This is a genomic window from Allokutzneria oryzae (genome assembly GCF_042429765.1).
In the GTDB taxonomy this organism is placed as follows: Bacteria; Actinomycetota; Actinomycetes; order Mycobacteriales; family Pseudonocardiaceae; genus Allokutzneria; species Allokutzneria oryzae.
This window is the reverse complement of record NZ_JBHLZU010000002.1, coordinates 584,114-641,644: the sequence shown is the minus strand read 5'-3', so window position 1 is coordinate 641,644 and position 57,531 is coordinate 584,114. Positions and strand designations below refer to the sequence as shown.

Here is a 57,531-nt window from a genome sequence, read left to right as displayed (position 1 = left end):
CCGGTGGCGTCGCGCAACGCCAGCAGGACCGCCGCGATCGCGTTGGGCACCGCCGGACTGTCCGCGCGCAGGATCCGGTGCCCGTCGACCTCGACGCCGCGCACCCGCAGCACGTCGCTGAAGTCCGAGGGGTCGATCACGTCGATCTCCAGGAACAGCACGTCGGCGGCGCCGGGCACCGGGTTCATCCCGCGCTGGGCGGCCTCCTTCTGGGAGTACTCGGCGGTGTCCCCGGCCTGCCGCTGGTTGGCGATGATGTTCAGCGCGGAGTCGTGCGCGAGCGAGTCGGTGACGTACCGCCGCGCGGCCTCGTCGAACTCGATCCGGTCGGCGCGCAGCTCGGTGGTGCGGGTGACCCTGGAGACCAGGGAGACCAGCACGATGCCCGCGATGAACACCGCGGAGATCGCGATGCCGTCCGGCTTCTCGATGACGTTCTCCACCAACGCGTACAGCAGCACCAGCGTGAGCACGCCGAAGCCGAAGCCCGCCCCGCGCTGGCGGCGGCGCGCCGCGGAGATGGTCACCGCGACCGAGCCGGAGACCATCATCGCCAGGATGCCGGTGGCGTACGCGCCGGACTGGGCGTTGACGTCGGCGCCGAAGGCGATGGTGATGCCGATGCTGATGGCGGTGTAGACCAGCACCACCGGCCGCACCGCGCGGCCCCAGTCCGGGGCCATGCCGTAGGAGGGCAGGTAGCGCGGAACGATGTTGATCAGCCCGGCCATCGCGGACGCGCCCGCGAACCACAGGATCAGGATGCTGCTGACGTCGTAGACGGTGCCGAAGACCTCGCCGAGCTGCTGGTGGGCCAGGTAGGCCATGGCCCGCCCGCTGGCCTTGCCGCCCTCGGCGAACTCCGGGGCGGGGATGAGCACGGTGGTGACGAAGCTCGTCGCGACCAGGTACACCGACATGATCACCGCGGCGGCGGTCAGCAGCTTGCGGGTGTTGCGGATCCGGTTGTCCAGCCGCTGCCGCTCGGTCTCGCCCTTCGCCGCCACCAGCGGCATCATGCTGACCCCGGTCTCGAACCCGGAGAGCCCGAGCACCAGCATCGGGAACGCCAGCACCGCCGCGCCGAGCGCGCCGGGCAAGCCACCGGGGTTGGTGGTCAGCGCGTCCCACCACGAGGACACCGCGACCGGGGAGGAGACCAGCTCGGCCACCGCCGCCACCACGGTGATCGCGTTGAGCAGCAGGAAGACCGCGACCAGCGGGATGGCGACGCCGACGGCCTCGCTGAAGCCGAGCAGGAACACCCCGCCGAGCACCAGCAGCAGCACGATGGTGATGGGCACGGCCTGCCCGTGCAGGAACTCCGGCACGTAGGGGTTCTCCAGCGCGTGCACGGTCGCGTCGGCCGAGGACAGGGTGATCGTGATGATCCACGACGTGGCCACGAACCCCAGCAGAACCAGCACGAACACCTTGCCGCGCCAGAACGGCAGCAGGTCCTCCAGCATCGCGACCGAGCCCTGGCCGTGCGGGCTCTCCTTGGCCACCCTGCGGTACATCGGCAGCATCCCGAGCAGCGTCAGCGCCACGATGAGCAACGTCGCCAGCGGGGACAGCGCACCTGCGGCGAGCGCGGCGATGCCTGGCAGGTAGGACAGCGTGGAGAAGTAGTCAACGCCGGTGAGGCACATGACCTTCCACCACGACTGCGGCGTGCCGTGGCCCTCGCCGCTCTCCGGGCCGACCGGCTGCACCCGGTTCTGCAGCAGCCAGGCGGTGAACCTGCTCGACGGCGGTTTCGGCCGGACCGGACTGTCCACCGAGGCCGGGACGGCCAGCTCGGGTGCGGTGCTCATCAGTCTCTTCCCCTGTCCGCGCCCATTAGAGCGCGATCCGGAATGTAGCGAGTCGGCCGGAGAGACACGCGAGGACATGACTTCTTTGGTCACATCCCCAACAAATCCGGACAAATAGCGCGCTTGTATATGCAAACACCTTGTGCGCGGTCGTGCCCCGGACACGGCGCATCCATCTGCCGGTGGACAGCGGTGTCGGCTCGACGGTTGTCCCAGCACGGCGAGGCCCGCGGAGAGGATCCGACTATCGATTTCCACTGATTCCAGGGGGTCTGGATGCGTCCGAATCACAACGTCCTTGCGGTAACGGCCATCGCCTTCGCCGTCGCCGCCCTGGGTCTCGCCCCTGCCTCGGCGGCCCCGGCGCTGGACTGCTCCGGCTGGTGGTACCCGGACCACGCCGAGGACGTTCGCGGGCTGAAGGCGATGGTGCACCCGGACAAGGTGTACACGACGCTGTGGCGCGGCATGCAGAACACCGGTGGCATCAGGACCGAGCACTTCTGGGCCAGCATCGACGGCAACACCACACGCCAGGACGGCGTCTGGATCGACGTCTCCAACAACCAGAGGGACTGGGAGCAGTGCGGCCCGTTCTACGCGGGCGGCAACGGGCAACCGGTCGCGACCCGAGCGGTCCGGTTCGCGCACTGGACCTGGGTCCGGGGATGCTCCATCGTCCGGGGCAGCATCGCCTGCACCAGTTGGCAGCACACGTAATGCGGAGCTCGGGGCCCGTCCGCACCGGACGGGCCCCGTCACTACGCGGGCTCCTTCAAAAGCATCACCAGCACCGCGCTCGCCAGATAGAGCCCGGCGAAGATCCAGATCACCCCGGCCATGCCGAGGACACCGAAGAAAACCGCGACGATCGCGGGACCGACCAGCATGCTGGCGCCCGCACCGAGGTTGAGCGCCGCCATCGCCTGGCCTTTGTGCCCTGGAGCCAACGCGGGCACCAAGGCGGACAACGGCGCGTACGCGGCGGCGGGAGCCCCGTTGAGCGCGGCGGCGAGCAGCGCCAGCGCGTACTGCTGTCCCGCGAGCAGAGGAACGTAGTAGAGCAGCAGGACCGTGACCGCGCAGCCGACCCCGCCGAACCAGGCGATGGTGCGCCGCCACCCGAACCGGTCGCCGACGGCGCCGAAAACCAGATTGCACACCATGGTGGTCGCGCACATGACGAACGACAGCCGCAGCCACTCGGTGAGGCTGAACCCGATGGTCTGCGTGAAGAAGATCGGCATCAGGATCGGGTAGGCGTCGTAGGCCGAGCTGCAGATGCACCGCACAACAGCGCCGACGCCGACCTTCCAGTTCCGCCAGAGGATCGACACGCTGCCGAACAGCACACCGACCGGGTTCTCCCCGGAGGCGGGCGCACTGGGCTCACGCACCAGTAGCAGTGTCATCGCCCCACCGGCGAGCATGCAGGCCAAGGCGAACCACAGTGTCGGATAGGTACCGAGCAGGGGCACGAGCACGCTTGCCGACAACGCGCCGAACACGAGCAGGCCACCGACGTAGCAGAAGTAGAACCATCCAACGGCACGGCCCAGCCGGTGTTCCGGCGTCGCGGCCGTGATCCAGGTCAGAAAGGCGAAAGCGAACAACGGAAACCCGAAGCCCCGCAAGGCGAAACTGACCAGCAGCAGCGGGAAGCTCAACGTGGGCAAGGCGACCGCCAGGAACAGCACCTGGAACACCACCCAGATCACGCTGCCCAGCCACATCACCCGACGCGGTCCCCACAGGTCCGACAGCGCACCGGAGAGCCACGAGGCGACACCGACCGCGACGCCGCGAACCGTGAACAGCACCGCGATCGACTGCGTCGAGACGCCGTGGTCGGCGAGGTAGGCCGACAGGAACCCCTGGTCGATCCCCTCCCCCAGCATGAACAACAGGACACCGGGGAAACCCCACGCCAGGGAAGCGGGAATCCCCAGCCGCCGCAACCAGGTCATCGCCGCGCCTCCAGCCTGGCGGCGATCGCCGGACCGATCTCGGTGAGGGGACCCGGTCGCATCATGTCGGCGTGGGCGCAGGAGATCCGGTGCTCCTCGATCCGGCCTCCGACATACGGCCGCCAGGGCTCGGCGGACTCGGCCACACCAGCGGTGAAGAACAGCATGTCCCCGTCGAAGTGGCCGGGGGCGTGGCTGTCCATGCTCCGCACCACCGGCAGACCGCCCACGGCGTACTTCGTCAACGCGCGGACCGTGGCGTCGTCCAGCTGTGCCAGGGCGGGTTCCCGTTCGATGATCTCCGCGACCCTGGCGCGGGTCAACGGCTCGTCGCCCACCGCCTCTCTCGGCACACCGAGGTTGGTGAGAAAGCCCGACAGGACCGCGTGTTCGCTGAGCGCGGGCCCGTCGTCGCGTGGATAGGCGCTGAGCACGGCGAGCAGTCCCACCTCCTCGCCGAGCTCGCGCAGCCGGGTGGCGAGCGCGTGCACGACCACCCCGCCGAACGACCAGCCCACGAGGTGATACGGCCCGTTCGGCCGGACCGCACGGATCTGGTCGAGGTAGTCGGAGACCATCTCGTCCAGCGTCTCCGCGCACTCGTCCGGCGTGCCGATCCCGCGCGCCTGCAAGGCGTAGACCGGATGGTCCTCGCCGAGGTACCGCACCAGCCCGGAGTAGCACCAACCAAGCCCCGTGACCGGATGGACACAGAACACCGGTGCCTTCTCGCCGGTTGGCCGCAGCGCGAGCAGAACCCCCAACGCATCCGGTGCCCCGTCCGCGGCCGGGTCGGAGATCCCGTTCGCGAGACCGACGACCGTTGGTGTCTCGAACACCGCGCGCACCGGGAGGTCAACGCCCGCCACCGACCGGAACCGGCTCACCAACCGCATCGCCAACAACGAGTGACCACCGAACTCGAAGAAGTTGTCGTCCACCCCGATCTCCGGCATCCCCAGCAGCTCGGCGAAGAGTTCGCACAGGACCCGTTCGTACCGGGTCCGTGGTCGGCGACGCGACAGCTCCCGGCCCATGTCTGGCTCCGGTAACGCGGCGCGATCGACTTTTCCGTTGGGCGTCAACGGGATCGCGTCAACCGGTACGAACGCCGACGGAACCATGTAGTCGGGAAGCACCCGCTTCAGCCGGGCGCGCAGGTCGGCGACGCTCGGCCTCTCGACCTCCGCGTCAGGAACGAAGTAGGCCACAAGGCGTTGTCCCTCAGAGGAGATCACCACGGCTTGGTCGATCGCGGGATCGCCGAGCAAGGCCGCCGCCACCTCCCCCGGCTCGATCCGAATGCCACGGATCTTGACCTGGTCATCGGCCCGGCCCACGAACTCCAGCACTCCGTCACGACGCCAGCGGACGAGGTCGCCGGTCCGGTACAGCCGAGATCCCGGCGCACCAAAAGGATTCGCCACGAACCGCTGCGCCGTCAGCACTGGACGCCCGAGATAGCCACGGGACACCTGAGCACCACCGAGGAAGAGCTCGCCGACCACACCCGGCGGCACCGGCTGCAAACAAGCGTCCAACACGTACGCCTGCGTATTGCTGACCGGTCGCCCGATGACCGGGTCCGCACTGTCCCGGATGTCTGCGATCACGGTGTTGACCGTGCACTCCGCCGGACCGTAGAAGTTGTGCGCCATCCCGGTGAAACCGCGAAGATCACGCCACAGTGACTCGGGAACCGCTTCTCCACCAAGCAGAATGACACCGATCGCATCGGTGATCCCGAGCGACAGCAGGTACTTCAAGTAGGACGGCGAAGTTTCGAGGCAGTCAATCCGCTGTGCCCGCACGTACGACATGAGCACGTCCGCATCCCGGCGCACAGCATCACTGACGACATGCAGTTCATGACCACCCACAAGCCACAGCAACGGGTCCAGCGACGCATCGAATGACCATGAGGCGATGTGCGCCACACGAACGCGGTCACGCCCCAGGTGGCGCACAGCCGGAGCGTGGAGGTCGGCTTCGTGCCGCCGGAAGAGGTTCACGAGGTTGCGGTGCTCGACCACAACACCCTTGGGCCACCCGGTGGAGCCGGAGGTGTAGACGACGTAGGCGGGATTCTCCGGAAGCAACGGCCGGTTGAGGTCGGAGTCGTCCAAGTCGCCGTCGTCAGGCAGTTCAGTCACCACCAGCACCGGACTCGCGTCCTGGAGCATGTAGTCGATGCGCTGCCGCGGGTACTCCACGTCGATCGCCAGGTAGGCGGCTCCCGCCTTCGCCACGGCCAGGATCGCGACAACCATGTCCGCCGAATGTGGAAGTGCCAGTGCGACAACACGTTCTGGCGCAGCGCCACGCTCGACCAGCCTGCGCGCCAATCGGTTCGCGCGGGCGTTCAGCTCGGCGAAGGTCAGCTGGAGCCCGTCGCCGACAACCGCCACCGCATCGGGAGTGCGGGCGACCTGAGCCTCGAACAGCTCCGGCAACGTCGATGCGGTGACCGGCACCGCTGTGTCGTTCCAGTCCACCACGACACGGTCGCGCTCCGCTTTCGACAGAACGTCAACTCGGCTCAACGGGGCCCGTGGATCAGCCGCAACACCTCGCAGCACGAGCAGAAGCCGCCGCGCGAATTCCTCCACAGTGGACGGATCGAAGAGGTCGGAGCGGTACTCGATCTTGCCTGCGGTACCGACGAGCGTGAAACACAGGTCGAACTTCGAGGTCACCTGCTCGATCGGCTCGCGCTTGACGGCAAGACCGGGCAGGCGGAGATCGGCGGTCTCCTCGGGCAGGTACACCACCATCACCTGGAACAGCGGGTGCCGGGCGGACGACCTCGGCGGGTTCAGCTCCTCGACCAGCAGCTCGAACGGCAGGTCCTGGTTCCCGAAAGCGGCCAGGTCGGTGTCACGAACGCGGCTCAGCAGCTCGGCGAACGACGGATCCCCCGACGTGTCCACGCGGAGCACGAGCGTGTTCAGGAAGAAGCCGACCAGATCCCGCAGCGCGTCGTCGGTGCGACCGGAAATGGGGCTGCCCAAGGGGATGTCGGTGCCCGCGCCGAGCTTGGTCAGCAGGGCCGCGACCGCGGCGTGGAACACCATGAACACGCTGACACCGTGCTGGCCGGCGAGCCAGCGCAGGTCGTCGTGCAGCCACTGGTCGATCTCGAACTCCACCGCACCTCCCCGATCTGAGGGCACGGCGGGACGGGGCCGGTCAACCGGCAAGGCGAGCTCGTCCGGGATGCCGCTCAGCGCCTGCCGCCAGTAGGTCAGCTGGTCGGCAGTGTGCAGTTCCCGTTGCCAGAGCGCGAAATCCGCGTACTGCACCGGCAACGGCGACCAGTCCGGCTCTCGCCCGGCGGTCCTGGCCGTGTACGCGGTCGCGAGGTCACGGGTCAGCGGGAGCATCGACCAGTCGTCGCTGGCGATGTGGTGGAGCACCACCGTGATCACGTGCTCGTCCGGTGCGACCTCGAAGACGGACACCCGCAGCGGGATCTCCCTGTCCAGCGCGAAAGCTCGCTCGACGTCCGCCGGACCGACCGTGACAGGCGGATCTGGCTCCTCCAGCACCACCTGATGCGGCTCGCCGTCGACAACGGGGTAGATCGTCCGCAGACTCTCGTGCCGGGCAAGGAGATCACCCACAGCCGCACGCAGCGCGTTGACATCCAGGGCGCCGGTGACCCGCCAGGCGACGGGAACGTTGTAGGCGCAACTGTGCTCGTCGACCTGACGCAGCAACCACATCCGTTGCTGAGGAAAGGAAAGCGGAGTCCGCACGGGACGATTCCTAGGCACCAGCGGGCTTCGTGCCATCCGCCCGTGCGGCAGCAGCTCGGCAAGTCGCGCCGGCGTGCCCGCATCGAAGACCGCGCGCAGCGGGATCTCCACGCCGAGCGCTGTCCGAATCCGGCTGACCAGCCGCATGGCCAGCAACGAATGCCCGCCAAGAGCGAGGAAGTCGTCATCGACGCCAACGCGGTCGAAGCCGAGAAGATCAGCGAACGCGGCACACAGCGCCGCCTCGACCGGAGTCCGCGCCGCCGCACCGGACACCACGCCGGAGAAATCGGGGTCGGGCAAGGCATCGCGGTCGATCTTCCCGTTCGCCGTCAACGGCAGACCGCCGAGGACGACCACTGCGTCGGGCACCATGTGCTCCGGCAGGAACTCACGCACCCGAGCCGTGTCAGGCGGCGTGTCGGCCACGACGTAGGCGAGCAACCTCTGGTCCCGCGCGATCACCACCGCTTCGGAGACGCACGGGTCGGCGAGCAGCACCGCCTCGATCTCGGAGGGCTCGATGCGATACCCGCGAACCTTGATCTGATCGTCGAGCCGCCCCAGGAACTCCAGCTCCCCCAGGCGGTTCCACCGTGCCAGGTCCCCGGTGCGGAACATCACCGCCCCGGGCGGGCCGAACGGACAGGCGACGAACCGCTGCGCGGTCAGTCCCGGCCGGTTCAGGTAGCCCTGCGCGACACCGGCTCCAGCGATGTAGAGCTCGCCAGGCACGCCAACGGGAACAGGTCGCATGCGTCCGTCCAACACGTAGACGCGTGCCCCTCGGATCGGCCGCCCGATCGGCACCGGCCCGGATGGCGCCGTGGCACCGGGCTCGATGCGTCGCACCACGCAACCGACCGTGGCCTCAGTCGGGCCGTACTCGTTGACGACGGTGGCTTCGGGGTGGTTGGACCGCCACTCCAGCAACATCTCTCCGGTGAGCTGCTCACCGCCGACGACCAGGTCGGTGACGGTCGGCAGACCGGGGAGCACGGCGAGGTGCGCCGGTGTCGCCTTGACGAACTCGGTGCCCGGCGGCAGCCCATCGGCCAAGTCCGCCAACTGAATCCGGCCACCGGACACCAGCGGCGTGTACAACGCGGTGACGGTGAGGTCGAAGGACACCGGCGAGTGCACCACCGCGTCGCACCGTGCCCCGGGATAGGCGTCCTTGGCGAACAGCAGGTAGGCCGTCAGCGCCCGGTGGCTGACGACGACTCCCTTCGGCTGGCCCGTCGAACCCGAGGTGTAGATGACGTACGCGGCACACTCGGGCGTGACCGGCACCCCCGGGTCGGTGTCCAGCAGATCGTCCGGAACCGTTGGGGAGTCAAGGGAAATCTCGACCACACCGTCGAAGCGCTTGCGGCCCGTGGTCACGACCGCCACCGGGCACGCGTCGGTGAGCATGAACCGAGCTCGCTCCTCCGGGTAGTCCGGTTCGACGAACAGGTAGGCTGCGCCGGCCTTGAGAACCGCGAGCAACGCCACCGGCAGCTCAACCGTCCGCGACAACGCCACGGCGACATACCGCCCGGGTCCTGCGCCGTGCCGGATCAGCAAGTGCGCCAACCGGTTGGCACGAGCGTTCAACTCCCGGTAGCTCAGCTCCACGCCTTGCCGCACAACCGCCGTGGCGTCCGGAGTCCGCTCCACCTGTCGCTCGAACAGCACCGGCAACGGCGTGTCCGACTCAGCCGCACCAGTGTCGTTGTACGTCACCACGAGCCGGTGGTGCTCCTCGGCCGTCGTCACCTCCAGGCGACTCAAAGCCAGCTCCGGGTTGGCGACCACCTGGTCCACTACCCACCGCAACCGGTCCGTGAGGACCTCCACACTGTCCACATCGAACAGATCGTGGCCGTACTCGACGATCCCTTCGACACCGCGGGGAAACACGGCGGAGCCGCCCACCCGTGCCAGCAGCTCCACGAAACTCGGATCTCCCGATGTGTCCACACGCACCACAGCGGAGTCCCCGCCGGGAATGGCGACGCGAATCGGAATGTCCTCGCCCGCGCCCAATCGGGTCAGCAACGCCGCGAACCCGGCGAGCAGCGCGTGTGGAACGGGTGTCCCGGTCGCTTCAGAAAGCCGCGCGAGACCACCGCGGATCTCCTGGGCCAACGAGAACGAGGCAGTGCGGCCACGCCGGTTCAGCACCTCGGGCGCGCTATTCGCACCGCGCGAAAGCGAACGCATGAAACCTTCCCTGAGCCACCGCCGGAGCAACCGGCTGAACCCACCTCACCTGGGAGTGCGCGGCATGAAGTGCGCGCGCGGACTGCACAGGAGCGTGACGTGGCAACTCGGGAAAAGCCACACCTGAGTTCGGCCTTGGTCGAACTCAGGTGCAATTGTTTTGCAGCGCCGAAAGGTCGATCAGTTCGCCGAGGTCACCCGGTACACGTCGTAGACGCCCTCGACGTTGCGGACGACCTTGAGCACGTGGCCCAAGTGCTTCGGGTCCCCCATCTCGAAGGCGAAGCGGCTGACCGCCACCCGGTCCCGCGAGGTGGTCACCGAGGCCGAGAGGATGTTCACCCGCTCGTCCGCCAGCACCTTGGTCACGTCGGAGAGCAGCCGGTGCCGGTCGAGCGCCTCGACCTGGATGGACACCAGGAACATCGACGAGGCCGACGGCGCCCACTCCACCTCCAGCAGCCGTTCCGGCGACGCCTGGAGCTCGTCGGCGTTGGTGCAGTCCGTGCGGTGCACGCTGACCCCGCCGCCCCGGGTGACGAAGCCGAGGATCTGGTCGCCCGGCACCGGGGTGCAGCAGCGGGCCAGCTTCACCCACACGTCGGTGACGCCCTTGACCACCACACCCGCGTCCGTGCCGCGACGCCGCTGCACCGTGGACGGGGTGGACCGGTCGGCGAGCTCCTCCTCGGCGTGCTCGACCCCGCCGAGCACCGCCAGCAGCCGCTGCACCACGTACCGCCCGCCGACGTGGCCCTCGCCGACGGCGGCGTAGAGGGAGCTGACGTCGTGGTAGCGCAGCTCGCGGGCGAGCGCGGTCATCGAGTCCACCGACACCAGGCGCTGCATCGGCAGGCCGACGCGGCGGACCTCCTTGGCGATGGCGTCCTTGCCCGCCTCGATCGCCTCCTCGCGGCGCTCCTTGGCGAACCACTGCTTGATCTTCGCCTTGGCCCTGGGCGATGCGGCGAAGGACAGCCAGTCCCGCGACGGCCCCGCGCCCTCGGCCTTCGAGGTGAAGATCTCGATGACCTCACCGTTCTCCAGCTTGCGCTCCAGCGCGACCAGCCTGCCGTTGACGCGCGCGCCGATGCAGCGGTGCCCCACCTCGGTGTGCACCGCGTAGGCGAAGTCCACCGGTGTGGAGCCCGCGGGCAGCGTGATCACGTCGCCCTTGGGGGTGAAGACGAAGATCTCCCGCCCTGCCAGCTCGTAGCGCAGCGACTCCAGGAACTCGCCGGGGTCGGCCGCCTCGCGCTGCCAGTCCAGCAGCTGGCGCATCCACGCCATCTCGTCGACCTCGACGGAGCGGCCCGCGTGCGAGCCCTTGGTCTCCTTGTAGCGCCAGTGCGCCGCGATGCCGTACTCCGCGGTGCGGTGCATCTCGTGCGTGCGGATCTGCACTTCCAGCGGCTTGCCGTCCGGCCCGATCACCGTGGTGTGCAGCGACTGGTAGACGCCGAAGCGCGGCTGCGCGATGTAGTCCTTGAACCGGCCCGGCATCGGCTGCCACAGCGCGTGCACCACGCCCATCGCGGCGTAGCAGTCGCGGACCTCGTCCAGCTGGATGCGCACGCCGACCAGGTCGTGGATGTCGTCGAAGTCGCGGCCGCGGACGATCATCTTCTGGTGGATGGAGTAGTAGTGCTTGGGGCGGCCCTCCACCTTCGCCACGATGCGCGCGGCGTCGAGGTTGGCCGAGATCTCCTGGATCACCGTGCGCAGGTAGGTGTCCCGCGACGGCGCGCGGTTGGCGACCAGGCGCACGATCTCGTCGTACTTCTTCGGCTGGAGGATGGCGAAGGCCAGGTCCTCCAGCTCCCACTTCACCGTGGCCATGCCGAGGCGGTGGGCGAGCGGGGAGAGCACCTCCAGCGTCTCCCGCGCCTTGCGGGCCTGCTTCTCCGGCGGCAGGAAGCGCATCGTGCGCATGTTGTGCAACCGGTCGGAGAGCTTGATCACCAGCACCCTGGGGTCGCGGGCCATCGCGATCACCATCTTGCGGATGGTCTCCGCCTCGGCCGCCGCGCCCAGCTTGACCTTGTCCAACTTGGTGACGCCGTCGACCAGGTGCGCGACCACGTCGCCGAAGTCCTCGCGCAGCTGGTCCAGCGAGTAGTCGGTGTCCTCGACGGTGTCGTGCAGCAGCGCCGCGACCAGCGTCGTGGTGTCCATGCCCAGCTCGGCCAGGATCGTGGCCACCGCGAGCGGGTGGGTGATGTAGGGGTCACCGGACTTGCGGCGCTGGTGGCGGTGCTTCTCCTCGGCCACGTCGTAGGCCCGCTGCAGCAGCGCCAGGTCGGCCTTGGGGTGCAGCTCGCGGTGCACCGCGGCCAGTGGCTCCAGCACCTGCTTGACCGAGGTGGCCCGCTGGGCGGTGATGCGCCGCGCCAGTCTGGCCCGGACGCGGCGGGTCGCCGACGGCGCCCGCTCCTGCGGTACCGGTTGCGCCATCGCGGAGGCGGATTCGACCTCTTGACTCACCGCGTTCTCCCCGCTGTCGCCACTGCACACTCCCGACCCGGAAAGACGAGGATAACTCCGACGGGCTGCGTCTTTTCACCAGTGCTTCGGAGAACGTGATCGCGATACGTCGAGCTGCCCTCCTCACACGGTGAGCAGCGACCGCACCTTCCGCCCGGCGAGTCGGTCCCGACCGTTCAGCGCGGCGAGTTCCATCACCACCGAAACGACCGAGACCTCCGCTCCCACGTACTCCACCAACGCGCAGGCCGCCTCGACTGTTCCCCCGGTCGCCAGCACGTCGTCGACGACCAGCGCCCGCGCGCCGGGCGCCAGCGTGCCCTCCGGCAGCTCCAGCGCCGCCGTGCCGTACTCCAGGTCGTAGTCGACGCGGTGCGCGACCGCGGGCAGCTTGCCCGGCTTGCGCACGCCGACGACGCCGAGGCCGAGCTTGTGCGCGACGGCGGCACCGAGCAGGAAGCCCCTGGACTCGATGCCGACCACCACGTCCGTGCCCTCGGCGGCGTGCAGGGCCATCGCGTCCACGACCACCCGGAACCCCTCGGCGTCGGCGAGCAGCGGGCTCAGGTCGCGGAAGAGCACCCCCGCCTGGGGGAAGTCCGCCACCTCGCGGATGAGCCCGCTGACCCGCCGCACGTCCTCGGCGAGGCCCTGCGAGCTCACCTGCGCTTCTTCCCGGTGGGCCGGCCCGAGGACTTGCCGGTCGGGCGGGCCTTGCGGGACTCCGGTCCCTTGCCGGTGCGCGCGGGCACGCTGGAGGCCGCGGCGTAGGCCGCCTCCTTGCGCAGCTCGGCGTCCAGCGCCTCGTCGTCGGTGGACTCGACGCCGGCGTCGGCCGCGGCGGCCTTGCGGGCCAGGTTCGCCCTGCGGGCGGCGACCCGCTCGGCCTGCTGCCTGATCTTCGGGTCGAGCAGCTTGAGGTCCACCAGCAGCGGGGTCGCCAGGAAGATCGAGGAGAACGCGCCCGCGATCATGCCGGTCATCTGCACCAGCGCCAGGTCCTTGAGGGTGCCGACGCCGAGCACGCCCACCCCGACCACCAGCAGGCCGAGCACCGGGAGCACCGCGATCAGCGAGGTGTTCAGCGAGCGCATCAGCGTCTGGTTCAGCGCCAGGTTCGACGCCTCGGCGTAGGTGCGCCTGGTCAGGCCCAGGATGCCCCTGGTGTTCTCCTTGACCTTGTCGAAGACGACCACGGTGTCGTAGAGCGAGAAACCGAGGATCGTCAGCAGGCCGATGATCGTGCCCGGCGTCAGCTCGAAGCCGACGATCGAGTACACGCCCGCGGTGATCGTGGTGTCGAAGATCAGTGCCACCAGCGCGGAGACGGCCATCCAGCGCTCGAAGTAGACCGCGAGGAAGATCGTCACCAGCACCAGGAACACGATCAGCGCGATGATCGCCTGGTTGGTGATCTCACCACCCCAGGAGCCGCTGACCGCGCTGTCGCTGATCGCCTGGAGGCCGCCGGTGGGCTGGAGCTTGTCCGCCAGCGCGGTCTTGAGCTTGGTGACCTGGTCGGCGTTGAGCGTCTCGGAGCGGATCATCAGCTGCTGGCTGGCGCCGGTGCCCGCCAGCTGCACCGTCGCGGGCTCCTCGCCGAGCGCGTCGATGAAGACCCGCTTCGCCTCGTCGGCGCTGATCTGCTTGCTGACCCCGGCGGCGGGCATCTGCAGCTTGGTGCCGCCGACGAAGTCGATGCCCAGGTTGAAGCCGCGGAAGAGCATCGAGCCGAGGCAGACCACGAACACGATCACCGTGAAGACGTACCAGCGGCGGCGCTTGCCGACGATGTCGAACGCGCCGTTGCCCAGGTAGAGCCGGTTGAAGACACTGGGGCGCTTGCCGGGGGTACCGGCGCCCTCGGTGGGGGTCTCCGGAGTGGACACCTCAGGCCTCCTTCGTGGCCGGCGCGCCGGACGTCTTGGCGTACGTGCGGCCCGCGGCCGCGGTGCGGTGCGCCTCGCCGAGCCCGGACCATGCGGGCTGGGACAGCAGCTTGGACTTGGATGCCAGCGCCACCAGCGGGTGGGTCACCAGGAACACGACGACGAGGTCGAGCACGGTGGACATGCCCAGGGTGAACGCGAAGCCCTTCACCTGGCCGACGGCCAGGATGTAGAGCACCGCGGCGGCCAGGAAGCTGACGGCGTCGGCGGACAGGATCGTGCGGCGGGCGCGGACCCAGCCGCGCGGCACGGCGCTGCGGAAGGACCGGCCCTCGCGGACCTCGTCCTTGAGCCGTTCGAAGAAGACGATGAACGAGTCCGCGGTGATGCCGATCGCCACGATGAACCCGGCGATGCCCGCGAGGTCCAGCGTGAAGCCGATCCAGCGGCCCAGCAGCACCAGCACGCCGTAGATGATCAGCGCGGCCAGGCCGAGCGAGAGCACGGTCAGCACGCCGAGGGCGCGGTAGTAGAACATGCAGTAGGCGAAGACCAGGACCAGGCCGACGGCGCCCGCGATCAGGCCGGCCTGCATCGACGCCAGGCCCAGGGTGGCCGAGACCGTCTCGGCCTCGGACTGGTCGAAGGCCAGCGGCAGCGAGCCGTACTTGAGGATGTTGGCCAGGTCCTGCGCCTCCGGCAGGGTGAACCGGCCGCTGATCTGGGTGTTGCCGCCCAGGATCGGCTCGTTGATGTTCGGCGCGGACACCACGCGGCCGTCGAGCACGAACGCGGCGCGCTTGCCGACGTTGGCCGAGGTGAACTTGCTCCAGATGTCGCTGCCCGCGGCGCGGAAGGTCACCGAGACGACGAAGCCGGGGCTGTTCTGGTCCTGGCCCGCGCCCGCGTCGGCGATCTCCCTCCCCGGCAGGAACACCGGCTCCAGCACGAACTTCTCGCTGTTGTCGTCGGCGCAGGTGACCAGCGGCAGCTTCGGGTCGTCCAGGCCGCGCAGCGGGTCGGGGGCGGCGCAGTCCAGCGTGGCCAGCGCCTGGGCCTGGACCTGCGGGTCGGTGCTCTGCCGCAGCGCGCGGGCCTTGGCGACGTCCTCGGCGTTGGCGCCGCCGGGCGCCGGGGCGGGCTGCTGCTGCTCGGCGGCGGGAACGGCCCTGCCCTGCGGCTTCGGCGTGGTGGTGCCCGGACCGGCGTTCGGCGGGGTGGTCGGCGCGGGCGTGCCCGGCTTGCCGCTCGGGGTGGGCTGCTGCGGGGCGGCGGGCTGGTTCGGCACGGCCTGCGCGACGCGGCGGAAGTTCAGGTCCGCGGTCCGGCCGAGGCTCTTGGCCTCGTCGCCGCGCTCACCGGGAACGGTGATGACCAGGTTGTTGCCGTCGCGCACCACCTCGGCGCCGCTGACCCCGATGCCGTTGACGCGCTGCTCGATGATCTGGCGCGCGCGGTCGATGGACTCCGGGGGCGGTTGCTGGCCGTCCGTCGAGCGCACGGTGAGCGTGACCCTGGTGCCACCCTGGAGATCGATTCCCAGTTTCGGGACCGGCCTGCCGTCCCCGGTGAAGAACACCAGGGAGTACATGAAGCCGACAATCAGGATGAATGCGCCAAGGTATCGCCCTGGACGGATATGCCCAGCCGGAGGTGCCACGGTAGGTCGATCTCCTCAAGCACGGTGGTGTGTGAGCTGATGAGCCCGGGTCGGCTCACAGCCTTGCGCCCCCACCCGATGTGCATGTGGGTGGGGGCGCAGCATATAGCGTCAGGCCGGCCCTCTTTCAGGGCCATTCTGTTGTTGCTCTGTTTGTCCTACTTGTTCTTTTGCTCCTCGAGAGGCGCCGCGACCTCGGCGGTGGTGCCGGTCGTGGTCTCCGCGGCCTCTTCGGTCTCCGCGGTGTCCTCGACCTGGTCCTGGACCTTCTCGCGGATGGCCTGGCGCAGCCACGTGGTGTGCACGCCGGGGGCCAGCTCAAGCTCGATGGTGGTGTCGTCGGAGGCGTCCACCACGGTGGCGTACAGACCGGAGCTGGTCATCACCCGGTCACCAGGACCGAGGGAGTTCTGCAGCTGCTGCATCTCCGCGTACACCTTCTTCTGCTTGCGCGCGCTGAGGAACAGCGGAAGCGCAAGGACAACGAGCATCAGAGGAAGGATGAAAGAGGAGAGATCCATCGTTCTCGTCTCCGGCGGCGCGCTCGCCGCCTGGTGTCGTCACGTCCGAATTATTCGGTTCTATCGGTCCCGAGTGTGCCACGGCCGAGGTCCTCGACCTGCGCGGGTGGCTGTTCACCCGGCGCGGTGGGCGGGGGCTCCATGCCGAGGTGGCGCCAGGCGGCCCCGGTGGCGACCCGCCCGCGCGGGGTCCTGGCGAGCATCCCGGCCCGCACCAGGTAGGGCTCGCAGACCTCTTCCACCGTAGACGGTTCCTCGCCGACGGCAACGGCCAGCGTCGAGACGCCGACCGGACCTCCGCCGAAGGAGCGGACCAGCGCGTTCAGCACGGCCCGGTCCAGCCGGTCCAGTCCCAGCTCGTCCACGTCGTAGACGCTGAGCGCGGCCCGCGCCACCTCCAGCGTGACCGCGCCGTCCGCGCGCACCTCGGCGTAGTCGCGGACCCGGCGCAGCAGCCGGTTGGCGATCCGCGGCGTGCCTCGGGAGCGCCGGGCGATCTCGTGCGCGCCGTCGGGCCGCAGGTCGACGCCGAGGATCCCGGCGGCGCGGCGCAGCACCCGCTCCAGCTCGCCGGGCACGTAGAACTCCATGTGCGCGGTGAACCCGAAGCGGTCGCGCAGCGGGCCGGTCAGCGCCCCGGACCGCGTGGTCGCTCCGACCAGGGTGAACGGGGCGATCTCCAGCGGGATGCTGGTCGCGCCGGGGCCCTTTCCGACGACGACGTCGACCCGGAAGTCCTCCATCGCCAGGTAGAGCATCTCCTCGGCGGGCCGGGCGATGCGGTGGATCTCGTCGATGAACAGCACGTCGCCCTCGGCGAGGTTGGACAGCATCGACGCGAGGTCGCCCGCCCGCTCCAGCGCCGGACCCGACGTCACCCGCAGCGCGGTGCCCAGCTCGGCGGCGATGATCATGGCGAGGCTCGTCTTGCCGAGGCCGGGCGGCCCGGACAGCAGCACGTGGTCCGGGGGCGAGCCGCGGCGCAGCGCCCCCGTCAGCACCAGCTCCAGCTGCTCGCGCACGCGCTGCTGGCCGACGAACTCGCCGAGGGTGCGCGGCCGGAGGCTGGTCTCCAGGTCGTGCTCGGCCGGGGCCGCGTAGGGGTCGAGCGGAGCCTCGCCGAACTCGTCCAGGTCGCCGGGGAAGTCGGTCACGCCGCCTGCCTACCGCTTGCGGCCGAGCGTGGCCAGCGCCCTGCGCAGCAGCGCGGGGGTGTCCAGGTCGGCCCCGCCGTCGGCGATGACCGACTCCACGGCCTGGTCGGCCTGCTTGGCGGTGAAGCCCAGCCCGGCGAGCGCCTCGGCCACCTGGGACCGCGACTGGCCCGCGGCGGGGGCGGGGGCCGTCGTGTCGGCGGCGGGGGTGAGCGCGCCGACCTTGTCGCGCAGCTCGATGATCAGCCGCTCGGCGCCCTTGCGGCCGATGCCGGGGACCTGGGTGAGCGTGGTGATGTTGCCGTCGGACAGCGCCCGGCACAGCGCCTCCGGTTCGAGCACCGCGAGCGCGGACAGCGCCAGTCTCGGGCCGACCCCGGAGACGGTCTGCAACAGCCCGAACAGCATCCGCGCGTCGGCGTCGGCGAAGCCGTAGAGCGTCAGCGAGTCCTCGCGCACGACCAGCGTGGTGGCCAGCTGCGCCTGCTCGCCCCGGCGCAGGGTGGCCAGGGTCGCCGGGATGGTGTGCACGGCGAGGCCGACCCCGCCGACCTCGACCACGGCGTGGTCCAGGCCGACCGAGAGCACCGTGCCGCGTACCGAGGAGATCACCGAGTAGTCCCTTTCCTGTTCCGCTCGCGCTCGGCCAGGGTGGCGGCGCGCACCTTACCGGCGGTGCCGGGGGCGGTGGTCCTCGCCGCCGCGGCGAGCCGGGCCTGGTGCGCGCGGCCGAGCTCCGCGGCCCGCGACCTGGCCTCGGCCAGCCGGGACTGCATCGGCGAGCGCCACAGGTGGCAGATGGCCAGGCCGAGCGCGTCCGCGGCGTCGGCGGGCCGCGGCGGCTCCGCCAGCCCGAGCAACCGCGTCACCATCAGCGTCACCTGGGCCTTGTCGGCGCGGCCGGAGCCGGTGATGGCGGTCTTCATCTCGCTCGGCGTGTGGAAGGCGACCGGCAGGCCCCTGCGGGCGGCGGACAGCGCCACCACACCGGCGGCCTGCGCGGTGCCGATCACCGTGCTGACGTTGTTCTGGCTGAAGACCCGCTCGATCGCCACGACCTGCGGGCGGTGCCGGTCCAGCCACTCCTCGACCCCGTCGGCCACCAGCAGCAGCCGCTTGGCGAGGTCGAGCTCGGCGGGGGTGCGCACCACGCCGACGTCGACGAAGCGCACGGACCGGCCGGTGCCGCCGTCGACGACGGCCACCCCGCACCGGGTCAGCCCGGGGTCGACTCCCAGCACCCGCACGCCGTCACCACTCCCGCCAACCAGCCCTGCCGAACACTCGTTCGAAACCATACGGGGCGGGCGCGGCGGGCGGGCACGGGGACACGCGGGAAGGCGCCCGACCCCGCGAGCGGGTCGGGTCAGGGCCCGGTGATCCCGGACAGCCAGGTCTCGGGCGCCCCGCTGTCGGTGAGCACCGGCTGCGCGGCCCGCAGCCGCGGGTCGGCGCCGGCCTGCCACGGCCACACCCGGTCCTCGTCCGGCCAGAGCATCTGCAGCACCGGGAACTCCCCGTCCGGGTAGAGGAAGAACCCCGACGCCAGCCACTCCGGGTACAGCCGGGGACCGACGAACTCGAACATCACCGGGTAGTCCCCGAAGAACCCGTCGTAGCCGACCCCCGGCTCGAAGGTCTCCCCGGCGATGATCCGCTCGGCGTAGCACCGCACCAGCTCCGCGGCGAGCGGCCGCGGGGCGATCACGATCACCTCGGGCGCGCGGTGCATGCACCACAGTCCCACCGAGTACACGAACCCGGGCTGGACCCGGTCGAGGTAGGGATCGTGCTCCGCCTGGACGGCGACCATCGTGTAGTCGTGCTCGGCGACCTGCCGCATCAGCTTCCTGCGCACGTCCTCCGTCGAGGACCCGCCGCACATGTCACACATCGACTCCATCTCCCTTTGCTGGACAGCCCCATTCGAACACACGTTCGAATGGGGCGCCAGCGTCAGGGACCGTCGACGCCGGGAGTCCAACTTTCGGGCGAACCCGAATCGGTGAGCACCGGCTGGTACTCGGCGAAGCCGGGCGGCGCGTCGGCGGACCACGGCCAGTGCCCGTCCGGGGTGCGCGCCACCATCTGCAGCGCGGGGAAGTCCCCCGCGGGGTGCAGCAGGAAGGCGCTGCCGAAGAACTGCGGGTAGTACGGCTTGGCCACCCGCTCGAACGTGACGGGGCAGTCCACCAGGAAGCCGCCGTAGACCCCGCCGGGCGAGAACCGCTCCCCCATGCTGGCCCTGGACACGTAGTCGTTGATCACGACCTCGGAGACCTCGGGCGGCAGCCCGATCGCGACCACCTCGGGCAGCCCGAACCGGCGCCACGCGCCGACGGAGAACGCGTAGGGCGGGTGGTCCTCGCCCTCGATCTGGATCACGGCGGTGCCGTGCGCCTCGGTGGTCTCCAGCAGCCACCGGCGCAGGTCCTCGTCGCTCTGCTCCAGCTGGGTCATCGCACGGCCTCCGCCCGGCGAGGGGGTACGGACTGTGACACGGGGAGTACGGACAAACTCGGCACGTCGCCATTCTGCCGGGCGATGACCACCCATCGGTGTAACAGCCTTGCCACAGCATGAAGAAACCGCGCCGGGCGGAGCGCCCGGCGCGGTGTCCATCGAGCTGGGGCCTCAGTCGTCGAGCTCGGCCATGACCTCGTCGGAGATGTCGACGTTGGAGAAGACGTTCTGCACGTCGTCGCAGTCCTCCAGCGCGTCGATCAGCTTGAGCACCTTGCGCGCGCCGTCGACGTTCACCGGGACGCTCATGTCCGGGACGAAGTTGGCCTCCGCCGAGTCGTAGTCGATGCCCGCCTTCTGCAGCGCGGTGCGCACCTCGACCAGGTCGGTCGGCTCCGAGACCACCTCGAAGCTCTCGCCGAGGTCGTTGACCTCCTCCGCGCCCGCGTCCAGCACCGCGCCGAGCACGTCGTCCTCGCTGAGCTCGCCCTTGGGCAGCAGCACGACGCCCTTGCGGTTGAACAGGTAGGCCACCGAGCCCGGGTCGGCCATGTTGCCGCCGTTGCGGGTCATCGCGGTGCGCACCTCGCCCGCGGCGCGGTTGCGGTTGTCGGTGAGGCACTCGATCAGCACGGCGACGCCGTTGGGGCCGTAGCCCTCGTACATGATCGTCTGGTAGTCCGCTCCGCCCGCCTCGGCGCCGGAGCCGCGCTTGACCGCCCGCTGGATGTTGTCCAGCGGCACCGAGCTCTTGCGCGCCTTCTGGATGGCGTCGTAGAGCGTGGGGTTGCCGTCGGGGTCACCGCCACCGGTGCGCGCGGCGACCTCGATGTTCTTGATCAGCTTCGCGAAGAGCTTGCCTCGCTTGGCATCGATGGCGGCCTTCTTGTGCTTCGTGGTGGCCCACTTGGAGTGGCCGCTCATCTCTCCTCCAGGTCCAGCCGTCGGCGACGACGGCGATCGCAGACTTCTCCGGTCGGTCGGCGGACGCCCGACTCAGGCCGAACGCACCATCTCGGTGAACAGGCGGTGCACCCGGCCGTCCCCGGTCAGCTCCGGGTGGAAGGCGGTGGCGAGCACCGGGCCCTGCCGAACCGCGACGATCCTACCGGCGGCCTCCCCGGCGCTCGCGGACTCCGGCACCCTGGCCAGGACCTCGACCCCGGCACCGGCCGACTCCACCCACGGGGCGCGGATGAACACCGCGTGCACCGCGCCCACCCCCGCGAGGTCCAGGTCGGCCTCGAAGGAGTCGACCTGGCGGCCGAAGGCGTTGCGGCGCACGGTCATGTCCACCGCGCCGAGCGGGTGCTGGTCGGCGCGGCCGTCGAGCACCTTGCTGGCCAGCATGATCATCCCGGCGCAGGAGCCGTAGGCGGGCAGCCCGGCGGCCAGCCGCTCGCGCAGCGGCTCCCGCAGCTCGAAGACGTCGAGCAGGCGGCTCATCGTGGTGGACTCCCCTCCGGGGATCACGATGCCGTCCACCTCGGCCAGCTCCTCGGCCCTGCGCACCGGCCTGGCGAGCACGTCGCACTCGGCCAAGGTGAGCAGGTGCTCGCGGACGTCACCCTGCAGCGCGAGCACCCCGATGACGGGCTGTGCGGTGGACACGCGTCCTACCTCCCAAAAACGACGGAACTCCTAGGCCGGTCGGGTCACCAGCCTAGGAGTTCGCCCTGAAGATCAGCCAACCGGCTGGTTCTCCTCGTCGGGGTCGTTGCGCTTGACGGCGCCGGCGAGCTTGCCCGCCTCGGCCGCGGCGGCCGCGTCCGAGGCCGAGGCCATCAGCGCCGCGTTCTTGCGCTGCCGGGCGCTGACCATCTTCCAGCCGACGAAGAGCACGACCGCCAGCACCGGGATCAGGTAGAAGGCGATCTTCTCCGGCCCGTCGGTGAAGCCCATCGACACCACGACCAGCACCAGGAAGCCGATGCTGAGCCAGTTGGTCACCGGCGCTCCGGGCATCCGGTACGACGGACGCTCGATCTCACCGGCGTCGGCCTTCCTCTTGAGCCTGATCTGGCAGTACAGCAGCGTGATCCAGGTGGCGATCACACCGAGCGAGGCGACGGAGGTGGCGATGTCGAACGCCTCCTGCGGGACCCACGCGTTCATGAAGACGCCGAGCACGTAGACCACGGCGGTGAAGATGACGCCGCCGTAGGGCACGTGACGGGAGCTCATCTTGCCGACGAAGGACGGCGCCTCGCGCTTCTCCGCGAGCGAGCGCAGGATGCGGCCGGTGGAGTAGAGGCCGGAGTTGCACGAGGACATCGCGGCGGTGAGCACCACGAGGTTCATGATGTGGCCCGCGGCGGGGTAGCCCAGCCGGGAGAACACGGTCACGAAGGGGCTCTCGCCCGCGGAGTACGCGGTCCAGGGGAGCACCATCGTCAGCAGCAGCACCGAGCCGACGTAGAAGATGCCGATCCGGTAGACCACGCCGTTGATCGCCTTGGGCAGCACGGACTTGGCGTCCTTGGTCTCGCCGGCCGCGATGCCGACCATCTCGATGGCCGAGTAGGCGAAGATGACCGCCTGGAAGGTCAGCAGCACCACCGGCAGACCCGCGGGGAAGAGACCGTCGTGCGCGACCACGTTGGAGACGCTGGCGTGCATGCCGTCGCCCATGTCGGCGTTGGTGATCACCAGGCTGAGGCCGACGAAGAGGAAGACCACGATCGCGGTCACCTTGATGACGGAGAACCAGAACTCCAGCTCACCGAACAGCTTGACGCTGAGCAGGTTGACCGCGAGCAGCACGACGAGGGTGATCAGCGCGGTGGCCCAGCGCGGGAAGTCCGGCGCCCAGAGCGAGACGTAGATCGCCACGGCGGTGATCTCGGCGATGCCGGTCATCGCCCAGTTGACCCAGTACATCCAGCCGGAGGTGAACCCGGCCCACGGGCCGATGAACTCGCGGGCGTACTCCACGAAGCTGCCCGCGACCGGACGGTGCAGGACGAGCTCGCCGAGCGCGCGCATCACGAAGAACGCGGCAATACCGCAGACCGCGTAGGACAGAATCAGCGCGGGACCGGCCTGGGCGAGCCTTCCGCCCGCTCCGAGAAAGAGACCGACACCGATCGCGCCGCCGATCGCAATCATCTGGACCTGGCGCTTGCTCAGCGACTTGGCATAGCCGTCATTCGACTCGATCGCGTCATCGAGCTCAGGCTTTATTGAGGAACTCATGGCGAGAAGCCTCCACAGGCGTTGTTCTCGTTGAGCGTCGCCTGGCCTCGACACCGGCGACACGGTGGTGTGGAAAGTAACCACACGTCAGCCCGGAGGTTACGCCACCCCCTCGAAAAGGGGAAAACATGTAAATCCTACAACTGCTTCGACACTCTCAGTAATAATCAGGCCTTTCTTAAGAAAGTCCGATAAGGCGCAGGCCAGCAGTGGTGACGGCCGCGCCAATGACGACGACCACGAACGGCAGTCTCGCCACCGCGAGTAGCGCGCCCGCGCCGACTCCTAGTGCACGTGCCCAACCCGCGAATCCTTCGCCGTCGACCAAAGCGTTGGTGGCCAACAGCGCCGCCAGCAACGCGATAGCGGACAAAGCGAACATCCGCTTGACGTGCTCGGGCACGGAGACGCGCTCGCGCAGCAGCACCCCGCCGAGCCGGATCGCGTAGGTGCCCCCGGCCAGCACCAGCACGGTGGTGAGCGTCATCGGGCCTTCTCCAGTCTGGGCAGCGGCAGGGCGAGGGCGACGCCGAGCAGCGCGACGAGCACGGGGACCCCCGCGGGCAGGAACGGGGTCGCGACCAGGGCGAGCACGGCACCGCCGACCGCAACCCGCAGGGGTCCCGGTTCGCGCAGCTGGGGCAGCAGCAGCGCGAACAGCGCGGCGGGGAACGCCGCGTCCAGGCCGAAGAGGGCGGGATCTCCCATCGCCTCTCCGAGGTAGGCGCCGATGAGCACGGCGGGGTTCCACGCGCAGAACAGCGCGATGCCGCAGGCCCAGTACGCGGCGCGGGCGCGGTCGGGGTCGCGCTGCGCCATGGCGAAGGCCACCGACTCGTCGATCATGATGTGCGCGCCGAGCAGCTGGGCGGCGCGGTTGCGGCCGAGCACCTCGCCGACCACCAGGCCGAACGGCAGGTGCCGGAGGTTGAGCAGCAGCGCGGCGGTGACGGCGGCGAACGGGGTTCCGCCCGCCGCGATCACGCCGACCACCATGAACTGCGAGCCACCGGCGAAGACCAGCAGCGACATCGCCATCGCCAGCCACACCGGGACCCCGGCCGCCACGGCCAGCGCCCCGAAGGACGCCCCGACGACGGCAACGGCTGCGGCCAGGGCGGCGACGTCACGCACCAGGCCACGGTCTAATGTTCGCCATATCGAACGCATCGCCTTCCATGGTGAACACCCGATCGGGTGTTCGTCAAGCCGAACAGTCGGACCGCTGGAGCGAACACATGGCCGAGCTCGACGGACCCCCACCACCGCTGGAGACCATCGCGGCATCGCTGCGCCGGGAACGCGACCGCGTCGGCATCTCCCTGAGCGAGCTGGCCAAGCGCGCGGGCGTGGCCAAGTCGACGCTGTCGCAGCTGGAGTCCGGCAGCGGCAACCCGAGCGTGGAGACGCTGTGGGCGCTGGGCGTGGCACTGGGCGTGCCGTTCAGCCGCCTCGTCGACCCGCCGACGCCCAGGGTCCGCGTGGTGCGCGCGGGCGAGGGCCCGGTCATGCGCTCCGAACAGGCGCAGTACACCGGCACGCTGCTCTCGACCTGCCCGCCGGGCGCGCGGCGTGACATCTACGTGCTGACGCTGGAACCCGGCGCGGTGCGCAACGCCGACCCGCACATCCCAGGCTCGGTCGAGCACTTCGTGGTCAGCGCGGGCCGCGTCCGCACCGGCCCGGTCGACAACCTCGTCGAGCTGGGCCCCGGCGACTACGCGTCCTTCCCCGGCGACGTCCCGCACCTGTACGAGGCCCTGGAGGCGGGCTCGGTCGCGGTGCTCGTCATGGAGCACATCTAACGGGTGACGAGTGGCTGACCGAAGGCGTTGAGCAGCTCGGTCGCGTTGTGCAGGTGCGACCGGGACAGCTCAAGCCGTCCGGGCCGGGCGTTCACGCCCGTCATCACGTCCCGGCAGACCGTGCCCGTTGCCAGGTACTCATCGAGCGCCGATGACCACAGCCGCGAGCTGGTGCCGCCGGGCGGCGACGGGAACCTCCTGGCCTGCTCGCTCGCCGCCACGAGCGCGGAGCAGGCTTGGAGGAACGCGTTGGGATCGTTGCGCACCAACGCTTCCCGGTACTCCCCCGCGTGTTTGATGAGCACCAGGATGTGCCCGGCCCCGCCCCCTCTCGCCCAGGTCGCCAGCGCCTGTTCGCGCTCGGCGAGGGGCACGCCGCGTTCGGCCTCGGTCACCTTCTCGATCGGCCCTGGGCCTCCGTCCGGCCGGTAAGCGGCCAGCAAGGCGACCGCGACTCCGGCCACCACAAAGGGAACCAGCCGGGTCCGCCCGCTGTCGGGAGCCAGGTCCGGCCTGCGACGCGCCAGCAGACGCCCCAACAGCAAGGCGAACGGCAGCACCACCACGCAGAGCACAACGACGAGCCCGAGGCTGATCGCGGGAACCGAAGGCGAAACCGGCTGCGGACACCGCCCGGAAAACACCACCAGCGAAGGGAAACAGCCCTCGAAGGAACGGACCACCCACAACAACAGCACCGCCGACAACCCGGTCACCGCCGCACCGAACAGGGCGGTCACCACGCTCAGGCGCCTCGCGGCCAACAGCACGACAACCACGAACTGCACGAGCGCGAGCGCGCTGTTCTCCCACAGGACCAACACCCACCGGAACCCGTCGGACACCCGCTGCGCGTCGGCGACCGTCGCCCCGGCCGAGCCACGGAGGACGAGCTCCGCCACCAGCCAGACCGCGGCACCGGCCAGGCCGACGCGGATCGCGGGCCGCAGAGCCGCGCCGTCGCGCTTGAGCACCAACGGAATCGCCCAACCCAACACGAGCGGGACGGTCACCAGAGGCGCTCCCACGAACAGGTGCAGGAACGGCGCTCCGAGCACGGTGTTGAGCGCGTCGTCCAGCACCGTCCAGCGCGCGCTCTCGACCAGCCGCTGCGAGCCCACCCCCAACGCGCTGACCGTGTTGACCAGCACCTCGCCGGTGATCCTCGGCGCGCTCATCCAGTTCAACCCGCTGACGCAGAAGGAAAGCACGGTCGCCACCACGGCCGCCCACGCCAGCACCCGGACGCGAGGCCTGGCCAGCGCGCCGATCAGGTCGGCGCAGTGCGCGACCCACCACATCAGGGCGGCCAGCACCATGACGAGAACGGCGAGCACGCCCAACTCCAGGAGCGTGATGTCCGGAGCAGCGCTGAACACCCCGATGTACTGACCCGCCCAGATCCCCGCGGTGAGCCCGAGCGGCGTCAGCACGAGCACGTGCCGCGAACCGCCTCCGGCGCGGAATGCGGCGTACCTGGCACCGGCGAGCACGATCACGGTGGCGACACCGATGCCCCACACGGTTCCCAGCAACCCCAACGCGAACGAGCCGCCCTGCCCGATGTTGGTCATCGCGAGGACGACCGTGCGCCAGGCGACCTGAATGGCGATACCCGCCGCGACGGCCTCCCAGAACCCCGGCCGCAGCAACCGGACCGGCTCCGCGACCGCGCTGATCCTCTTGCTGGGCAAGGGGTGTTTGCCCAGTGGCGCGCTCCACCGCAGCCTCGTCCCGCGCACGGTGGCCAGCACCTGGCCCGGCGCGGAACGACCGAGCCAGCTCGCCACCCGGTCATCGGCGTGGTACTCCCGCGAGCGCAGAACGGCGTTGCGGGACAACAGAACCGCCAGCACCAACGCGAGGACCTGGATCAGGATCACACTGACATCGAGCAGGTATCCCCTCGCCCACAACGGAAAAGGCGACTCGAACGGTGTGGAGCTGGTCAGCCAGGGGTCGAGGAGCACCGCCAGGAACGGCAGCAGCCCGACAACGAGGAACGAGCGCCACACCGCGATCGTGAGGTAGGTGATGGGCACGTCGTTGTCGCGCAGGTGAGCCAGCTCGTGCAGCACCACGACCCGGAAGTACGCCGGGTCCCACCGGAACCGGGTGACCAGACCGGCGTCCAGGCACACCAGCGGCCGCCGCCGGGTGCCGAACGCGACCCCACCGGTGTTGGGGTTGACCGGATCGACCAGGAAGGTCGGCGGGCGCCGCAGCCCGGCGCGCTCGACGAGCCCGGCCAGCTCGGCGGCCAGCTCCGGCGAGAGGTCGAGCGGGACCAGGCCGGACCGGCGGATCCGCCAGCGCGGCAGGGAGAGGTAGACCAGCGCCGCGAGCCCGCCCAGCCCGAGCAGGCCGCCGGCCAGCCAGGGCAGGCGCAGCGGGAGGTACTGCGACAGGCACTCACGCAGCCGCTGGGCGTCCGCGTTGATCCGGTCCACCTGGAACGGACTGATGTCCTGGTCGTCGAGGTAGAGCCCCGACACCACCTGGCACTGGGTCTGCACGGTGTTGTTGAACAGCAGGCCCGGCGGCATCACCAGCACGTACACCAGCACCGTCACGCCGACGGCCAACGCGATGAGCAGACCGAACCGCACCGTGGTCCCGGCAGGGGGGTTCCGCGCCCCCACCACCCCCGTCACGGCGGTCAGTCGGTGGTGGGGCCGTCGGTCCGGCGCAGGCTGAAGACCACCGCGTCGGCCAGCAGCTCGACCTGGTCCGGGGACAACCCCAGCGCGGCGCCCCGCTTCTCCACGGCGGCGCGCACCTGGCCGATCTCCTCGTCGGAGAGCTCGGCGGGAGCCTCGACCAGCGGCGGTTCCTGCTTCTTGCGCCGCAGCTTCCGGCCGAGCCGCCCGAGCAGCCGCCCACCGCGCTCCACGACGAGCTCCCCGGTCTTCTGGGTCAGCGTCTCGTAGACGGCGGTGGCCACGGCGAGCGCGACCGGCGACAGCAACGCGACCGCCGTGTCCAACCCGGACCCGAGCACCTCGTCGGAGCGCGTGCGCCCGGCGAGCGCCCTGCGCGGGTCGCGGAAGTACGCCGCGCTGGTCGCGGCGAAGAACGGCAGCTCCTCCGGCGCGCGAGCGGCCACCACGTCTCGCGCCAGCGTCGTCACGAACTCTCGGTCCACAACAGCTCCCCCCGGTCCGGCGATGATCAATCGTCACTCGGAGGACGGGCGTTGTCGTTCGGCCGAACGGCGGCACGTCCGTGGTGGATGCACAACGAAGCCCTTGCGTCCACAGTGGACGCAAGGGCTTCGTTGTGCTTCTGTGACGCGATGTTTACCAGCCGCGGGCGGCCAGGCGCTGGGTCTCCGGGAGCTCGGAGACGTTGATGCCCACGATGGCCTCGCCCAGGTTGCGGGAGACCTTGGCGATCACGTCGGGGTCGTCGTGGAAGGTGGTCGCCTTCACGATGGCCTCGGCGCGCTTGGCGGGCTCACCGGACTTGAAGATGCCGGAGCCGACGAAGACGCCCTCGGCGCCGAGCTGCATCATCATCGCGGCGTCGGCCGGGGTGGCGATGCCACCGGCGGTGAACAGCACGACCGGCAGCTTGCCCGCCTGCGCCACCTCCTTGACCAGCTCGAACGGCGCCCGCAGCTCCTTGGCCGCGGCGTAGAGCTCGGCCTCGTCCAACACGGTCAGGCGGCGGATGTCGGCGCGGATCTGGCGCATGTGCCTGGTCGCCTCGACCACGTTGCCGGTGCCGGCCTCGCCCTTGGAGCGGATCATGGCAGCGCCCTCGGCGATGCGGCGCAGGGCCTCGCCCAGGTTGGTGGCGCCGCAGACGAACGGCACGGTGAAGGGCCACTTGTCGATGTGGTTGGCCTCGTCGGCCGGGGTCAGCACCTCGGACTCGTCGATGTAGTCCACGCCGAGGGACTGCAGCACCTGCGCCTCGACGAAGTGCCCGATCCTGGCCTTGGCCATCACCGGGATGGACACGGCGCCGATGATGCCGTCGATCATGTCCGGGTCGCTCATGCGGGCGACGCCGCCCTCGACCCGGATGTCGGCGGGCACGCGCTCCAGCGCCATGACGGCGACGGCGCCGGCGTCCTCGGCGATCTTGGCCTGCTCCGGCGTGACCACGTCCATGATCACACCGCCCTTGAGCATCTCGGCCATGCCGCGCTTGACCCGGGCCGTGCCGGTCACCTGGTCCACGGTCTGGTCTGCCTCAGCGCGAGGGGTCTCACTGGAGGTCACGGTTGGCCCTTTCAACTACATGCTCGCCCCTGCGAAGCAGGTCTCAGCAAAGCTCGCGGCGGATGACCCATGCATCCTACGTCCGCGCCTTACCCCATTTCGGTGGCCGGGACGTGGACCGTCACACACCGCACTCGTCCGGGCGGGCGGTCCCCGTCCGACAAGGTTGTCAGCACTACGACAAGCGTGTGAGATCGAACACATCGCAGGCAGTGGGACGACTGTGGGAGGCCGAGTGCGATGGGAACGAAGAACACCGACAACGGGCACGCCGGGGCCGCGGTCGCTGCGCCCGACCCCGCCCGGATACGCAACGTGGCGCTGGTCGGGCCGTCCGGTGCCGGCAAGACGACGTTGTGCGAGGCGCTGCTGACCACCGCGGGGGTGATCACGCGAACGGGTTCGGTCACCGAGGGCACGACGGTCTGCGACCACGACCCGGCGGCCGTGCGGCAGCAGCGGTCGGTCGCCGTGGCGGTCGCCCCGTTCACCCACGAGGACGTCAAGGTCAACCTGATCGACACCCCCGGGTACGCCGACTTCGTCGGGGAGCTGCGGGCCGGTCTGCGCGCGGCCGACGCCGCGCTGTTCGTGGTCTGCGCCGCCGAGGGCATCGACGCGGCCACGGTCGCGCTGTGGCAGGAGTGCGCCGCCGTCGGCATGCCCAGGGCGGTGGTCCTCGCCCGGCTGGACCACCCGCGCGCCGCGGTGGAGTCCGGGATCGCCGCGTGCCGGGCCGCCTTCGGCTCCGGGGTGCTGCCGCTCTACCTCCCGGTCACCGGCCGGGACAACGCCGTGACCGGGCTGGTCGGGCTGGTCTCCGGGCGGCTCTACGACTACTCCGGCGCTCGCGTGCCGGTGGCCGACGTCCCCGACTCCGGCGACGCGGAGCGGATCGAGGCGGCGCGGGCGGAGCTCATCGAGGGGATCATCGCCGAGAGCGAGGACGAGTCCCTGATGGACCGCTACCTGGCCGGCGAGGAGATCGACCAGGCCACGCTGGTCACCGACCTGGAGCGGGCGGTCGCGCGCGGCTCCTTCCACCCGGTCCTGCCGGTGTGCTCGGCGACCGGGGTCGGCCTCACCGAGCTGGTCCAGGTGCTGACCAGGGGCTTCCCGTCACCGCTTGAACACCGGCCGCCGCGCGTCACCCGGGCGGACGGCTCCCCCGGTCCGGTGCTCGCCGTGGACCCGGACGGCCCGCTGGCCGCCGAGGTCGTGCGCACCGCGGTCGACTCCTACGTCGGGCGCGTCTCCCTGGTCCGGGTGTTCTCGGGGACGCTGCGCCCGGAGCGGCCGGTGCACGTCTCCGGTCACGGGCTCGCCGAGCGCGGCCATGAGGACCACGACGCCGACGAACGGGTCGCGCACGTCTACTCGCCGCTCGGCTCGGCCCTGCGCGAGGTCCCGTTCTGCGTCGCGGGCGACCTGTGCGCGCTGACGAAGCTGTCCTCCGCGGAGACCGGCGACACCGTCTCCGACCCGGCTCAGCCGCTGCTGGTCACGCCGTGGGAGATGCCGGAGCCGCTGCTGCCGGTCGCGGTGGTCGCGCACAGCCGCAGCGACGAGGACACGTTGTCCCGCAACCTCGCCAAGCTGGCCGCGGGGGACCCGAACCTGCGCCTGGAGCGCAATGCCGAGACCCACCAGCTGGTCCTGTGGTGCATGGGCGAGGCGCACGCGGACGTGGTGCTGCAACGGCTGCGCGCGGGCGGAGCGGAGATCGACACCGAGGAGGTGCGGGTGCCGCTGCGCGAGACCTTCGCCGCACCGGCCACCGGGCACGGCAGGCACGTGAAGCAGTCCGGCGGCCACGGGCAGTACGCGGTGTGCGACCTCGTGGTCGAGCCGTTGCCGCGAGGCGCGGGCTTCGAGTTCGTCGACCGCATCGTGGGCGGCGCGATCCCGCACCAGTTCGTGCCGAGCGTGGAGAAGGGCGTGCGCGCCCAGCTCGGCAAGGGCCTGCACAGCGGCTACCCGATGGTCGACGTGCGGGTGAGCCTGGTCGACGGCAAGGCGCACAGCGTGGACTCCTCCGACGCGGCGTTCCAGACCGCGGGCGCGCTCGCGATGAAGGAGGCAGCGGCCCAGGGCCGGATCACCCTGCTGGAACCGCTGGACGAGGTCGAGGTGCTGGCGCCGGACGAGCACCTGGGCACGGTGCTCGGCGACCTGTCCGCGCGCCGTGGCCGCGTGCTCGGGACGGAGCCCGGCGACGAGGACCACCCCGGGACCACGATCGTGCGCGCCGAGGTGCCTGCGACGGAGCTGCTGCGCTACGCGATCGAGCTCCGCTCCCTGACCTCGGGGACGGCGAGCTTCACCCGCCGTTTCAGCCACTACGACCCGGTGCCGGAACACCGCAGGTAGTCCTCAGTGGACGGTCCGGGTGACGCCGTCCCACACACCGCCGAGCAGACCGGGAAGCAGCTCGCGAAGCTGGTACGGGTAGACCCGCTCCCGCGCCGCGGCCAGCTCGGACGCGGTCCACCAGCGGTGTCGCTCGATGGTGTCCAGCTCCAGCTCGGTGAAGCCGGAGGTGTCGATCTCCCACCCCCGCCGCGACCGCAGCACGAAGAACAGCTCGACGCTGTCGGTCGGCACGCCCGCGAAGGTGAACTGCCCCCGCCGCACCCACACCGGCCCGACCAGCTCGTCGGCGGGCGCCTCCAGCCCGGTCTCCTCGCGCAGCTCGCGGGCCGCCCCGGCACGCGGGTCCTCGCCGGGGTCGATCCCGCCGCCGACGGTGAACCAGAACGGGATGTCCGGCCACTCCGGCGCGTGCCCCCGGAACAACAGCACCCGGTCGTCGGCGTCGGCCAGCAGCACCCGCGCGGAGAGCCTCGGCTCGTACCGCAGGTCCGGGTCGACCAGCTCCGGCCGGTCCAGTCCGGTCGGGAGCACGCCGATCAGCTCCCGCTCGGACTCGGCCAGCCGCCGCCAGAGCTCGCGCGGGATCCGCGTCCGGTCCACACAGGACAGCATCGAGGTCAGCTCGTTCTGCGCGGCCACCCAGTCCTCCCCGGTGGCCTCCGCCGCGCGGTCCAGCGCCAGCCCGAGTGCGCGCGCGTAGCTCGGCTCCACTGCGAGTTCCCCTGCCAGCACCGCCCGCACCAGCTCGGCCCGGCGCGCGAACGCCGCGAGCACCTCGGTGCCGGTCATCGAGCGGAGCGGTGCACCGCGACGAGCCGCTGAACCACGGTGATCACCGCGAGAACGGCGAGCAGCCACAACGCGACCCCCGCCGCGTTCGGCACGCCGAGCCCTTGCAGCCCCGTGCCGACCAACGCGATGATCAGCCGCTCCGCGCGCTCCACGAGCCCGCCGTCCGCGCTCAGCCCTGTCGCCTCGGCACGCGCCTTCACGTAGGAGATCACCTGCGCGGCGACGAGGCACACCAGTCCCGCGGCGGCGGCGACCTGGTCGCCCTCGACCGCGAAGGCCCACCACACGATCGCGGCGAACACGGCTCCGTCGGCGATCCGGTCGCAGCTGGCGTCCAGCACCGCGCCGAAGCGCGTGCCCCCGCCGACCGCGCGCGCCATGGCGCCGTCGATGAGGTCGAAGAACGTGCAGAGGGTGACCACCATGGTCCCGACGAACAGCTGTCCCCTGGGGAAGAACCACAGCGCGGCCACGCACGTGCCGACCGTGCCCACGACCGTGACCGCGTTCGGGGTGAGGCCGCGCCGGACCAGCCACGCGCCTATCGGATCGGTGACACGCGAGACCGACTCGCGGGCGAAGAGGTTCAGCATGACGGGGCTGCGCACCTGCCGGTGATCGAGGCGGGCCGGGATCGGACCCGGTCGGTTCACGCAGCCTAACCGTCGACTAGCCAGGTGGGCGCGCACATCCCGACGCGCCGCGTGACGAAGGTCAACTCTCCACGTGGGATGCGACAGGGAGTCGCCCACCCCAGCGACACCGCCCACGCGGCGGGCGGCCCCCTCTCCAGACCCCCTGGCCTCCAGGCGGCGACCCGACCCGTCCCCACTCCGCGGTGAGCGCGCACCTCCGGGCCGGCGTGGCCGAGATTCTCGCGCTTTGAGCACTTATCGCGATTTGGAGCGCTCCAATTTCGCATTAAGTGCCCAAAACGCGAAACGGGGGTGACGCGGAGCGGGTCCCGGGCGCGGAGCGGGTTCCGAGGGTTGAGGTGGGGCGACGCGGAGCGGGTCCCGGGGGTTGAGGTCGGGCGACGCGGAGCGGGTCCCGGGGGTTGAGGTCGGGCGACGCGGAGCGGGTCCCGGGGGTTGAGGTCGGGCGACGCGGAGCGGGTCCCGGGGGGCGGAGGTCGGGCGACGCGGAGCGGGTCCCGGGGGGCGGAGGTCGGGCGACGCGGAGCGAGTTCCGGGGGTTGAGGTGGGGGCGTGACCTACCGGGCAGCTCGCTAGTCCTGCTCCTGCCAGGCGGCGGCGAGCAGGTCCCTGGTCTCGCCCAGCAGCTGCGGCAGCACCTTGGTGTGCGCCACCACCGGCATGAAGTTGGCGTCGCCACCCCAGCGCGGCACCACGTGCTGGTGCAGGTGCGCCGCGATGCCCGCGCCCGCGATCGTGCCCTGGTTCATCCCGATGTTGAACCCGTGCGGCGCGGCCGCCGCGCGCACCACCCGCATCGCGCGCTGGGTGAACTCCGCGAACTCCACCGTCTCCTCGGGCGTGAGGTCGGTGTAGTCCGGGATGTGCCGGTACGGCAGGACCAGCAGGTGCCCGGGGTTGTACGGGTAGAGGTTGAGCACCGCGTAGACCGTCTCGCCGCGCGCGACGATCAGCCCGTCCACGTCGTCGAGGTCGGGCACCCGGCAGAACGGGCACGCCTCGCGGTCGGTGTCCACGGGCTTGTTCTCGCCACGGATGTAGGACATGCGGTGCGGGGTCCACAGCCGCTGCAACGCGTCCGGGACACCGATCCCGTCCTGCTCCACCAGCTCCGGACCTCTGCCGCTCGCGCCGAAAACCGCACTCACCTCCGCGTTGGACACCCACCGATCCTAGAGAGCGAACCCCTGGTCAGCCCACCGCCGCCGCGAAGCTCTCCGCGCTCGGCGAGGTGTTCTCCCTGCGGGCGATCCAGTCCGTGATCGCGCGCACCGCGTGCTCGGTCGAGACCCCGTTGATCTGGGTGCCGTCGCGGAAGCGGAAGGAGACCGAGCCGCTCTCCACGTCCTTGCCGCCCGCGAGCAGCATGAACGGCACCTTCTGCGTGGTGTGGGTGCGGATCTTCTTCTGCATCCGGCCGTCGGAGGCGTCCACCTCGACCCGGACCCCCTTGCCGCGCAGGGCGTCCGCGACCGCCTGCAGGTGCGGCACGTGCTCGTCGGCGATCGGGATGCCGACCACCTGCACCGGGGCCAGCCACGCCGGGAACGCGCCGGCGTAGTGCTCGGTGAGCACGCCGAAGAACCGCTCGATCGAGCCGAACAGCGCGCGGTGGATCATCACCGGCCGCTGGCGGGACCCGTCGGAGCCGGTGAACTCCAGCTCGAAGAGCTCCGGCAGGTTCAGGTCGACCTGGATGGTCGACATCTGCCAGGTGCGGCCGAGCGCGTCCTTGGCCTGCACGGAGATCTTCGGCCCGTAGAACGCCGCCCCGCCCGGGTCCGGCACCAGCTCCAGCCCGGAGCTCTCGGCGACGGTGCGCAGCGCCGTGGTGGCCCGCTCCCACACCTCGTCGGAGCCGACGAACTTCTCCTCGTTGCGGGTGGACAGCTCCAGGTAGAAGTCGTCGAGGCCGTAGTCGCGGAGCAGGTCCAGCACGAACTTCAGCAGCGACTCGATCTCACCGGTCATCTGCTCGGGCGTGCAGTAGATGTGCGCGTCGTCCTGGGTCAGGCCGCGGACCCGGGTCAGGCCGTGCACCACGCCGGACTTCTCGTACCGGTAGACCGTGCCGAACTCGAACAGCCGCAGCGGCAGCTCGCGGTAGGAACGCCCGCGCGAGCGGTAGATCAGGTTGTGGAACGGGCAGTTCATCGGCTTGAGGTAGTAGTCCTGGCCGGGCTTGCGCACCGTGCCGTCCTCGTTGAGCTCCGCGTCCATGTGCATGGCCGGGAACATGCCGTCCTTGTACCACTGGAGGTGGCCGGAGAGCTCGAACAGCGAGCCCTTGGTGATGTGCGGGGAGTAGACGAACTCGTAGCCGGCCTCGGTGTGCCGCTGCCGCGAGTACTCCTCCAGCTCCTGCCGGATGATGCCGCCCTTGGGGTGGAAGACCGCGAGGCCGGAGCCGATCTCGTCGGGGAAGCTGAACAGGTCCAGCTCCGCGCCGAGCTTGCGGTGGTCGCGGCGCTCGGCCTCGGCCAGCAGCTCCAGGTAGTGCTCCAGCGCCTCGGCCGACTCCCACGCGGTGCCGTAGATCCGCTGCAGCTGCGGGTTCTTCTCGCTGCCGCGCCAGTAGGCGGCGGCGCTGCGCATCAGCTTGAACGCGGGGATGTACTTGGTGGTCGGCACGTGCGGGCCGCGGCACAGGTCCGCCCACACCCGGTCGCCGGAGCGCGGGTCGAGGTTGTCGTAGATCGTCAGCTCGCCGCCGCCGACCTCCATGACCTCGGAGGTGTCCACATCGGACTTGATGTCGACGAGCTCCAGCTTGTACGGCTCCTCGGCCAGCTCGGCCTTGGCCTGCTCGACGGAGTCGAAGCGACGGCGGGAGAACCGCTGCGCGCCCTTGATGATCTGCTTCATGCGCTTCTCCAGCGCGGTCAGATCCTCGGGCGTGAACGGGGTGTCCACGTCGAAGTCGTAGTAGAAGCCGTCCTTGACCGGCGGGCCGATGCCCAGCTTGGCCTTGGGGAACAACTCCTGGACGGCCTGGGCGAGCACGTGCGCGCAGGAGTGCCGGATGACGCTGCGGCCGTCCTCGGAGTCGGCGGTGACCGGCTCGACCTCGGAGTCCACCTCGGGAGCCCAGGACAGGTCGCGCAGCGCGCCCTCGGCGTCGCGGACCACCACGACGGCTTGCGGCCCCTTGTTCGGCGCGTCGACCTCACGCAGCGCCTGGCCGGCGGTAGTCCCCGCCGGCACCGTCACACGCGCTGGGAGCGGGACGACCGGGTTGGGCTGGGACACGACGACTCCTCGGGGAACGGGTCACGGGCGAGTCATGATGTTATCCGCCGTCGTCGGGGCCTTTTCGCGCAGCTGGGCCGTAGGCGCGAGGGCGCCCATCACGTGCGTGTCGTGCCACTGGCCGTCCCACCGCAGGGCGTGCCGCATCGTGCCCTCGATCTCGAACCCGCACTTGCGGTAGGAGGCGATGGCGCGCGTGTTGAAGGTGAAGACCTCCAGCTGCACCCGGTGCAGCCCGATCCGCTCGAACGCGTAGGCGAGCACCAGCCGGGTCGCCTCGGTGCCGAGGCCCCTGCCCGCGGAGGTGTCGGTGAGCGCGATCCGGTAGCCGGCGGAGAGGTTGTCGAAGTCGATGTCGTTGAGCGCCAGCTCACCGATGTAGGTGCCGGAGGCGCGGTCGATCACGGCGAGGTCGAGCCGGTCGGCCTGCTCGGCCCTGGTCTCGCACCACCGCTGGATGACGTCCATGGTGAACTCGCGGTGGGTGCCGGTGAGTCTGCGTCCTTCGGGGTCCTTGAGCGCGGCGAAAGACTCCTCGGCGTGCTCGGGTCCTAGCGGGACGAGCACGACCCGCGATCCGAAAAGAGTGGGCTTGTCGAGTATCGCGGCGCGGTCGATCACAGCCGTGTGTTTAGAGGAACCGGACACCGCCGCGCCACCGGTTTATCCCACAGCGAAGGGATCTCACATCCAAGCGGCGTCCGGCCGGCGCCCGGCGCACCCACTCCCGCCCGGCGCCCGAGAACGGTTCGCCGACCCGCCCGCGTTCGCATTCCCGGCCACCGGAGGACATCCGACAAAAGCACGCCCGACAACACCGAACAATCACCCCGACAACTCGGGGAACAGCCGAGGTTTCGGCCAGAACCGAATCGGGAGCAGCATTGACACAGCTCCCAGCTCCGCCTGCTAGCTTCGCGCGGTCCGACTCAAAAAAGTTGAACCGCCATTTCGGCGGACGACCCTAGGAGTATTTCTTTGATTTCCACCCGAGGAATTCTGCCCTTCGCCGTGGGCGCGATCGCCCTGCTGCTCTCGGCCTGTGGCGGCGAAACCCCGGGAACCGCCGTCGCCGGGAGCACCGCCGAGGAGCGGACCACCCCGGCCGCGTCGACGACGGCGCAGCCCGCCCCGGCGCCCTCGGGCGACGCGACCGCACCGGGCACGCAGCTGTCGTTCGGCCAGCGAGCCGTGGTGCCGTTCACCTTCGGCTCCGAGAAGAAGGGCACCCTCGGCATCACGGTGACCGCGATCGACCGGGGCGAGAACGCCGACCTCGCCAAGTTCGGCGACAAGGCGAAGGGCATGACGCCCTTCTACATCCGGGTGACCGTGGAGAACGTCGGCGGCACCGACCTGTCCTACAGCTCCGTCAGGCTGCGCGGCCTCGGCCCCGACGGCCGGTCCACGGGCGTGATCATCACCGGCGAGACCGACAAGTGCCAGTCGGAGTCCGCGAAGCGCGACTTCACCACCCCGGGCGCGAAGTACGAGACCTGCGTCCTGCAGGCCGCCCGAGAGGGGAGCAGCGTCGCCGCGGCGAGCTTCGACCAGAGCGACGCCTACGCCAAGTCGCCGGTGATCTGGAAGGGCTGACCTGATCCCCGCGCGGGCCGGGCGCACGGTCGGGCAGTCGCCGGGTCCCGGTTTTCTGGCGAACGCCCGACCGCGTTCTCCCGGATACGCCCTTCCGGGTTCCACCGCGGGGAACTCGTTGATGACAGGATCACCTTTTCGGCCGCAGAGCGACATAGTCGTGAAGGGCTAGCGTTGCCGAGATGGGCTCGCGCCCATCTTCAGGGGTGGCAGTCCGGAAGCGTGGCTGACGCCTTCTCCTGGGGTACGAGGGGAAGACGTAGTCATGCTCGGTGCGGTCCGGGACGGCCTGGTTCAGGCATGGTCCAAAGTGCCTGCGGTGAAGTCGGTGCTGATCGAGGCGTGCGAGCGCGCCGGGATCGACCCCCGCGGCGCCCGGCTGGTGAAGGTCATCGGCACCACGGTGTTCGTGCTCCCCGGGTGCGGGGTCGTCGCCAAGATCATTCTCAGTCCGGGGTTGCGGCACCGCGCCGGGTGCGCAGTGCGGGCCGCCCGGCTGCTGGCCGCGCACGACGTGCCCGCGGTCCGGCTGGTCGAGACGGCCTGCGAGCAGCCGGTGCTGGTCGACGGGGGCGCGGTGACGTTCTGGCGGCAGGTTCCCGAGTCCGGGTGGCCGGTGCGCCGGGGCGAGTTCGCCGGGCTGCTCAAACGACTGCACGGGATCCCGATCGACCCCGTGCTGTGCTCCTGGGACCCGGTCACCGACCTGCGCGCCCGCATCGCCGACGCCGACAACGTCGACGGCGAGCTGCTGGAGTGGCTGGTCTCGCGGTGCGACGAGGTGGAAAGACAGCTGGCCGGGGTGCGCTACCGGCTGCCCCGCGCGGTGATCCACGGCGACGCCCGCCTCGCGAACGTCCTTTGTGGACTGACCGGGCCGACGCTCGCCGACCTGGACACCGTCTGCGTCGGACCGGTCGAGTGGGACCTGGTGCCGACCGCGGTCGCGGCGCTGCGGTTTCCCGGAGGGCTCGCCGCGCACCGCGAGCTGGCCGCCTCCTACGGCTACGACATCACCACGTGGGACGGCTTCGGCGCGCTCCGCCTGGCGCGCGAGCTGAAGCTGCTGACCGTCGCGCTGCCGATGGCCGCTGAGGACCCGCACGTCCGGGAACAGGTGCGGCACCGGCTGCGAACCCTGCGGGAGGGCGACGACGCGGCCTGGTGGGCGCCGTATCGATGACGCGGCGGCGGTGCCTACTCGGCGGCTCCTCCGAAGCGCAGCCCTTTCAGCACCTTGGCCGCGACGACCTCGATCAGTTCGCCGTTGGTGAAGGCGTGCGCCCGGATGAGCGCGAGCGCGCCGGGGATGTCACAGCCGTACTCCACCGCGACCACGCCCGCCGCCTGGTTCACCACGGGCAGGTGGTCGGCGTCGCCGAACAGGGGCAGCCGGAACATCCCGTCCCCGGTCGCGGTGCCGGGGTCGGAGAGGATCGTGTGGGTCAGGGCCTCGGCGATCGTGTCCAGCGAGACGTCCGTGGGTCGCGGGTTCGCCTCCGGGTGGAACACGGCCAGCGCGCCGAGGCATTCCGTGGTCAGGCCCATCGGAGCCGCGGCGATCATGTGCACGCCCGCCTGGAGCATCGCGGGGCCGAACAGCGGCCATCTCCGCTCGAAGGCGTTGTCCCGCACGGTGACCAGCCGACGCTGGGCGACGGCATCGCGCATCGGTCCCTCACCGAAGGTGGCCTCAAGGTCGTGCGCCGTCTCCGCGAGGTGGTCGGAGACGGCCACCAGCGCCTCGGTCCGGTGGCTGTCGAACAGGGTGACCACCACGCTGTTCGAGCCGGTCGTCTCGGCGACCGCCGTCATGAAGGCCGGTGCCGCGGCACCGAGACCGAGCTCCCGCCACTTCCGCAGGCGTCCGGCGTAGACCTCGTGCAGCTTCGCGGCGGCCTGGTGACGTTGTTCGATGTCGCGGTGGAGCGTGGCCATTCTCCTGTGGAACTCCCGCGTCGGCTCGGAACACTCCCGAAGCCGCACCTCGTGCCGTGCGGCGATCGTGGCAGCGCGTGCCGCGCGTTCCCGCTCGGCGGCGACGCGTTGCCACGCGGTGCCGTCGTCTTCCCCGAACGCGGGTCGTGTCACGGACTCAGCGTACGTCGCCCCACGGCGTTCGCCGTCCCCGAACAAGACAAATGCCGTTGACAGCGAACGGAACCCGGCGGCCTTCTAGCGGATCTCCTCCATGAGCAGGACCACCCCGTCCGTCTGGCCGTTGAGCGGTGAGCAGCTGACCAGGCACGTCATGTTCCTTCCTCGCCGGTTCACCGCTTCGACGCGCACCGGCCCCACCTGTGCGCTCGCCGCGAGGCAGCTTTCGACGGCACCGCGGATCTGGTCCGTCGGCAGGCCGATGTCCAGCGTGAAGAACCCCTCCTGGCGGACCTCGTCGGCGCGGAGCCCCCAGAGCTCCTGGGCTCCCCGGTTCCAGCTGCGGACCCGCAGCTGCCCGTCGAGCACCACGACACCGGCCGCGACACTGGCCAGCACGCCTTCGAGGAAGGTCCGCGCCTCCTCCAGCTCGTTGGTGCGGATCCGCATCTCGTCGTTCATCGTCTCCAGTTCCTCGTTGCCGGACTGGAGTTCCTCGTTGGTGGTCTCCAGCTCCTCGTTGGTCGACTGGAGCTCCTCGTTGGTGGTCTCCAGCTCCTCGATGCTGGACTGGAGCTCCTCGTTGGTGGTCTCCAGCTCCTCGTTGGTCGACTGGAGCTCCTCGTAGGCGGTCTCCAGGTCTTCCCGGTGGCGCTTGAGGTCCTGCTGGAGCTGGGTCACGTACGTGGTCTCGATGAACGTGATCGCGGTGCCCATCCAGGTGGTGGCGGTGCTCCACAACGGCTGGATCAGGATGTCGAAGTACTGGACGTCATCATCGCCGCGACGGCGTTCCACGCTGGAGAGCCGGATCGTCCGCCGCTCGGTGCGCGCCTGCTCGATCAGGGAACGCAGCTCTGTCGGCCGGTAGGACACCTCGAGGTCGCGGAAGGACCGGCTCACGTCCTGGGTGGTCAGCCCGAAGTACGCCCGCGCCTGCCCGTTGATCAGGATGACGGACTCGTACTCGTCGAGGACGATCTTGGCGTTCGGCGCCGAGTCGAGCACCAGGTCGCGCAGCAGCCGCCTGCGGGAGGCGTCCCTGATCTCCGTTCCCGCGGAGGTGTCGAGCTTGGCGGGGGCCGGGTGGCCGGACACACTGCGGCCGCCCCGGCGCTTGAAGACGCGCCGCCGCATGCTGGCCACGTCGAACCGCCCGTTGTCGGAGAGCAGCATCTCGGCCTTGCCGAGCACCAGGTAGCCCTCCTCGCGCAGGGCGAAGTGGAACCGGTCCACGATCTGCCGCTGGGTCTCGACGTTGAAGTACATCAGCGTGTTCCGGCACATCAGCAGGTCCAGCCGGGAGATCGGCGCGTCGCGGGTGATGTCGTGCCTGCCGAAGATCACGCGGCGGCGGAGGTCGGCGCGGAAGGCGAACCTGGTTCCGTTGGGCTCGAAGTACTTCTCCCGCAGCTCGGGCGTGAGCTGGTCCAGTGCCCGCGCCGAGTACATCCCGGACCTGGCGTCCTGGAGCGCTTCCTCGTCGACGTCCGTGCCGTAGATCTTCACCCGCCTGGTGCACTCCTCGACGCCCAGCGTCTCGGCCAGGGCGATCGCCAGCGAGACGGCCTCCTCCCCGCTGGAGCAGCCCGCGCTCCACACCCGGATCTCGTCGGCGGCGTTGTCGACTACGTCGGGCAGGACGTCGCGTTGCAGGAAGGACCACGTCTCGGCGTCCCGGAAGAAGCTGGTGACGTTGATGAGGATCGTGTTGAACAGCCGGTCGAACTCCTCGGTGCTGGTCTCCAACAGGTCCCGGTAGTCGGCGTACTCCGGGGTCGCCACGTCGCGCATGCGCTTGCCGATCCGCCGGGCGAGCGACGATCTCTTGTAGCCGGTGAAATCGAAGCCTCGCGCGTCGCGGATGAAGTGCAGCAGCGCCTCAAGGTCGCTGTTCACCTCTTCGTCCGGATCGGTTGCCATCACGAACTCCCTGCCTTGACCACATCACTGAGCACGGCGCTGATCTCGCCGAGCGGCAACACGAAGTCAACCGCGCCGGTGTTGATCGCGGCCACCGGCATGCCGTTGAACTCCGCCGACCCGGGATCCTCCGCGATCACGGTGCCACCCCGGGATTTCACCGCCCGCACCCCCGCCGCGCCGTCGTCACCGGTGCCGGTCAGCACGCACGCGACGGCCGCCGAGCCGTACGCCGTCGCCACCGACTCGAAGAGCAGGTCCGCCGAGGGGCGGTGGAAGTGCAAGGGCTCTCTGGTGGACAGCGTCAGCAGGCCGCCCCGTCCCACGAGCAGGTGCCGGTTCGGCGGCGCGACGTAGATCGTGCCGGGGGCAGCCCGCTCGTTGTCCTCGGCGAGCTTCACGGTCATCGTCGCGCTGCGTTCGAGCACCTCCGCGATCACGGTGTCGTGCCGGGGATCGAGATGCTGGACGATCACCACCGGGACTGCGAACTCGGCGGGAAGTCGCGCCAGGACCCGGCCGAGCGCCACGATACCGCCGGCCGAAGCGGCGATGGCGACGATGCCACCCCCCTTGGCCCGCCTTGCTTCCTGCCTCAGTGATTCCATACCCGATAAGCGTAGGCCGGGTGGCCGCGTTCATCGCCGGTCGCCCTGCCGATGCCGGGGCGACGAACACCAACGGCCCACGTGACGACTGCTACTCGCGGAACCGCCCGGGCCGGGGGCCGGCCCCGCTCGCCGACGCGACGATGCAGACGGCGATGTCGGCCAGCTTCCGGTTGGTGTTCTGCGAAGCCGCGCGCAGCATCTCGAACGCCGTGTCCGCGTCGCACTTGCGCTGGGCCACGATCACCCCGATGGCCTGGTCTATCACCGCCCGGCTCTCCAGTGCCCGCTGCAGATGGGCGACCCGCCTGCGCTGCTCGGCGACCTGGATCGCCGCGCCGAGCAGGACACCGGTGTACTCGGCGGCCAACCGCACCATCCGCCGGGTCGGCGCGCCGAACCCGTTGGGCACCGGTGAGTACATGTTCAGCGCCCCCACCACGTTCCCGTTGGCGCGCAACGGGTACACGTAGACACTGCGCACCTGCTGCGCCAGCATCCTCGCCGAGTACGACGCCCACTGGGGTTCGCTGGCCACATCGCGCACCAGGACCGGCTCGCCACGCCGCAGGCACTCCTGGCACGGCCCGCGTCCTTCGCCGCGCCGGATCGCCTCGGCCAGCCCCTCTCCCGCGTCCGAGGACGGCACCGTCACCGTCCGCCCGCCCCGGCGCAGCGTCACGGCGACCGTCGGTCGTTGCGGCACCATCCGCGACAGGGTGTCGGCGACGTGCCGCAGCGTCTCCTCGTTGTCCTCGGTGGAGGACAACACGATGGTCAGCTCTCGCAGGCTAGTGGCCAGCTCCTCGCGCTGGTCCTGCTCCTCCAACACGCTCCTCGCCTCCCCTCCTGCCGACACGGCAGCAGTGGCCAGGCCATGACCGTCCTCGTCGATCCACGACGCCTTCTCCCGCAGGGGGCCGGGAACGGCCTCCACGTCGCCAGGATCACGGCCACGCCAGCCCATCATGGCAGCAACGGCGACGCACCCGCGCCGGTCCGCTCACGTCGGCGCGGAGATGGTGGCAGGTGCCCAACCCGACCCCTCTTTACGGGGGGTTCGGACGACAAGCGTGCCGCCGATAATCCGCAGCTCGGCCCACCCGCTGACCACAGTGGCGCACAAAGGTTTCCGAACCCGGCCCTTGTCCGGGCGCAGTTGCTCTTCCGCGACCGGGAGCCCCGGTTCCCACGACAGCCACGAGATTTCAGTCATCCCTGAAGTCTTCAGGAGAAGGGAACCACGATGCGGTCGACGACGCAGCTGGCCTTCGACTCTTCTCAGGAGGTCCGGAGCTCCAAGCGGGAGGTGGCGATGTTGACTCGCATTCCGCACGGCAGCCTGCCGTCGGAGACCAGGGCCCGCGCGTCGTCGAGGAAAGCCCGCCGCAGCCGCGCGATCTGGTCCTCTTCGAGCACCACCAGGTCGTAGAAGATCGAGAGGTTGAACTCCAACACCTGCTCAGGTGTCCCGCTCTGGTCGAGAACAATCGACTCCCACGTCACGGGTGCGAACCCAGCCGGTGCGAGGATCTCGTCCAGTCCCTCTCTGGTGCGGGCCCTGCGGTCACCCAGCTTGGGCATCCGTCGCCCAGCGTCGGAAGCGGCGTGGAAGTGAGGACGGGCCAGGGAGAGGAACAGTTCCATCGCCTCGCCCGCCACCGCACCGCCGCCCACCGCAACGGCCAGAATCCCACCAGGGACAAGGACACGGGCCGCCTCGGCGACGACGCGCTCGACATCCGTCATCAGCATGAAGGCCATGTGCGAGACGACCGCGTCGAACGACCCGTCGGGGAACGGCAGCTCCTGCGCCCGCCCTTGGCGCAGATCGGCACCAGCGAGCGCAGGCCGCTGACGGGCCAGTGCGAGTTCCGCCCCGGACAAGTCGACGCCCGCCAGCTCCTCCGCTCCGCGCGCGGCCAACACCTCCAGCAACGCGCCGTCAGCACAGCCGAGATCCAGCACCGACCGTGAGCCGGCCACCCGGTCCGCGAACTCCTGGTAGCTGGTCCGCCCTGCCGCGGTCGGGCTGGCTTCCACCCCTACCGACTGCTGCCCGGGAAACCTGTTGTGGAAGTCCCGGAGGAACTCCTCGGGCGTCTGCGGGATGTCGGCTGTGGTTCCAGGCGTCGCGGTCACCGCCCGACCCTACGGCTGATCACCCGTCCACAGACCGGAGTTCTTGCCGGATCGCCTGTGGCGAATGCCCGCGCCTCGACTGCACTACCGTCTCCACGCATGGACGCCCAGGGCTGGTTGGCCGACACCCGAGCCTCCTACGACACGGTCGCGGTCAGCTATGCCGACCAGGTGCGCAACGCCCTCGCCGAGAAGCCCTACCTGCGGGCGATCGCGGCGTTGTTCGCCGACCTCGTCCACACCGTCGGCGGTGGACCGGTGGCGGACGTGGGCTGCGGGCCGGGACACGTCACCGCCCATCTGCGCGAGCTCGGCGTCGACGCCTTCGGCATCGACCTCTCCCCCACGATGATCGACGTGGCCCGGCGTGACCACCCCGGTGTGCGGTTCGAGGTGGGCTCCATGACGGACCTGGCTCTCCCCGACGACTCGGTCGCCGGCCTGCTCGCGTGGTGGTCGTTGATCCACATTCCCGACAACGACGTTCCCGTGGTGCTGGCGCACTTCCGCCGGGTGCTGCGCCCCGGATGCCCACTGGTGCTCGGCTTCCACGAAGGCGACGGCTCGCGGCTGAAGACGGAGGGCTACGGCGGGCACCCGATGAACGTGCGCATCCACCGCCGCCCGCTCGCTCGCGTGGCGGCCTGGCTGCGCGAGGCCGGGTTCACGGTCGAAGCCGAGATGCTCCTCGCACCGAGCGAGAGGTCTCCGGGAGCCGTCCTCTTCGCGCGCTGACCCCGAACCCCGCCTTCTCAACCGAGAAGACGGGGTTCGTGACCGGCAGCGGAACCACGCAAGTGGCTGCCCCTGTCCCGACTGTTCAGGCGCCGTTGGGCACCCGCCGCGCGCGTACCGCCGCCGCGGCGGGAAAGACTCCCAGCACCGCCACGACCGCGAACCCGACCATCAGGTAGTGCGCTGAGGTCACCGTGTCCGGGGCGCCCAGGTTCACGAGCACTCCCGCGGCGCCGGCGCTGAACGCACTCGCGATGATCAGCACGGTGTTGATGCCCGCCGCCGCCTTCGCACCCTCCTCCTCATCGGTCGTCGCCCCGAGGGCGGCGACCGTCAGGTGGGGGAACGCCACACCGATACCGCTGCCCGCAACGAACAGCACCACGAACCACGCGGCCACGACCACACCCGCCGGCATGGTGTGCTGCAGCGCGCCGTACCCGAGCAGCCCCGCCGCGAGCAGGGCCGGGCCCGCGATCACCAGCGCCCGGACCGCGCGCGTGGCGGTGACGTTCGCGCTGAACACCTGCACCACCGACCAGCCGAGCGACAGCGCCGCACCGAGGAAGCCCGCTGCCAGCGGCGGCAGGGAGCCGATTTCCTGGCCGAACAGCGGGATGAACGCCTCGGTGCCGATGCCGAAGGCCAGCGCCACCGTCGTGACGTACACCCACCGCAGCGGCGACCCCGGCTCGAACGCCACCTTGGGCAGCACGCTCGCCCGGGCGGACCGCTCGTGCCGCACGAACCACGCCACCAGAACCACACCGGCCGCGATCGCCACCGCCGTCGCGAGCCCGGACACGACACTCGCGAGGCTCACCGCGGCGACCGCGAGCGTCAGCAGCACCAGCGACCCGAACGGCACCGGCGACGCGGACGGCCCGGTCTCGGTGCGCGGGATCGCCCGCACCGCGAGCCCGACCAACGCCAGCGCGATCCCGGCCAGAACGACGAACGCGAGCCGCCACGCGCCGAACTGGCCGAACAGCCCACCGACCGCGGGGCCGAGGATGTTGCCGACGCCCCACATCGCCGAGACCAGCGCCGCGCCGCGAGCCCACAGCCGTTCCGGCAGCGCGCGCTGGATGAGCGCGTAACCCAACCCGGCGAGCAGCCCGCCACCGAGGCCCTGCACCGCGCGCCCGACCAGCAGGGTGGCCATGCCGGGGCTGACCGCGCAGAGCACGGTGCCCGCGGTGAACAGCAGGAACGCGATCACGTACGACGCGACCGCGCCGCGCGTGGTGAGCAGCCTGCTCACCAGCATCGCCGTGATCACCGACGCCACGAGGAACGACGTCATCGTCCACGCGTAGTACTCGGCCCCGCCGATGTCGGCGACGATCGTCGGCAGCAGGCTCGTCGTGAGGTAGACGTTGCTCGCCTCGACCAGCACACCGCCCGCCAGCACCGCGGACACGGCCGCGTAGCGCCTGCCGAGCAACTCCCGCCAGGACCCGGATTCCTTTGTCTCGTTCACGGACGCGAGGCTAAAATCCCAAGTTCACTTGAGGTCAAGCGTCACGTGATGCGATGTGCGCCAGGTCCCCCGCCCGCCAGCTCGTCGTTGGGGTTGAGCAGCCGGCACGCCTTCATCGACAGGCAGCCACAGCCGATGCACCCGGTCAGTTCCCGTTCGAGGGACTCGATCGACGCGCGCCGCTGCTCCAGTGCGCGCTTCCACGTGTTCGACACGCGCTGCCACTCGTGGCGCGTGGGCATGCGGTCGAGCGGCAACGCGGTGAAGACGTCGGCCACGTCCGTGAGCGGGATGCCCAGCCGCTTCGCGACCACGATGAGCGCGATCCGCCGGATCATGTGCCGCGGATACCGGCGCTGGTTCCCAGTCGTGCGCGAGCTCGCGATGAGACCGAGGCTCTCGTAGTAGTGCAGCGCGGACACCGCGACCCCGGTGCGCGCCGACACCTCCCCGACTGGGAGCAGGTCCTCCGGCTCCGGCTCACGTGCAGCGGGGTCCTGTGGGTTCATCGTCCCAAAATGCCACAGAGGACGGCCCGGACCAGCGTCGCCGCGACCTCCTGCCACAAGCCGTGATCGACCTCGTCATCCGGCTTTCAGGACCTGCCTTGGAGGACATCCGGGAACGGCTGCTTGTCTCAGTCGTCGTCGGCGGTCGATGGTGCGTTGGAGAGGCGGAACCGCCGGACCTTGCCGACGCTGGTCCGCGGCAGGTCATCGATGAGATGCCAGGCGCGAGGCCGTGCGGCGGGCGACAGGTTCGCGGCGGCCCACTCCGCCAGGACGGCGGTGTCCGTCGGTGACGCCAGGTCCTTCGGCACGACGTAGACCACGTGCGATAACGGATGTGTCACCGCGGACGCCGAACAGCTCGCTCAACGCCTCTCCTCCCCCGACTCGACGCCAAGCGCCCGGCACCGCGACTGCTCGGAGGGGGCACCGGGGAGATCTTCAGCTGTGGTTGTGAACTGGACCGAACAGGCCAGGCTGAGCATGACCGGGTGGACATCGGCTCGTCGTTCGGCGCGAACACGCAGTCGCGACCTCGGACAGCACAGAACCCCGCCTTCCCAGCGGCCGCGAGTAGTACGTGGCGCCTTCGCGCAGCCACTGGGGGAGCAACCGCCCGGGCGTCAGAGGCCTGGGCGGTCGAGCAGGGTCAGGTTCGCGTCGAAGTCCGGGAACTCGGCCGGGGCCGAGCGCGCGGTGCCGCCGGAGGAGACAGGCGGAAGACCGGCCCACCGACGCACGGTGTTCGTCGCCTCGGCCGCCCGCGCCGCCGGGAGCAGCGCGATCCGTGCGCCGTGGTTCCCGCCGGGCACCGTGTAGATGTACGAATCCTTCGCGCCGAAGCCGAGCTCAAAGGGTTCGGCACTCCACGGGTCGTTCCCGCCGTAGATGTAGAGCAGCTGCTTGCCCTGCGTCTTCACCCAGAAGTCGATGTCGGGCGTCGCCAGATGGTCGAAGCGCGGGATGTCGACGGACTGGGGCACGAACGACCGCGACGTGTTCCTGCCCGGCTAGCGCAGGAGGTCACTGAGGTGGCTCTCGTAGGCCTCCGGGGCTCCGGCCTTCGGGACCGTCGCGCAGTCCGCTTGCTCCTTGTACTGCCAGAAGAAGAAGTACGACTGGATCACCGAGATCTCCTGCGAGACGTCCGCCGAGCCGACGATCGAGAACGTGTGGCCGTTCTTCGCCGCGTCGGCCAGCGCCGCGAACCTGGAGCTGTGGTGGCTGACCTTTCACGAAGGCCGTCATTCCCACAACACCTGGCTGACCAAGGACGGGATCCCAGAGCTCGCCCGGCGAAATCGACTGGAGCAGAAGAGGGAGGGCATCGCCCGCACCTACGACCGTGTGACCGACGTCGTGCGCCAACAGATCCGGGAGGCCTTGGAGGTGCGGTGGCTCGACTCCCTCCAACAGCTCCGACCCACCGAGGGAACCGAAGTCCTCCGATGCTTCCTGGCCTTGGAGGCCCCACGGGCCGCACAGCCCGCCCCCACCAACCAGGGGCAGAAAATGATCTTGGCCGGATGTCGCCAGTTCGACCCCGAACAGCACAGAACCCCGCCTCCCCAACCGGGAAGACAGGGTCTGTGACCAGCTTGGACAACTGGTGGGCGATACAGGGATTGAACCTGTGACCTCTACCGTGTCAACTAAGATCAACAGGTGACCTGACCTGCGGTACTGAGACTTCAGCAGGTCACATGGCTACGTTGGGAGCCATTCGGCGCGGTTCAACGCGGTTGGACACGCCTGGCGGCTCCCAATCTGCTCCCAGTAGTGCCGTTGGCGGGACTACCAAAGGATGGAACCTGGGCTGGCCAGCAGTTTTATACCGGCAGTCTCGTAGTCGAGTCCCGTTTCGAGTTGTCGCCACGCCCGTGACAGCTTCCTTGGGGCGGGATCGCTGGTTCCGCCCCAAGCGGCCGTACCGACTTTCTACTTCGAGGTGCTCTCCCCTGTGGTCGCGGACCTTGTCCACCGACCAACCGATGAACTCCGCGATGTCCTCGTCGGACGTGCTCATTGAGGAGATCCAGTCGTCCAGCGCCTCACTCAGACTCTCGGGGATGCCCGCGGTCACGGGTCGAGGTCCTGACTCCGAGGCGATCTGGTCGAGGTGGATCCACATCTCGTCGGCATCGAGGCGATCGGTCGTCGCGTCGTACCCTTCGAGGCCGTCGTCGCCGTGTGCGAGTTCTTCGCCTGTGCGCCAGTCGAGGATCTCCCACGAGTCGGGCCCGGTCTGACCGCCGTCCACGATGCGGTGTCCTTGCGCCTCCAGCGCCTCGATTTCAGCGTCTCGCTGTTGCGTGTCCTGGGCTTGCCCTGTCAACAACGCGCGGATGTGAGCACGGACCGCGTCGGTGCGGTTCGACATGGACTGCTGGCGAGGGTCGCCTACCTCACGAACGGCGCGTGCGTAGCTCGCGCCGGACTTGACCATGCGCTGTCGCACCGCTCTGGTGCGAGCTCTGCTGGATTTGCTCATTACACACTCCCCAACGGGACTCCCACGCCGCCCCACGAGGTCAGCGGGCAATATCAGGTGACACGCTGCGTCGGAGACGGCTTGTCCTCGGTTGCCGGCTGCGGCGTGGGCGTTCCGGCTGGGAGTCGGGCGGGCGTGACCGCCGCGCAGGAGTATGTCGGGTGTCCTGGCCATCGCCCGGCACCGCAAGCCACCGCACAGTCCTGGCGCGAACCGTCTGGGCTTCGGGTCGTCGCTGCCTGTCGGTCCGGGTTCTGCGAGGTGAACCAGTCAGCTGGAACCAGGGCTCCTTGACCGTCTCGCCACCGCGCGAGCCTCGCCTTCGGTCCTCGCGCGGCAAGCGGCTCGTGCGTCAGAGCTGTTGTTGAAGAACGGCCGAGGTGGCGGCCGTGAGTGTGCGCTTTTCGAACTCGAGTCGTGTCAGGTCGCCGGGGAGGGCTCGTTCGGTCAGCAGGCCGTTGACGACGGTCAGGAGGAATCGGGCGTGGTGTTCGAGTTCGCCGGGTGCGAGTGTTCCGTCGTCGCGCAGGACGGAGAGCCATCGCACGACGCGGTTTATGGAGAGCCTTTCGAGAGCCAGGAAGGCGTGACTGTCGTCCTCGGACGGGGATGACGCCACGTAGGCGTTGTACAGCGCGCCCCAGTGGTTGCGGGCTCGCTCTCCTGTTCCCACCTGTGACAGCAACAGCTGCAGGCACGCCACCAGGCGTTCTGCCGGTGTTCGTGTGAGGTCCTGCATCGGGTCGTCCGGGAGGTCCACCTCGTGGAGCCCTGCGACCACCTCGTCGATCAATGCCCGCTGGGTGGGGAAGAAGTGCCGCAGCGACCCGGTGCTGACGTCCGCGCGTGCTGCCACGGCGCGCACGCTCAGCCTGGCCGTCGGATCCTCACCGAGCATGGTCGCTGCGGCGATCAGGATCTTGTCTCGTGTGCTGTGAGTCATGCGCCGGTCCACCTCGTTCGATTGTCCTGCTTCTTCCTATCACGGCGTGTTAGATCCGCGTTCTGGTACAGCGTGATACTGTCTAGCACAGTGTGATAGAAATGATCGCACATCGAAACGGGGAGTGGATGATGGCAGCTCGCGAACGACCATGGCTTCTGCAAGGTGATCAACCGGTGTCGGTGCGCGGTGTACCGGCGGGCACCGAGTACCACCGCGTGTACGCGGGGGAGGGGCGGCGCATCCTTCGGGGGATGCTCGCGATCGTGCTCCTCGTGGTTGGGTTCATCGGTTTCGCCGTCCTGTTCCAGCGGCTCTCGGAGGTCGTTGATGCCGCCCTGTTCGGTCGTTCGGGACCGTCGACGCCGCTGAGGCAGGCGGCCGGCGCGCTGGGGCTGGCCGTGCTCATCCCGTATTGCATGCTGGTGCAACGCGTCGTCTACGGCGTGCGGGCGGCGTCGCTGCACTCCGTGGCAGGCCGGTTCCGGTTCGGGGTGCTCGGTCGCGCACTGCTGGTGTTCGGACCGCCGCTGCTGGTGGTGGTCGCGGTTGTCGCGCTGGACGGCGGCAACTCCGTACCGTGGACGACCGTCGATCTGATCTCGTTCTTCGTCATCGGGATGCTGCTGACCCCTCTCGGCGCCGCGGGGGAGGAGTACGGCATCCGCGGACTGCTGTTTCGCGTATTCGGTAGCTGGACCCGAGGGGCGCGGTCCGGCGCGATCCTCGGCATCGTCACGACTACCGTGCTGTTCTCGCTCGTCCACGGAACGCTCGACCCGTTTCTGTTCACGTCCTATCTCGTGTTGTTCTCGTCCATGGCGATCGTGACGTGGCGCACCGGCGGGCTCGAAGTCGCCGTCGTTCTGCACGGCGTCTACAACGTGACGGCTCTCGTGCTGGGCACAACCCTGCACTTCGACATCGGCGCGGAGCTCGCCAATCGAGGCGAGGCGGTCGGTTCGTGGCTGAACCTCGCGCCCAGCGCTGCGCTTGTCGTCATCACGGCGATCGTCTGGTGGATGACGCGCAAGGACGGGCCTGCGCGCACACCTGAGATGGCCGCGTGATCGCCGGCCTCGCCGGGGAACGACGCGACCTCACGACGACCAGGGTGGAGAGACGGGAGACATGGGCTCGAGCTGGAACGAACGCCGCCTGACCAAGCGCGCGACGCCGGGCGACGGGCGGCCACTGGCGCCCTTCCGCTGGTGGCAGATGACACGCCGCTCGGTGCTGTCGATCACGCTCCCGGTCCGGGGACGACCGGTCGTGCACACGGTGGATGTCAAGCACGGCGGTGATGCCCAGTACGGTGTGGTGAGGGCCGGACTGTATCTCGACGGGTTCCTCCGGCTGGAGTCGAAACTGCCCGCGCGGTTCGAGGTCGAAGGCGGGCACATCGAGGTCAGCAGGAGCGAGGCAGGCATGCGTCGCTGCCACTTCGTCACCGACAGCGGAGCCGTGCGGCGCCTCGTACCCGACCCGCGATCCGGCGAGGGACGGCGCATGCGGTTCGCCCGGAAGCATCCCACCGCGAGCGGACTCATCGGAGCCGTTTCGATTCTCATGCTGCTCGCCGGTGTCGGTCTGAACCTGCTGCAGATCGCCGAACCGATCTCCCAGATCCCGCTGATCGCCGACGCCTTCGGCGCGTTCGAGTCACCATTGCGTCTGCCGCTGTGGCTCAACCTCGCGCTCGGCTTCGGCGCGGCGATCGGCGCCATCGAGCGTGCGATGCGCATGCGCTACCACTGGCTGCTCGACAGCGGCGCCGGCACCTGAGGTTGCATCTGGTGATCAGTTCGGTTCCATCGCCGCTGGGGGGCTCGAAGTGGGTTCGCCCTTCGGAACCGTCTTCACCTCCCAGACACGGCGCTCGGTGCGCTTGACGGTGGACCAGGTCCAGTGGCAGTCCGTGGCGCTCTCGGTCCGATGGTCGCCGACTCCGCAGCCATACACCTCCTGCTACAGAACGAGCAGCGACGCGCCTAGGTGGCCTCGATGAAACGTGAGAAGTGGCTGCGGAGTTCGACTTCACCCTCTCGCACTCCGCCGAGTTGGCCGCGTTGGTGATCTCCCGGAGCCGCCGGTTCTGCGTGGACATCGAGCGGCATCGGGAGATGGACCACCTCGGCATGGCGGAGCGCGTGCTGCTGCCCGCCGAGCCCGCGGTGAGTCCCTGGACTACATCGACCCGCTGTGGGTCAGTCATCGAAATCGGATTCCGCGTTGTTGATCGATGAGATCGTCCGCGAGGGCGCCCGTCGGATGTTGGCCGAGGCGTTGTAGGCCGAGGGATGCCTACATCGCGCAGTTCGCGGACGCCGCGACGAGCGCGGCCACCGCCTGGTGGTGCGCAACGGCTATCACCAGCCCCGCGAGGTGCTGACGTCCGCTGGCGCGGTGGAGGTCACCGCACCACGGGTCAACGACAAGCGCATCGACCTGGACACCGGCGCGAGGTGCCAGTTTTCCTCGGTGATCCTGCCCGCCTGGGGCAGTTCCTGGTCATGATCGGCGTGCGTGCCGAAGGCCGCAAGGAACTCGTTGCGCTGGCCGACGGTTGCCGTGAGTCCACCGAGTCCTGGGCGGACCTGCTGCGGGACTGCGCCCGCCGCGGGATGCGCGCCCCAGTGCTAGCCGTCGGGGGCGGGGCGGAGATCTGGAACGCCGAGGACCGGCAGCACGCCCTCGATGCCATGACCAGGTTCAAAGCTGTCTACGGAGCCAAGTTCGGCAAGGCCGTCGCGAAGTTCACCGACGATCTCGACCAGTTGCTGGCCTTCTACGACTTCCCGGCCGGCCGGACCGCAGGCCCGGTGGGAGCACGATCTGGGCCGACCACTACCCATCCGAGAATGTGGTCAAGATCGCGTGCTCCCATACTGCTCCCACGGACAGCAAACGGCCCGTTGACTAAGATCGTCAACGGGCCGTTTGACCAGCATGTATAACTGGTGGGCGATACAGGGATTGAACCTGTGACCTCTACCGTGTCAAGGTAGCGCTCTCCCACTGAGCTAATCGCCCGAGGCGGAGGCGGGAATCGAACCCGCGTACAGGGCTTTGCAGGCCCTTGCCTAAGCCACTCGGCCACTCCGCCGAAACTCGAGTGCCCCCGAGGATCCAGTCGGCCCGGACGAGGGCCTTCCGAGCGGATGACGGGATTCGAACCCGCGACCCTCACCTTGGCAAGGTGATGCGCTACCAGCTGCGCTACATCCGCGTGCTGCCCGGCTTGATCCGCGGTCTCCGGCTGGCTTGCCGACTGTTCCGCGCCCCGCTGCCGTGGCGTTGGCGAAACACTATCCGACACCGTCCGCCGGGATCAAATCGGGGTGGTCATCCGCGTCCGGATGCCCGTTGACCTGCAATGACGCCATTACCGCACAAGATCAGCTGAGATCGTTGGACAGCAGGTGCCCGAGCGCGTCGTCGACGCTGACCCACAGGTTCTCGTTGCCGGGGACGATCAGGTCGTAGGTCCGGTCGAGGAAGTCGGCGAGCTCCTGGGCGGCGGCCTCGAACATGGCGTGGCCGGACGGGGAGCTGAGCTCGATCACCACGACCTCGGGGTCGTCGGCGGCCGGGCGGATCCGGACGTCGCCCTCGCCCGCCGCGGCGATCAGGCCGTCGGCGAGCAGGTCGCGGGCGAAGACCCACTCGACCCAGCCGGCGCGGCCGGTGCGGAACGCGGCCACCACCGCGTAGGGGTCACGGGTGTCGTAGCGGAGCTCGACCTGGACCGGGACCGCAGGACTGCGGGGCGCCAGGAGGTCGAAGACCGCCGTGGAGCGCAGAGTCACGTGGTCGTTACGCATTGTTGCCGCCTCTCGTGCTGTCCGCCGCTCAAGGGAACGACTGAACGACATAGTTGTGACGCGAATGTGGCCCTTCGCGCTCGTCTGTCGCTCATAAATCACCCGTACGGGGCAGAACTTCTTCGGTGGGCAACCGTGGGACTGCGCTCCGTAACCGATCGCCCGTGCTGGGTCGGGGTGCCGTGTCCAGCCTGAACCGGGTTCGATCCCGGCGCGAACGCTGGGCGCGAGAATGCCCCTGCTGGCGTACCGGCGCGGCCCGCGTGGTCTCGTCCACCCGGGAGCCCCGGCGGCGCGGCGGCCCAACGCTAACACCGGAAAACGCCGTTCGGACCCGCCGGAGGGGTGAGGTCCGCCGAAGGTCTGATCGAATGCCTGAAAGGGCGATGACCTGCGCCGCAGCACCCCGTAGCCGACCGGTGGCAGACCGTGACCAAGGTCGTCTCGGCCGCGAAGGGGACCCCCGTTTTTGTTCTTGGGCGGGGGCTGTGTAATGTTTGCTTCGCACCGCGAGAGCGGGGCGGGAACACCAAGCAAGATCCCGGGCGATTAGCTCAGCGGGAGAGCGCTTCGTTCACACCGAAGAGGTCACAGGTTCGATCCCTGTATCGCCCACCAGCTGTCCAGAGGCTCCGGACGGGTCACCCGTTCGGAGCCTCTGCTCAGTCCAGTGGACTTCCCATGCACCACCTCGCACCAGATTCGGGCGATTAGCTCAGTGGGAGAGCGCTACCTTGACACGGTAGAGGTCACAGGTTCAATCCCTGTATCGCCCACCAGTTATACATGCTGGTCAGACGGCCCGTTGACGATCTTCGTCAGCGGGCCGTTTGCTGTCCGTGGGAGCAGTATGGGAGCAAGCGATCTTGACCACATTCCCGGATGGGTAGTGGTCACCCCAGATCGTGCTCCCAAATTGCTCCCACCGGGCCTGCAGCCCGGTCAGCATCGCCTCGATCATGGGTCGGGTGACGTGGGAGTAGATGCCCGGGACTCCCTTGTACTTGTGGCCCAGCTGCCGGTGCTGGAGCACATCGGGCACGCCGTCCTCGATGAGCCATGTCTTGCAGGTGTGGCGTAGGTCGTGGAAGTGCATGCCTGGCTGGACGGGAGCCCAGTCCCGCTCGGGGTCACCGGCCAGGGCGGGAAGCCAGACACGGCGGCGGAAGTTGGAGCGGCGATACAGCCCGCCATCCGTACCCGTGAACACAAACCGAGCGCCCGGGTTACGCCCCCGAAGTGCGGCGAGTTCCTCGACGAGAAACCCAGGCAGGTACACGGTCCGGACGCTGGCGGGGGTCTTCGGCGGCCCGAGCTGCAGGCGCCCCCCGGTTTCGTGCAAGGCACCGACCTCCGGGTCGATGGTGATCTCTCCGGCATCCAGATCCGTCCGGCTCCACTGCAGCCCCGCCAGCTCCCCCCACCGCATCCCGCTGTAGGCGGCGGTGGTGATCAACACGGCGTTGGCCGGGGAGACCCGTCCGGCCAGGGCATCGACCTCGTCCGGGCTGGCCTGGGGGCGTTCCGGGCGGTCCCCGACATCGATGCGCAGCTTCCGGCACGGGTTCGCCCCGATCAACCCCTCATCGACCGCCTCGCCCATGATCATCGAGAACAGCGACCACGTCCCGGACAGTCGATTCCGCCAGAGTGCGGCGGAGCTTTTTCACCCAGCCCTTCACCACGATTCTCGTGACCTCCCCCAGGGCCACGTCGGTGAAGCGCGGCAGAATGTGGTTCTCGAGGTGGGAGTTGTACTTCGCCCACGTCCCCTCGCTCACATCGTGCGCCTCCGACCACTCCCCGATCCAGGCGTCCACGGTCGTCCGCGCCAACCGGGGATCGACGAACTGATCCCGCCGCTGGTCAGACTCCACATCCGCCGCCCGAACCTCCGCCTCCGTCGAACTCCTTGCCCTTGGACTTGTGGATGGTCATCAGGCTGACCGAGGCAGGGTCTTGGCGTGTGTCCTGCAGGACGTCGTCGGAGAGCACAGCGCACAACCGCGACGGGATCGCGGTAGGAGCTGTGGCCGTCCCAGGCGTCCTGCACTGCCCACGCGAGGGCGTCGGTGGCCTTGAACAGCCGCAGCTGACGTGCTGCGGCAGCCACCTCGGCCACCTCGACCGGACCGGTGAGGAACAGGCAGGCGGTGGCCCAGTCCTGCACCGGATCCCCGCTGCAAACGATGCCGCGCGCTACCGCGTCGCGGATCGTTTTCCCTGCGGATGACTTGGGTGCCTTGCCGGTTGCAACAGCGGTGATCGCGCGCTCGAGCATGTTCACCGCGTCACGGGCGGTTCTGGTTCCCTTGTCGGCGAAGCGGACTCGGTGAAAGTCCGCGATCGCCCGCAAGGTGTCGCTGGTGGCTCGGTCGGGGGTTTTGCTGGGCCAGGTCAGGATCGAGGCGATCACCTCGGCAGCAGCAGAGGCCAGCAGCGGGTCCCAGTGCAAATGGTGGGCGACGGCTTCCAAGACGCCGTTGGCGCTGGGGCGATCGATAGAGATCCGCTCGGAGATGTCGGCAACCAGCGCATTGGTGCACGCCAGCACCGCGATGGTCGGAGACCTTCCCAACTGCCGCTGCAGCTGGCTGCGGAACTCCAGCAGATGTCGATGGACGGCGGGTTCGCACTGGTAGGGGTAGCGCCGCGTGCGCAGGCAGTCGGGTTCGGGATGGTGCTGGTTGGCTCGCACGGCGTTGGCGTAGGCGAGCAGCCCATTGCCGTGGCCGCGGTGGTTGTCGGCGGAGAGGTCGAACGCCCGAGGGGCGAGGTGTTCGACCGCATGGGCGATGCGGGCGGCGTCCACGCCAGGGATGTGGTCGTAGATGCGTTGGTCGGCATCAGCCAGGAACATGATCGTCGAGGACGTACTCAGGGCGTGGATCGCGCGCCACTGGTCGGTGTTGGTGTCCTGGAACTCGTCCACGACGATCAGCGGGAAGCAGTCGCTGTAG

The 57,531-nt window shown here is 69.7% G+C and carries 51 protein-coding genes, 5 tRNA genes and 2 pseudogenes (2 of these 58 only partly in view); 13 read left to right on the top strand and 45 right to left on the bottom strand.

Annotated elements, in window-relative coordinates; translation table 11 throughout:
* Positions 1-1,817: the 5' portion of an APC family permease gene (locus tag ACFFQA_RS03275; RefSeq protein WP_377850048.1), read on the bottom strand. The gene continues 166 nt to the left of window position 1, outside the view; the window shows 1,817 of its 1,983 coding nt (coding positions 1-1,817); it begins with the start codon at positions 1,815-1,817; its stop codon lies off the left edge, out of view.
* A 276-nt stretch (positions 1,818-2,093) separates the two neighbouring features.
* On the opposite strand from ACFFQA_RS03275, the gene ACFFQA_RS03270 reads away from it, so the two are divergent.
* A complete protein-coding gene (locus ACFFQA_RS03270) occupies positions 2,094-2,537 on the top strand; it encodes a hypothetical protein (RefSeq protein WP_377850047.1) in 444 nt (147 codons plus the stop codon).
* 41 nt (positions 2,538-2,578) lie between these two features.
* Here the strand turns inward: ACFFQA_RS03270 and ACFFQA_RS03265 are convergent, their stop codons facing one another.
* The 17 genes from ACFFQA_RS03265 to ACFFQA_RS03185 all read right to left on the bottom strand — a co-directional run bounded on the left by ACFFQA_RS03265 (position 2,579) and on the right by ACFFQA_RS03185 (position 24,250).
* A complete protein-coding gene (locus tag ACFFQA_RS03265) occupies positions 2,579-3,784 on the bottom strand; it encodes an MFS transporter (RefSeq protein ID WP_377850046.1) in 1,206 nt (401 codons plus the stop codon).
* Positions 3,781-9,750, bottom strand: coding sequence for a non-ribosomal peptide synthetase (locus ACFFQA_RS03260; protein ID WP_377850045.1), 5,970 nt, complete (start codon positions 9,748-9,750; stop codon positions 3,781-3,783). The genes ACFFQA_RS03265 and ACFFQA_RS03260 overlap by 4 nt, the downstream gene beginning before the upstream one ends.
* A gap of 180 nt (positions 9,751-9,930) precedes the next feature.
* Positions 9,931-12,204, bottom strand: coding sequence for a RelA/SpoT family protein (locus ACFFQA_RS03255; RefSeq protein WP_377850215.1), 2,274 nt, complete (start codon positions 12,202-12,204; stop codon positions 9,931-9,933).
* Between the two features lie 153 nt (positions 12,205-12,357).
* Complete coding sequence (locus ACFFQA_RS03250) at positions 12,358-12,897, bottom strand: adenine phosphoribosyltransferase (protein WP_377850044.1); 540 nt, start codon at positions 12,895-12,897, stop codon at positions 12,358-12,360.
* The gene (gene secF, locus ACFFQA_RS03245) at positions 12,894-14,123 is read right to left on the bottom strand and encodes a protein translocase subunit SecF (protein WP_377850043.1); all 1,230 of its coding nucleotides are present in this window, start codon (positions 14,121-14,123) and stop codon (positions 12,894-12,896) included. The genes ACFFQA_RS03250 and secF overlap by 4 nt, the downstream gene beginning before the upstream one ends.
* Position 14,124: 1 nt before the next feature.
* Positions 14,125-15,783, bottom strand: a complete 1,659-nt coding sequence (gene secD / locus ACFFQA_RS03240; RefSeq protein WP_377850042.1) for a protein translocase subunit SecD — start codon at positions 15,781-15,783, stop codon at positions 14,125-14,127.
* A 158-nt stretch (positions 15,784-15,941) separates the two neighbouring features.
* Entirely contained in the window at positions 15,942-16,274 is a 333-nt protein-coding gene (gene yajC / locus ACFFQA_RS03235; RefSeq protein ID WP_377850041.1) for a preprotein translocase subunit YajC, read from the bottom strand.
* Positions 16,275-16,354: 80 nt separating this feature from the next.
* Positions 16,355-17,437: a Holliday junction branch migration DNA helicase RuvB gene (ruvB, locus tag ACFFQA_RS03230; protein WP_377850214.1), complete on the bottom strand. Its 1,083-nt coding sequence runs from the start codon at positions 17,435-17,437 to the stop codon at positions 16,355-16,357.
* A gap of 30 nt (positions 17,438-17,467) precedes the next feature.
* Positions 17,468-18,070, bottom strand: a complete 603-nt coding sequence (gene ruvA, locus ACFFQA_RS03225) for a Holliday junction branch migration protein RuvA (RefSeq protein WP_377850040.1) — start codon at positions 18,068-18,070, stop codon at positions 17,468-17,470.
* Positions 18,067-18,705, bottom strand: coding sequence for a crossover junction endodeoxyribonuclease RuvC (gene ruvC / locus ACFFQA_RS03220; RefSeq protein WP_377850039.1), 639 nt, complete (start codon positions 18,703-18,705; stop codon positions 18,067-18,069). The genes ruvA and ruvC overlap by 4 nt, the downstream gene beginning before the upstream one ends.
* 119 nt (positions 18,706-18,824) lie before the next feature.
* Positions 18,825-19,361, bottom strand: a complete 537-nt coding sequence (locus tag ACFFQA_RS03215) for a DUF4262 domain-containing protein (RefSeq protein ID WP_377850038.1) — start codon at positions 19,359-19,361, stop codon at positions 18,825-18,827.
* 53 nt (positions 19,362-19,414) lie between these two features.
* Complete coding sequence (locus ACFFQA_RS03210; RefSeq protein WP_377850037.1) at positions 19,415-19,918, bottom strand: DUF4262 domain-containing protein; 504 nt, start codon at positions 19,916-19,918, stop codon at positions 19,415-19,417.
* A 174-nt stretch (positions 19,919-20,092) separates the two neighbouring features.
* Entirely contained in the window at positions 20,093-20,845 is a 753-nt protein-coding gene (locus ACFFQA_RS03205; protein WP_377850036.1) for a YebC/PmpR family DNA-binding transcriptional regulator, read from the bottom strand.
* A 72-nt stretch (positions 20,846-20,917) separates the two neighbouring features.
* A complete protein-coding gene (pdxT, locus tag ACFFQA_RS03200) occupies positions 20,918-21,532 on the bottom strand; it encodes a pyridoxal 5'-phosphate synthase glutaminase subunit PdxT (protein WP_377850035.1) in 615 nt (204 codons plus the stop codon).
* A gap of 72 nt (positions 21,533-21,604) precedes the next feature.
* Complete coding sequence (locus ACFFQA_RS03195) at positions 21,605-23,116, bottom strand: amino acid permease (protein WP_377850034.1); 1,512 nt, start codon at positions 23,114-23,116, stop codon at positions 21,605-21,607.
* Between the two features lie 178 nt (positions 23,117-23,294).
* The gene (locus ACFFQA_RS03190) at positions 23,295-23,603 is read right to left on the bottom strand and encodes an AzlD domain-containing protein (protein WP_377850033.1); all 309 of its coding nucleotides are present in this window, start codon (positions 23,601-23,603) and stop codon (positions 23,295-23,297) included.
* Positions 23,600-24,250, bottom strand: coding sequence for an AzlC family ABC transporter permease (locus ACFFQA_RS03185; protein WP_377850032.1), 651 nt, complete (start codon positions 24,248-24,250; stop codon positions 23,600-23,602). Before ACFFQA_RS03185 ends, ACFFQA_RS03190 begins: the two co-directional genes overlap by 4 nt.
* A gap of 104 nt (positions 24,251-24,354) precedes the next feature.
* Here ACFFQA_RS03185 and ACFFQA_RS03180 point away from each other — a divergent pair, with 104 nt between their 5' ends.
* Positions 24,355-24,921 carry a helix-turn-helix domain-containing protein gene (locus tag ACFFQA_RS03180; protein ID WP_377850031.1) on the top strand — a complete coding sequence of 189 codons (567 nt, stop codon included), beginning with the start codon at positions 24,355-24,357 and terminating at the stop codon, positions 24,919-24,921.
* On the opposite strand, the gene ACFFQA_RS03175 is transcribed toward ACFFQA_RS03180, so the two are convergent.
* The 3 genes from ACFFQA_RS03175 to pdxS all read right to left on the bottom strand — a co-directional run bounded on the left by ACFFQA_RS03175 (position 24,918) and on the right by pdxS (position 29,108).
* Positions 24,918-27,575: a M48 family metalloprotease gene (locus ACFFQA_RS03175; protein ID WP_377850030.1), complete on the bottom strand. Its 2,658-nt coding sequence runs from the start codon at positions 27,573-27,575 to the stop codon at positions 24,918-24,920. The two genes, ACFFQA_RS03180 and ACFFQA_RS03175, sit on opposite strands and share 4 nt — an antisense overlap.
* Before the next feature lie 5 nt (positions 27,576-27,580).
* Complete coding sequence (locus ACFFQA_RS03170; RefSeq protein ID WP_377850029.1) at positions 27,581-28,066, bottom strand: hypothetical protein; 486 nt, start codon at positions 28,064-28,066, stop codon at positions 27,581-27,583.
* Between the two features lie 154 nt (positions 28,067-28,220).
* Entirely contained in the window at positions 28,221-29,108 is an 888-nt protein-coding gene (pdxS, locus tag ACFFQA_RS03165; RefSeq protein WP_377850213.1) for a pyridoxal 5'-phosphate synthase lyase subunit PdxS, read from the bottom strand.
* 282 nt (positions 29,109-29,390) lie between these two features.
* On the opposite strand from pdxS, the gene ACFFQA_RS03160 reads away from it, so the two are divergent.
* Positions 29,391-31,520: an elongation factor G-like protein EF-G2 gene (locus ACFFQA_RS03160; protein ID WP_377850028.1), complete on the top strand. Its 2,130-nt coding sequence runs from the start codon at positions 29,391-29,393 to the stop codon at positions 31,518-31,520.
* 3 nt (positions 31,521-31,523) lie between these two features.
* Here the strand turns inward: ACFFQA_RS03160 and ACFFQA_RS03155 are convergent, their stop codons facing one another.
* The 5 genes from ACFFQA_RS03155 to ACFFQA_RS03135 form a co-directional block, all read right to left on the bottom strand.
* A complete protein-coding gene (locus ACFFQA_RS03155) occupies positions 31,524-32,312 on the bottom strand; it encodes an NUDIX hydrolase (RefSeq protein ID WP_377850027.1) in 789 nt (262 codons plus the stop codon).
* Positions 32,309-32,908 (bottom strand): phosphatidylinositol phosphate synthase, encoded by a 600-nt coding sequence (pgsA, locus tag ACFFQA_RS03150; RefSeq protein ID WP_377850212.1) that lies wholly within the window; start codon positions 32,906-32,908, stop codon positions 32,309-32,311. The genes ACFFQA_RS03155 and pgsA overlap by 4 nt, the downstream gene beginning before the upstream one ends.
* Before the next feature lie 635 nt (positions 32,909-33,543).
* Positions 33,544-34,134, bottom strand: coding sequence for an HIT family protein (locus ACFFQA_RS03145; RefSeq protein WP_377850026.1), 591 nt, complete (start codon positions 34,132-34,134; stop codon positions 33,544-33,546).
* A gap of 28 nt (positions 34,135-34,162) precedes the next feature.
* Positions 34,163-36,220, bottom strand: coding sequence for a threonine--tRNA ligase (thrS, locus tag ACFFQA_RS03140; RefSeq protein WP_377850025.1), 2,058 nt, complete (start codon positions 36,218-36,220; stop codon positions 34,163-34,165).
* Between the two features lie 21 nt (positions 36,221-36,241).
* Entirely contained in the window at positions 36,242-36,841 is a 600-nt protein-coding gene (locus tag ACFFQA_RS03135) for a GNAT family N-acetyltransferase (RefSeq protein ID WP_377850024.1), read from the bottom strand.
* Positions 36,842-37,198: 357 nt separating this feature from the next.
* Between ACFFQA_RS03135 and ACFFQA_RS03130 the strand changes: the two genes are divergently transcribed.
* Positions 37,199-37,816 carry a hypothetical protein gene (locus ACFFQA_RS03130; protein WP_377850023.1) on the top strand — a complete coding sequence of 206 codons (618 nt, stop codon included), beginning with the start codon at positions 37,199-37,201 and terminating at the stop codon, positions 37,814-37,816.
* A gap of 319 nt (positions 37,817-38,135) precedes the next feature.
* Entirely contained in the window at positions 38,136-38,999 is an 864-nt protein-coding gene (locus tag ACFFQA_RS03125) for a phosphotransferase family protein (protein WP_377850022.1), read from the top strand.
* Between the two features lie 14 nt (positions 39,000-39,013).
* Here the strand turns inward: ACFFQA_RS03125 and ACFFQA_RS03120 are convergent, their stop codons facing one another.
* The 5 genes from ACFFQA_RS03120 to ACFFQA_RS03100 form a co-directional block, all read right to left on the bottom strand.
* Positions 39,014-39,907 (bottom strand): GAF domain-containing protein, encoded by an 894-nt coding sequence (locus ACFFQA_RS03120; protein ID WP_377850021.1) that lies wholly within the window; start codon positions 39,905-39,907, stop codon positions 39,014-39,016.
* 84 nt (positions 39,908-39,991) lie between these two features.
* Complete coding sequence (locus tag ACFFQA_RS03115) at positions 39,992-41,836, bottom strand: CheR family methyltransferase (protein WP_377850020.1); 1,845 nt, start codon at positions 41,834-41,836, stop codon at positions 39,992-39,994.
* A complete protein-coding gene (locus ACFFQA_RS03110) occupies positions 41,836-42,444 on the bottom strand; it encodes a chemotaxis protein CheB (RefSeq protein ID WP_377850019.1) in 609 nt (202 codons plus the stop codon). Before ACFFQA_RS03110 ends, ACFFQA_RS03115 begins: the two co-directional genes overlap by 1 nt.
* A gap of 91 nt (positions 42,445-42,535) precedes the next feature.
* Positions 42,536-43,381: a GAF and ANTAR domain-containing protein gene (locus tag ACFFQA_RS03105; RefSeq protein ID WP_377850018.1), complete on the bottom strand. Its 846-nt coding sequence runs from the start codon at positions 43,379-43,381 to the stop codon at positions 42,536-42,538.
* A 344-nt stretch (positions 43,382-43,725) separates the two neighbouring features.
* Positions 43,726-44,586: a class I SAM-dependent methyltransferase gene (locus tag ACFFQA_RS03100; protein ID WP_377850017.1), complete on the bottom strand. Its 861-nt coding sequence runs from the start codon at positions 44,584-44,586 to the stop codon at positions 43,726-43,728.
* 99 nt (positions 44,587-44,685) lie between these two features.
* Here ACFFQA_RS03100 and ACFFQA_RS03095 point away from each other — a divergent pair, with 99 nt between their 5' ends.
* Positions 44,686-45,321 (top strand): class I SAM-dependent DNA methyltransferase, encoded by a 636-nt coding sequence (locus ACFFQA_RS03095; RefSeq protein ID WP_377850016.1) that lies wholly within the window; start codon positions 44,686-44,688, stop codon positions 45,319-45,321.
* A gap of 85 nt (positions 45,322-45,406) precedes the next feature.
* Here the strand turns inward: ACFFQA_RS03095 and ACFFQA_RS03090 are convergent, their stop codons facing one another.
* From ACFFQA_RS03090 to ACFFQA_RS03070, 5 genes and pseudogenes are all read right to left on the bottom strand, one after another.
* Positions 45,407-46,804, bottom strand: coding sequence for an MFS transporter (locus ACFFQA_RS03090; protein WP_377850015.1), 1,398 nt, complete (start codon positions 46,802-46,804; stop codon positions 45,407-45,409).
* Between the two features lie 41 nt (positions 46,805-46,845).
* On the bottom strand, positions 46,846-47,313 hold the full coding sequence (gene soxR, locus ACFFQA_RS03085; protein WP_377850014.1) for a redox-sensitive transcriptional activator SoxR: 468 nt from the start codon (positions 47,311-47,313) through the stop codon (positions 46,846-46,848).
* A gap of 128 nt (positions 47,314-47,441) precedes the next feature.
* Entirely contained in the window at positions 47,442-47,657 is a 216-nt protein-coding gene (locus ACFFQA_RS03080; RefSeq protein ID WP_377850013.1) for an AMP-binding enzyme, read from the bottom strand.
* Between the two features lie 279 nt (positions 47,658-47,936).
* A pseudogene (locus ACFFQA_RS03075) lies at positions 47,937-48,305 on the bottom strand (aminopeptidase); the annotation flags it as partial.
* Positions 48,306-48,323: 18 nt separating this feature from the next.
* Positions 48,324-48,476: a hypothetical protein gene (locus ACFFQA_RS03070; RefSeq protein WP_377850211.1), complete on the bottom strand. Its 153-nt coding sequence runs from the start codon at positions 48,474-48,476 to the stop codon at positions 48,324-48,326.
* Here ACFFQA_RS03070 and ACFFQA_RS03065 point away from each other — a divergent pair.
* Entirely contained in the window at positions 48,406-48,906 is a 501-nt protein-coding gene (locus ACFFQA_RS03065) for a hypothetical protein (RefSeq protein ID WP_377850012.1), read from the top strand. The genes ACFFQA_RS03070 and ACFFQA_RS03065 overlap by 71 nt on opposite strands.
* Positions 48,907-49,012: 106 nt before the next feature.
* Here ACFFQA_RS03065 and ACFFQA_RS03060 read toward each other — a convergent pair whose 3' ends face one another.
* On the bottom strand, positions 49,013-49,804 hold the full coding sequence (locus tag ACFFQA_RS03060; RefSeq protein WP_377850011.1) for a hypothetical protein: 792 nt from the start codon (positions 49,802-49,804) through the stop codon (positions 49,013-49,015).
* Between the two features lie 352 nt (positions 49,805-50,156).
* The gene (locus ACFFQA_RS03055) at positions 50,157-50,747 is read right to left on the bottom strand and encodes a TetR/AcrR family transcriptional regulator (RefSeq protein ID WP_377850010.1); all 591 of its coding nucleotides are present in this window, start codon (positions 50,745-50,747) and stop codon (positions 50,157-50,159) included.
* Between the two features lie 176 nt (positions 50,748-50,923).
* Here ACFFQA_RS03055 and ACFFQA_RS03050 point away from each other — a divergent pair, with 176 nt between their 5' ends.
* The 4 genes and pseudogenes from ACFFQA_RS03050 to ACFFQA_RS03035 form a co-directional block, all read left to right on the top strand.
* Positions 50,924-51,817 carry a CPBP family intramembrane glutamic endopeptidase gene (locus ACFFQA_RS03050; RefSeq protein WP_377850009.1) on the top strand — a complete coding sequence of 298 codons (894 nt, stop codon included), beginning with the start codon at positions 50,924-50,926 and terminating at the stop codon, positions 51,815-51,817.
* Positions 51,818-51,878: 61 nt separating this feature from the next.
* Positions 51,879-52,532 carry a hypothetical protein gene (locus ACFFQA_RS03045; protein ID WP_377850008.1) on the top strand — a complete coding sequence of 218 codons (654 nt, stop codon included), beginning with the start codon at positions 51,879-51,881 and terminating at the stop codon, positions 52,530-52,532.
* A 233-nt stretch (positions 52,533-52,765) separates the two neighbouring features.
* Positions 52,766-52,993, top strand: coding sequence for a 4'-phosphopantetheinyl transferase family protein (locus ACFFQA_RS03040; RefSeq protein WP_377850007.1), 228 nt, complete (start codon positions 52,766-52,768; stop codon positions 52,991-52,993).
* Positions 52,950-53,572, top strand: a pseudogene (locus ACFFQA_RS03035) (transposase); the annotation flags it as partial. The gene ACFFQA_RS03040 and the pseudogene ACFFQA_RS03035, both read left to right, overlap by 44 nt.
* 133 nt (positions 53,573-53,705) lie before the next feature.
* Here the strand turns inward: ACFFQA_RS03035 and ACFFQA_RS03030 are convergent.
* From ACFFQA_RS03030 to ACFFQA_RS03015, 4 genes are all read right to left on the bottom strand, one after another.
* Positions 53,706-53,780, bottom strand: a tRNA-Val gene (locus ACFFQA_RS03030).
* 1 nt (position 53,781) lies between these two features.
* Positions 53,782-53,853: transfer RNA gene (locus ACFFQA_RS03025), tRNA-Cys, on the bottom strand.
* A 50-nt stretch (positions 53,854-53,903) separates the two neighbouring features.
* Positions 53,904-53,976 (bottom strand) — tRNA-Gly (locus tag ACFFQA_RS03020).
* Positions 53,977-54,145: 169 nt separating this feature from the next.
* Positions 54,146-54,571 (bottom strand): SsgA family sporulation/cell division regulator, encoded by a 426-nt coding sequence (locus ACFFQA_RS03015; protein WP_377850006.1) that lies wholly within the window; start codon positions 54,569-54,571, stop codon positions 54,146-54,148.
* Positions 54,572-55,114: 543 nt separating this feature from the next.
* On the opposite strand from ACFFQA_RS03015, the gene ACFFQA_RS03010 reads away from it, so the two are divergent.
* Positions 55,115-55,189: transfer RNA gene (locus ACFFQA_RS03010), tRNA-Val, on the top strand.
* Between the two features lie 86 nt (positions 55,190-55,275).
* Positions 55,276-55,350 (top strand) — tRNA-Val (locus ACFFQA_RS03005).
* A gap of 14 nt (positions 55,351-55,364) precedes the next feature.
* Here ACFFQA_RS03005 and ACFFQA_RS03000 read toward each other — a convergent pair.
* The 3 genes in view from ACFFQA_RS03000 to ACFFQA_RS02990 are tightly spaced (each overlapping or abutting the next) and all read right to left on the bottom strand, a layout consistent with a single transcriptional unit that may run on beyond the window.
* Positions 55,365-56,180 (bottom strand): tyrosine-type recombinase/integrase, encoded by an 816-nt coding sequence (locus ACFFQA_RS03000; RefSeq protein ID WP_377850005.1) that lies wholly within the window; start codon positions 56,178-56,180, stop codon positions 55,365-55,367.
* Entirely contained in the window at positions 56,155-56,352 is a 198-nt protein-coding gene (locus ACFFQA_RS02995; RefSeq protein WP_377850004.1) for a tyrosine-type recombinase/integrase, read from the bottom strand. Before ACFFQA_RS02995 ends, ACFFQA_RS03000 begins: the two co-directional genes overlap by 26 nt.
* On the bottom strand, positions 56,349-57,531 hold the 3' portion of the coding sequence (locus ACFFQA_RS02990; protein ID WP_377850003.1) for a UvrD-helicase domain-containing protein. 473 nt of this gene lie beyond the right edge of the window; 1,183 of the gene's 1,656 nt are visible here — the last part of the coding sequence; its start codon lies off the right edge, out of view; the stop codon is at positions 56,349-56,351. The genes ACFFQA_RS02995 and ACFFQA_RS02990 overlap by 4 nt, the downstream gene beginning before the upstream one ends.

Coding starts and splice junctions, on each gene's coding strand:
- ACFFQA_RS03270 (WP_377850047.1), top strand. CDS start 2,094: ATGCGTCCGAATCACAACGTCCTTGCGGTAACGGCCATCGCCTTCGCC.
- ACFFQA_RS03265 (WP_377850046.1), bottom strand. CDS start 3,784: ATGACCTGGTTGCGGCGGCTGGGGATTCCCGCTTCCCTGGCGTGGGGT.
- ACFFQA_RS03260 (WP_377850045.1), bottom strand. CDS start 9,750: ATGCGTTCGCTTTCGCGCGGTGCGAATAGCGCGCCCGAGGTGCTGAAC.
- ACFFQA_RS03255 (WP_377850215.1), bottom strand. CDS start 12,204: ATGGCGCAACCGGTACCGCAGGAGCGGGCGCCGTCGGCGACCCGCCGC.
- yajC (WP_377850041.1), bottom strand. CDS start 16,274: ATGCTCGTTGTCCTTGCGCTTCCGCTGTTCCTCAGCGCGCGCAAGCAG.
- ACFFQA_RS03215 (WP_377850038.1), bottom strand. CDS start 19,361: ATGGAGTCGATGTGTGACATGTGCGGCGGGTCCTCGACGGAGGACGTG.
- ACFFQA_RS03210 (WP_377850037.1), bottom strand. CDS start 19,918: ATGACCCAGCTGGAGCAGAGCGACGAGGACCTGCGCCGGTGGCTGCTG.
- ACFFQA_RS03205 (WP_377850036.1), bottom strand. CDS start 20,845: ATGAGCGGCCACTCCAAGTGGGCCACCACGAAGCACAAGAAGGCCGCC.
- ACFFQA_RS03195 (WP_377850034.1), bottom strand. CDS start 23,116: ATGAGTTCCTCAATAAAGCCTGAGCTCGATGACGCGATCGAGTCGAAT.
- ACFFQA_RS03190 (WP_377850033.1), bottom strand. CDS start 23,603: ATGACGCTCACCACCGTGCTGGTGCTGGCCGGGGGCACCTACGCGATC.
- ACFFQA_RS03180 (WP_377850031.1), top strand. CDS start 24,355: ATGGCCGAGCTCGACGGACCCCCACCACCGCTGGAGACCATCGCGGCA.
- ACFFQA_RS03160 (WP_377850028.1), top strand. CDS start 29,391: ATGGGAACGAAGAACACCGACAACGGGCACGCCGGGGCCGCGGTCGCT.
- ACFFQA_RS03155 (WP_377850027.1), bottom strand. CDS start 32,312: ATGACCGGCACCGAGGTGCTCGCGGCGTTCGCGCGCCGGGCCGAGCTG.
- pgsA (WP_377850212.1), bottom strand. CDS start 32,908: ATGCTGAACCTCTTCGCCCGCGAGTCGGTCTCGCGTGTCACCGATCCG.
- ACFFQA_RS03115 (WP_377850020.1), bottom strand. CDS start 41,836: ATGGCAACCGATCCGGACGAAGAGGTGAACAGCGACCTTGAGGCGCTG.
- ACFFQA_RS03110 (WP_377850019.1), bottom strand. CDS start 42,444: ATGGAATCACTGAGGCAGGAAGCAAGGCGGGCCAAGGGGGGTGGCATC.
- ACFFQA_RS03095 (WP_377850016.1), top strand. CDS start 44,686: ATGGACGCCCAGGGCTGGTTGGCCGACACCCGAGCCTCCTACGACACG.
- soxR (WP_377850014.1), bottom strand. CDS start 47,313: ATGAACCCACAGGACCCCGCTGCACGTGAGCCGGAGCCGGAGGACCTG.
- ACFFQA_RS03060 (WP_377850011.1), bottom strand. CDS start 49,804: ATGAGCAAATCCAGCAGAGCTCGCACCAGAGCGGTGCGACAGCGCATG.
- ACFFQA_RS03055 (WP_377850010.1), bottom strand. CDS start 50,747: ATGACTCACAGCACACGAGACAAGATCCTGATCGCCGCAGCGACCATG.
- ACFFQA_RS03045 (WP_377850008.1), top strand. CDS start 51,879: ATGGGCTCGAGCTGGAACGAACGCCGCCTGACCAAGCGCGCGACGCCG.
- ACFFQA_RS03015 (WP_377850006.1), bottom strand. CDS start 54,571: ATGCGTAACGACCACGTGACTCTGCGCTCCACGGCGGTCTTCGACCTC.
- ACFFQA_RS03000 (WP_377850005.1), bottom strand. CDS start 56,180: ATGATCATGGGCGAGGCGGTCGATGAGGGGTTGATCGGGGCGAACCCG.